A 57,671-nucleotide genomic window follows, 5' to 3' on the forward strand; every position below is an offset into this window, starting at 1 on the left:
AGGCGCGAGACTCCTGCGGGAAGAGCAGGCCAAGGGAGACCCCGCAGGCAATACGACTGTCTGAGGAGGCTCCCGGACTGCCCGCGGAAAGCGAGTGCCAGAAGCGTCCAGTACAGACAAAACAGGTATCTAAGGCGAACAATTGAGTTTTACTGCGCCATAAAAATAAAGGAGTGTGTATGATGCTGCAAGAGAAGTTGCATGAATTAAGGCAAAAGGCCGAAGAGAGCATTAGGCTAGTCGCCGATCTAAAACAGCTACAAGAAATTCAAGTTCACTTTCTCGGGAAGAAAGGACCTATGACTGAAATAATGAAAGGAATGGGCAAGCTCTCAAAAGAAGAACGCCCAGTCATCGGCCAATTGGCAAACGAGGTTCGCCAAGGAATTACCGGATTAATTGAGGAAAAAAAGAAGGAGCTAGAAGCAGCAATCCTCGAACAAAAGCTCAGCAAGGAAAAGATTGACGTCACTTTACCCGGCCGGAAAGCCCCCGTTGGCAGCCACCACCTGCTTGGTTCTGTAATTCGCGATGTTCAGGATTTGTTTATCGGCATGGGCTTCTCAATTGCCGAAGGTCCTGAAGTCGAAACAGATACCTACAATTTCGAAAAACTAAATCTACCGAAAAACCATCCGGCACGCGATATGCAAGATTCGTTCTATTTGTCGGAAGATATCCTGCTGCGCACCCATACGTCACCGATGCAGGCGCGGACGCTTGAAGCACACCATGGCAGGGGACCGGTTAAGATCATCTGTCCGGGCAAGGTTTACCGCCGCGATAATGACGATGCCACACACTCACATCAATTCATGCAGATTGAAGGTCTCTATGTGGATCGCAATGTCCGCTTGAGTGATTTGAAGGGCGTGCTGACAGTTTTTGCGAAACACGTATTCGGCGCAGATCGTGAAATTCGTCTCAGGCCGAGTTTCTTCCCATTTACCGAACCCTCGGTTGAAATGGATATCTCCTGCTTCCGCTGCGGCGGCCACGGTTGCAATGTCTGCAAAGGAACCGGCTGGATTGAAATCCTTGGTGCCGGTATGGTTCATCCCAATGTGTTGCGGATGTCTGGTTTCGATCCGGCTGTTTATAGCGGATTTGCCTTTGGCATGGGACCGGAACGCATCGCCATGCTGAAATACGGCATCGAGGATATTCGCCATTTCTATACGGATGATAGTCGCTTTCTCAGTCAGTTCAAACGATCTTAAGAAAAGCTGACGCGCTGTCCAAAACAGCTGATCACGGTTTGCTGTCCGCTGATCGAAAAAATAGTGGCTACCGCTGCCTAAGATTAATAAAAAGGAGATTGAAATCATGCTTGTATCGTATAAATGGTTGCAGGATTATGTCGATTTAAACGGCGTAACCCCTGAAGAACTGGCAGATCGAATTACCAATGCCGGAATCGAAGTGGAACACCTGGATTATCCGGGCAAAGGTCTCGAAAAAATCGTCATCGGTCAGGTGCGTACTTGCGACGTAGTACCTGAGGCACCGAAACTACATCTTTGTCAGGTAGCTGTTGGAACTGAGACCTTGCAGATTGTTTGCGGGGCACCGAATGTAGCTGCTGGTCAGAAAGTACCTGTTGCTTTGCCAGGCGCGACAATTGGCGGCGGGAAGAAAATCGAACGGACAATGCTTCACGGCAAGGAATCAAACGGAATGATCTGTGCCTTAAGTGAATTAGGTGTTGATAATAATTTTGTGCCGAAAGAGTATGCTGACGGTATTTACTATTTTGACTCGGATGTTCCGGTCGGCGCCGATGCGCTTCCGTACCTCAATCTTGACGACGCCATTCTAGACTTGGACATTCTCGTCAGCAGTGCACATTGCATGAATATGATTGGCATCGCCTATGAAGTCGGCGCGATTCTTGATCGACCGGTTCATCTACCTCAGCCGCAAGTCGCCGAAGTAACTGAAACGACCGCGTCTCGCGTGCGCGTGGCTGTGGATCCGGCTGCTGCCGATAAGGTTCCTTATTACGGCGCCCGAATGATTGAAGACATTAAAATCGCCCCCGCTCCGCGCTGGTTGCAGCTGCGTCTGATTGCTTCAGGCGTCCGGCCAATCAATAATGTCGTCGATATTGCCAATTATGTAATGCTCGAATATGGCCAGCCGCTACATACATTCGACTATGACGCGTTCGGTTCGGATCAGGTCTATGTCCGCTTAGCCAATGAAAATGAGCAGGCAGTGACTTTGGATGACCAGGCACGAACGCTTCGCGCGAGCGATCTGCTGATTACTAATGGAAAAACGCCGGCGGCTATTGCCGGCGTCATGGGTGGCGAAAGTTCGGAAGTGCGGTTAACCACAACGCGTGTCCTGCTTGAAGCGGCAATTTTCGATCCAATTACAGTGAGAAAAACATCGGCGCACCTTGGTCTCCGAACCGACGCCAGTAGCCGTTATGAAAAAAAGGTTGATCGGAATCGCGTGGTGCCGGCAGCGAATCGTGCCGCCGACCTGCTGAGTCGCTACGCCGATGGAAAGATCCTTGGCGGGATGGTTGAAGTCGGTTCACGTACGGAAGCTGAGACGGTGATTCAGATGCCATGGCAGAAAATCAATGCAGTGCTTGGCTCAGACTTGCCGTATGAAAAGATCGTCGGGATCCTCGAACGGCTTGATTTTTCTGTCGAAAGAGATCGCGATCAAATCGTGGTCACCGTCCCGAGCCGTCGTTTCGATGTCTCAATCCCAGAAGATCTTGTAGAAGAAGTCGGACGAATTTACGGGTACGCCCATATCTCGGCAACATTGCCCGAAGGAACGACAAAATATGCCGGCTTGACGAGTTACCAACGACTTCTGCGACGGACAGAAAATTTAATGGAAGGCATGGGCCTCTCTCAGGCTTATACCTATTCGCTGACAACTCTAGATAAAGCGGCGGCTTTTACGGTGCATGAAAGTCTCGCGCCGTCGCGCGTGGACTGGCCAATGAGCGAAGAACATGAAGGTTTGCGTGAAAGCATTGTGCCGCAATTGATTGATGTGATTCACTATCATAATAACCGGCAGATGCCAGACGCCGCGTTCTATGAAATGGGTAAAGTCTTCATTCCTCAGGATGGCACCGTCCGACCGGCGGAAGAGGAACATCTAGCGGGCGTAGTAACCGGTCATCTTACCGAACGCAGTTGGGAAGGCGAAGCAAGACCAGTAGATTTTTACACCGTGAAAGGGCTTGTCGAATCATTTTTTGAGATGCTCGGTGTCAGTGGTCGGATCAGCTATCGACCGAACGCGCGCAAGGGACTCCATCCCGGACAAACCGCAGATGTGTGGTTTGATGACCACGTCATCGGTTATATCGGCGCGCTGCATCCGCAGGTTCTCAAAGCGCATGATTTAAATGAAACCTTCGTATTCGAGCTGGAAGTGGAATCGCTGCTACGCGGCCAACAAGCTGAGATTGTCTATCATGCCTTGCCACGCTTCCCGTCGATGTCGCGGGATATCGCGCTCGTAGTAAAGAAAACGGTGCTGGCTTCCTCACTGGAAAAGGTTATTCGTGAAAATGGCGGTGAATTGCTGCAACAAGTTCATCTCTTCGATGTTTATCAGGGGAACCATGTTGCTAGCGATGAAAAATCGCTCGCATTCTCACTCGTCTACTTTGATCCGGAACGCACATTGACGGATGACGAAGTCAGTGTGGTGCACACCCGCATTTTGGACGCATGCAAGGAAAAATGCGGCGCTGTACTTCGCGGATAAGCACGAACTAAATCGATAAATAGGTATAGACAAGAAAGCAGCCGGATCATAGTGATCCAGCTGCTTTTTTCGTGAAAAATGTAAGTCTATGATTTTGAATCCGCTGCTCCCCCCCTGCCCGCGGCAAGCGAGCAGCCGAAGCGCAATGTTACAAAAGAAAGTATAAGGATTTTTGCACAATAATGCAGCGCAGGTGCGAGACGCCTGCGGGAAAAGCGAGCCAAGTGAGACCCCGTAGATTCCGGTTTGTTTGAGGAGGCTCACGGATCGCCCGCGGCAAGCGAGCGACCGGAGCGTAATTGAAGCAAAAAGGATTTGGCTACGAGGTTTATATCAAAAAGGTAAGAATTATAAGATTCTGAACAAAAAATCATCCTTTGGTGCTCTTCTCATGAAGCGGCAGATGTACCGATTGGTGGTTAAAACGGAAGCGCTGTAAAACCGGGACTACATCGATTTCCATCAATAGCAGAGAAATCGTAATCAGTAAGCCGCCTGCGACCAGATGCAATGACCAATGATCATAACCGAAAAAGATTGAGAACAAACTGCCAAACACACCTTCAAGCATCATAATCAACCCGGCAGAAGCAGCCGATGTAAATTTTTGCGCTGAAACCTGAATCGCCTGACCGATGAATGAACAGAAAATAGATACATAAAGCAGCGGTATTATTGCACTAGACCAGTCAATCGACAATAGTTGACTGGGTCCCTCAAAAAGAAAATAAATCAAGCCACCGGCAGCTTGAACGATTGCTAGCATAAAAGTAATACTCTGTGCATTGGCATGTTTGGCGCCATTGGAAAGGATAACAATTGATCCGGCATAAAAAAATGCACAAATCAATGAGAAAAAGTCGCCGCGATTCATGCTAAATTGAGCGCTGATCCCTGTGAGAAGCGCCATGCCGATGGTGCAGAGCGCAATGGCAACAAAGCTTTTAAATTGCACCCTTTGCCGGTATATGATCCAGGCGATGAAAGGAATAATGACGACATAAGCCGAAGAGATAAATGCATTTTTTGACGGTGTCGTGTAGGCAACACCGATTGTTTGCGTAATGAAACCGGCAGAATTCAAAAGTCCCGCAAATAAACCGATCTTGAATTCCTTGAGTGACATCCGGAGAATATTTTTAGAAAAGAAAGCGAACGCGAGCATGGTGAAAAGCGTTCCACGAAAAAAATTGATGAAACCGGGTGTTGCCTGAGCATTAATCGCAAATTTAAGGACAACAAAACCTGAGCCCCAAAGTATTGAAGTAAATAAAAGCAAGAGATTCGCTCGGGTTCTTGTCATCTCTTTCTCCCTTTCTCATAAATAAAGAATGTTTAAGATTTTATGCAAAAAAAAATGGAGTGCAGGCGTGATACGCTTGCGGGAAAAGTGAGCTAAGTGGCCATACAAAGTTTATCAAAAAGAAGATTGTACTGCTCGGCGACAGCCGATTCCATTATAGCATCAAATACAGTGCTGTCGTGAGCGGGATTTTTCAAAACAGGCGAGTTTTGATATGATTAAGTGGAAATTTTTATCGGACAAAGAATTAGACTCCCTGTTTTGACTGGGAGCCGCGAATGATGTAGAAACAGGCCATGCAAAGGGTGGCAAAGTATTTAAGGATGGGATGACGTATGCTACTTAATTTGATTATCTTATTAATCCTTGTTTCCGGACTGTTCACAGGTTATCGAAGAGGCTTGATTCGCCAGATCATCCGTCTCGCCGGATTCATTGTTTCCTATATGGTTGCCATCAGCTTTTTTAAACAACTGGCGCCGGTGCTGAAACCGCTGATTCCATTTCCGGGCTCAGCAGCGCAAAGTAATTTTTCTGCTCTTCTAGGCGCCATAAATGTACAGACTTTTTATTACCAGGCGATTGCTTTTATTCTGCTGTTTCTTGCGGCAAAAATCCTTTTGACACTTATCGGCTCAATGCTCGGCTTTGTTGCCGCGCTGCCGATTCTTCGGCCGATCAATCATTTGTCAGGGGCGGCGCTTGGTTTTGTCGAAGTCTATCTCATTATTTTTCTGTTGCTCTATGCCGGCTCACTGATGCCGGTAGTCGGGGTACAGTCGGCGATTCATGGATCATCGCTCGCCCAGTCAATCATTGGCCATACACCGGTATTCTCAAATATGCTGAAATCAATGTGGGTTGCGCTTATTACGATTAACTAAGTGGGTGTCTCAACTTAACGTCGTTTTTTCTGAGCGAAAACCATGTGCTCACGTCAAGCGACTACATCGCCAATCAAATGATTAGTTGTAACAGTTAATTTTACAGAGACTGAATCAAAATGTGTTTCGATAGTTTGGAAAAGAAGAGGTTTCGGATGGATAAAAAGGAAATCGCAGACCATTTAAACCGTATTGCATTGTATCTCGAAATCCGCGGAGAAAATTCGTTCAAAATCGCGGCATACCGGCGAGCGGGTCAAGTGCTTGAGGACGATCCGCGTCCGCTCACAGCGATTGATGATTTCAGCAAAATGAAAGGCATTGGCAAAGCAACCGCGCAAGTGATTGCCGACTATATGGCAACTGGCGAATCTGCTGTACTCCATGAATTGCAGCAGCAGTTGCCGGAAACGTTGCTCGATTTGCTGCGGGTTCCAGGACTCGGGGGCAAGAAAATCGGGAAATTGTATCAGCAGCTCGACGTTCGCGATTTGGCGAGCTTACGAGAAGCTTGCCAAACGGGAAAAGTGCGGACGTTGGCGGGCTTCGGGGAAAAAACTGAATGGAAGATACTACAAGCTATAGCAAATCTGGACGAACGGCCGAAAGAATTACCGATTGCATATATGTTTGGACTGGCAAAACAGATTGAAGCTGTGCTCGATCCAATCGCTGAGATTTGCCGCTTTTCGCCTGCTGGCAGTATCCGGCGCGGAAAAGAAAAAATGAAGGATCTGGACTTTGTCGTTGAAACTTCTGATCCTGAGAAAGCAGCACAGGCGATACTGGACCGATTGGCATATCAGGAAATTGTCGGTCGCGGTGACGCGAAGATGACGGTGCTGCTCAGCGATCCGTACCATGTTTCTGTTGATTTTCGGTTTGCAATGCCTGATGCGTATATCACGACATTGCATCACTTTACCGGATCCAAGGATCACAATGTATTGCTCCGCCATCTGGCGAAAGAACGCCATGAAAAAATCAGCGAATACGGTATTGAAACTAGTGATGGCAAGCGACTGACTTTTCAAGATGAAAAAACGTTCTACCAGCATCTGGGCTTAAACTATATTCCGGCGCCGGTACGTGAAGGCGGCGATGAAGTCGAACAGGCGCGACAGGGCACACTCAATCTTGTCGACATAAATAGGGTACAGGCTGATTTGCACATGCATTCAGACTGGAGCGACGGCTCAGCGTCAATTGAAGAAATGGTGGAGGGAGCAAAAGCACGCGGCTACCGATATGCCTGCTTGACCGATCATTCGCGTTCGCTTCGTGTCGCAAACGGACTCAGTATCGAACGATTGCGCCGCCAATTACATGAAGTGGCAGATCTAAACGCACGGCTGAGCGACTTTCACTTATTTACCGGCACTGAGATGGATATTCTTGCCGATGGTTCGCTGGATTATCCAGACGATGTGCTGGAACAGCTTGATTTTGTGATTGCGTCGATCCATTCATCGTTTGCTCAGCCGCAGTCACAGATTATGAAGCGGCTTGAGAATGCCTGTCGCAATCCGTATGTGCGCCTGATTGCTCATCCGACCGGCCGCTTGCTCGGCAAGCGAAACGGATACGCGGTCGATTTGCCACGCCTCTTCGCTTTGGCTCGAGAAACGGGAACGGGACTCGAAATCAATGCGAGTCGGAATCGACTGGATCTTTCAGCTGATTGGGCGCGGCAAGCACAGAAAGCCGGTGTGAAACTGGCGATTAATACGGACAGTCATTCACGCACTGGTCTCGCGGAGATGGTACTTGGCGTGCGGACCGCGCAGCGCGGCTGGATACGACCCGAAACGGTACTGAATACAATGGGCTTGGCGCAATTTACAACTTTTTTAAAAAAGAAAAAGCCAGTTTAATGGAAGATGCAGAGGCCTGCACAGCAGGCCTTGAAGGGGATGAATGCAAGTGAATAAACATGCGCTGAACGCGTTGGAATACGATAAAATTAAGCAACAGCTGATGAATTATACGGCTTCATCGCTTGGAAAAAGCCGAATTGAGACGCTTGCTCCGGCTGGCGACTTACAGACTGTTCGCCGCCTCCAGGAAGAGACAGATGAAGGGGCGACGGTACTGCGTTTGCGCGGATCGGTTCCGTTCGGCGGTATTTCAGATGTCCGCCAGAGTTTGAAACGTTCGAAAATCGGCGGTATGCTGCTAGCCAGAGAATTGATCGATCTTGCCGACACAATTCGCGGTATTCGACTGATGAAAAATTTTATTTTTGACCTAAAAGAGGACAAGGAACTGGAATTGCCGATTCTCTCAGAACTTGTCGCACCGATGGAAGCACCAGGTGGGCTTGAGCGTAAGATTCGCAGCGCGATCGATGATCAGGGCGGTGTCATGGATTCTGCTAGCACGGCTTTGCGTCATATCCGTGGCCAGATTCGCACGTTTGACAGCCGTGTGAAGCAGAAGCTGGAGAATATTGTCCATTCAAGTGGAAAAATGCTTTCCGAAGCGCTGATTACGATCCGCAACGATCGTCAGGTAATTCCGGTTAAACAGGAATATCGTGGCTCATTCGGCGGTATTGTCCATGATCAATCGGCATCTGGCGCAACACTTTTTATCGAACCGCAGTCCATTGTCGATCTGAACAATCAACTGAGCGAGGCAAGGGCGAAAGAGCGGCATGAAATTGAACGCATCTTGCGCGAATTATCCGCGGAAACGTCCGAATACGCAGATGGTTTACTTGATGCGGTGGAACGGCTTGCAGATCTCGATTTTATTTTCGCAAAAGCTTCTTATGCGCATCAAATGAAAGCGACGCGTCCAAAGTTGAATGATACAGGGTTGATTCGGCTGAAAAAGGCGCGCCATCCGCTAATCGATCCGAAAAAAGTGGTACCGATCGATGTCGTTTTTGACGCGCAAACCCATGCGCTGATCATTACCGGACCGAATACCGGTGGCAAGACAGTCTCGCTCAAAACAACGGGTTTGCTTGCATTGATGGCGCAGAGCGGGCTACAGATTCCAGTTGAAGAAGGCTCAGAGATCAGCGTTTTCAATAAAGTATTTGCTGATATCGGTGATGAACAGTCGATCGAACAAAGCCTGAGTACGTTCTCCTCGCATATGACCAATATCGTCTCAATTTTGAAAGACGTCGATTTTCAAAGCCTCGTGCTTTTTGATGAACTAGGGGCAGGAACGGATCCGCAAGAAGGCGCTGCGCTATCGATTGCGATTCTTGACGCGGTCTACGGCCGCGGGGCGACAATTATCTGTACCACGCATTATAGTGAGTTGAAAGCTTACGCTTATGAGCGGACCGGTGTGATGAACGCGAGCGTCGAATTCGATGTAGAGACGCTCAGCCCGACCTATCGCCTGCTGCTCGGCATCCCAGGACGCAGCAATGCCTTTGAAATTTCACGGAAACTGGGTCTTCCATCTGAGATCATTGACGGCGCTCGATTGCAAATCAGTCGTGAGACGAATCAAATAGACAAAATGATTGCTTCACTGGAACAGAATCGTAAGCAGGCAGAGCAGGAAGTCGAACAAGCTAGGCTACTGAAACACGAAGCTGAGGAAAAGGAAGCCGTGCTCACGAAAAAGTTGACTGATCTCGAGCGGAATCAAGATAGGATTCTGGAGGAAGCACGCGTGAAGGCGGAGCAGGCGGTTAAAGCAGCACGGCAAGAAGCGGACACAATCATCGCGGAGCTACGCGGCTATCGGCATCACGGTTCAGTGAAGGAGCATCAGCTGATTGACGCCAAGACGAAGCTGTCACATGCACTTGACGCGCTTGACTCAAGCGGCAAGGTGAAACCGTCTGTGACGGCGAAACCTGCGGAAACAGGGTTTAAAGCCGGTGATCCGGTCAAAATCATCAGTTTTGGACAAAACGGTTATATTGTTGAAAAAATCAATGACCGGGAATATCTCGTTCAGGCTGGCATTTTGAAAATGAATGTCCGCGACGCAGACTTGAAGCGAATCAAAGAAGAAAAAAAGATCAAGCCAGTGGTCAATATCCGCACCGCAACGCAGACGGTTCGTCCGGAACTCGATTTGCGCGGCGAACGCTATGAAGACGCCATGCTTAAGGTGGAAAAATATCTCGATGAGGCGATGCTCGCGGGTTATCAAAGAGTCTCGATTATTCATGGGAAGGGAACCGGTGCACTGCGCCATGGTGTAACAAAGCTGTTTGAACGGCATCCGCGCGTCAAATCATTCCGGCTTGGCGCGGAAGGGGAAGGCGGCAGCGGGGTTACCGTTGTTGAGTTCAAGTGATCTAAATTTTTGTTGTTTGCTTGAAGCGGAATAATAGCATCTGAAATCGGGAGATGCTATACTTTGAGACATAAAAGGTATGAATTATTAAGGAGGCTGTTTTTAATATGGCAATCAGTCAAGTCAATGACGCAAATTTCGCAGAAGAAACATCAAAAGGAATCGTTGTTGCCGACTTTTGGGCAACATGGTGCGGCCCTTGCAAGATGATGGCTCCGGTTCTTGAAGATGTTGATTCTGAATTAGCGGATAAAGTAAAAATCGTTAAATTGGATGTTGACGAAAATCAAGCAACTGCTAGCAAATACGGTGTGATGAGCATACCGACACTGTTCATTTTCAAAGACGGTGAAATTGCAGACAAGGTTGTCGGCTTTACACCGAAAGAAGCCTTAGTTGCCCGCATTAATCAGCAGCTTGCTTAAACGGCAGTCAATTCAAAAAGTCGCGTTCGGGACGTAAAAACATCCTGAATGCGGCTTTTTTTGTCCAATCGCCAGAAACGCGCCATCCGAAGCACAAGTGGTGTAAAAGAGGATTTGGCTTTCGAAGTTTTTTTTAAGAAGAAAAAATATGACTTTTGCGTAAAAATACAGCGAACAGCCGGAGCACATTTGCTGCAATCTGTTTTTCTCATGTCATCAATTGTAAAACATCTGAATTCATAACGGAATTGTATTGACCGAATCGGTCGATAGATATATGATCAATCTGTAAACCGAATTGGTCGAAGGGAGTTGAGGCCGTGGACGATTTTGATAATTTTATCAGTTTGCCTGAAGAAAAAAAGCAGGCAATTATCGATGGCGCGCTGCGGGCATTCGGCGCCACGGGTTACAAAAAAACATCAACAGCAGAAATTGCCGCTGAGTCAGGTATTTCTAAAGCGATGGTTTTTCATTATTTTGGAACCAAAAAGAAACTTTATCTCTATTTACTGCAAATGTGCGGCAATATGATTATTGATGCACTGAATAACAAAATGGATAGGAACGTCACTGATTTCTTTGATCGGATCAAGCAAGCTGGCGATATCAAAATGGAATTGATCAAGCAACAGCCGGCGATACTTTCTTTTTTGCTTCGTGTCTATTTTGAAACGGCAGCGGAGGTACGCGATGCGATTAAGCAATTTTTAACGGATAAGCAGTTTATCGATTTTCGCGATCGGCTGGCATTTGCAGGCATGGATGGATCAAAGTTCAAAGACGATGTCGATCCAAAATTGATTCTAAAAATGTTGGTTTGGATGTCGCAGGGCGCATTAACGGATTTGACACGTGCGACTGATTTTGATTTGGAAACTTATTACAAAGATTTCACCGACTGTCTCAATTTATTAAAAAAAGCTTTTTATAAATAAAGATTTAGGGGAGGCTCTGAGATCATGAACGTTATCGAAATCCATCATCTGACAAAGAATTACGGAAAGTCGCGAGGGATTACGGACGTCAGTCTGAGCGTTGCTGAAGGGGAGATTTTCGGATTTATCGGGCCCAATGGTTCGGGGAAATCGACAACAATCCGGACGCTACTGGGATTAATTCACCCCGCCAGCGGAACAGCAGCTATTTTCGGAAAAAGTTGCTTCGAGCATCCAGAAATCCGTCAGCAGCTGGGTTATCTGCCTTCAGAAGTTTTTTATTACGAGAATATGCGTGTGCTTGATCTGCTGAACTACTCGGCAAGCTTCTATAAAAAAGATTGCAGCAAGCGGATTCGAGAACTGGCAGCGGTCATGAACCTAGACTTGACTAAGAAAATCAGTGATTTGTCCTATGGCAATAAGAAAAAAGTTGGCATTGTCCAGGGATTGCTGCATGAACCGAAGCTGATTATTCTTGACGAACCGACTGGTGGACTTGATCCGCTGATGCAGCAGAAATTCTTCGAGCTGATTCGCGAGGAAAAACGCAAAGGAGCCACTGTTTTCTTTTCCTCGCATATTCTCAGCGAGGTCCAGAAACTTTGCGATCGCGTGGCATTTATTAAGGAAGGGCGCATCCTTCGCCAGGAAAAAATGAGCGATTTGCAGGAAAACACCTATAAAAGGATTAGCATCGAATTAAACCAGGAAACGCGTCCAGAAATCTTTCAGCTGGAGGGCATCAGCGATCTGCAAATCAAAAATAAGATGGTCAAATTTATTTTCAAAGGAAATATCAATCAGGTGACAGCAATGATCGCTGAACTGGATTTGCGTAATCTGACAATCGGTGAGCCTGACCTTGAGGAAATCTTTCTTCACTACTATGAAAAGGAGGGTTGACCCGCCATGAATATCTATCTGCATGAGCTCCGGTCACTTCGCAAATCAGTGCTGATCTGGACGCTTGTTCTGATTGGCCTGGCGGCGCTCTACCTATCAATTTATCCGAGCATTGTCCACGATGCAGACGGCTACAGAAAGCTGCTTGCGACCTATCCACCGGCCGTACGTGCTGCTCTTGGAATTAATTTAAATACGATCCTCTCGATCAACGGTTACTATGGCATGATTTTTTCATTTGTGACCCTGTGCGGCACGATCCAGGCGATGAATCTTGGCCTTTCGGTTTTGTCGCGGGAGTCGCGTGAACGAACCGCGGATTTTTTACTGGTTAAACCGGTCGCCAGGCGATCGATCGTCAGCGCCAAATGGCTGGCGGGTCTGACAGCATTGCTTGTGACTGACCTCGTGTATTACGGCGTGCTGCTATTGCTTGTCGATTGGGTGAAGAAAAGTAACTATGACGGAGAAATATTTTTGCTGATCAACCTGACGCTATTATTTCTGCAAATGATTTTTTTCGCACTTGGTTTGCTGATCTCTGTCTTTTTCAATAAGCTGAAATCGGTGTTGCCGCTCTCGCTTGGAACCGTTATTGGCTGGTATATGATTGGCGCGTTGCTCGCAAGCGGGAAAGAATCGGATACGGTTCGGTATTTTTCACCCTTTAATTTTTTCCCGCCGAGTGAGATTATTCAGCATGCTGGCTATCAGGGTCATTATCTGACGCTTACTCTTTGCTTTGTGGTGCTCGCGCTTGCGATTAGTTACCTTGTTTATTCGAAAAAAGATATTCATTCGGTCAGCTGAAATCGAACGCTACAGGAGGTGATCCCTAATGAATTTAGTTTTCATGGAATTGAAGGCCTATCGCAAATCGTTGATCATCTGGAGTATTTGTATGGTACTTGGTGTTTACAGCGGCATGGTCAAATATCCAACCTATTCATCCGATCATGCAGCGAACGACGTATTGCAGCAGTTGCCACGGACGATGCGCGCGCTATTCGGAATGGGTTCATTGAATGTCTCGGTGATGAGCGGTTTTTTCGCTTTTCTTTTCTCTTATATCGTATTGGCGGCAGCGATTCATGCCGGCTTATTGGGAAGCGGAATTATCGCCAAAGAAGAGCGCGACAAAACGACAGAATTTCTGCTCGTCAAACCGGTATCGCGTACGATGGTGATCACTGCGAAACTGATGGCAGCGATGCTTCAGCTTGTTGTCTTAAATGCGCTGACGCTGGCGGCTTCTTTTCTCTTTGTCGCTGCGTATAACAAAGGAAAAGATATTTCGGTAGAAATCGTGCTCTTATTCGCAACGATGCTAATCATTCAGCTGATCTTCCTGTCGCTTGGTGCGTTTCTGGCCGCTCGTATGCAGCGATCGAAAACATCCGGCGCAGTCACGGCGTCGCTTCTGTTCGGTGCTTATATACTTGGGAAAATAACGGATCTGACGCATCATCTGAATGTGTTGAATCTGCTCTCGCCGTTTAAATATTTTAGCACGGGAGCGCTAGTCGATAAACAGGAATTGAGCTTTACCGCTGTGCTGCTGTCGCTGCTGCTTGCCGTACTACTAGCAGCAGGTGCTTATTATTTCTATAAAAAAAGAGACATGAATAACTGAATGGCCATTTAGTGATAGTTGAAGATAGAGCCGATCTCGTTGATAATAGAAGATATCGTCTTTTTTAAAAGATAGCTATGTTTAAACTTAATGTTGTTTTTCTGACCAAAGGGCAATGTGTGAGACGCCTGCGGGAACAGCGTGCCGGCGAGACCCCGCAGACTTTTGCCTGTCTGAGGAGGCTCGCGGTGCGCCCGCGGCAAGCGAACACAGGGCACTAAACGATTAAATACAACAAAAGATTTTAACAAAGCCTAAAAGATAAGAGAGTATAAAATGCAACGAAGGCGCTCTGGCGCCTTGCGGGAAAAGCGAGTGGCCGGGGCGCAATTTTTAAGAAAAAGGCATTTGAGTTTTAGTGTAAAAGGAAGATCAGTATGCCCAATCAGAAAATTAAAGAGAAATTAGCGCTGTTGCCGAAACAACCGGGCTGTTATCAGATGAAAAACAGTCAGGGTGAGATTATTTATGTTGGCAAGGCGAAAAACCTGTTCAATCGCGTCCATTCTTATTTCAGCGGATCGCACGACGCCAAAACGCAGCGGCTCGTTGCCGATATCGCTGATTTTGAATATATCGTTGTTTCATCGGAAATTGAATCACTATTGCTCGAAATCAATCTGATTAAGAAATTCGATCCGCGCTACAATATCATGTTGAAGGATGACAAGAGTTATCCGTATATTAAACTGACGAGTGAGAAATACCCTCGGCTGCTGATCACGCGCAAGGTTAACAAAAAAAGCGGCAAATATTTTGGCCCGTATCCGAACGTGACGGCAGCCAATGAAACAAAGCGGCTGCTCGATCACTTGTATCCATTACGTAAATGCCGGACATTGCCGAATCGTGTTTGCCTCTATTATCACATCGGCCAATGTCTCGCGCCGTGCGCTTTTGACATTCCTTCGGATACTTACACCAAAATGGCTGATGACATCACGAAATTTCTCAACGGCGGCTATCAGGACGTCAAAAAAGAGCTGACAGAGAAAATGGTCATGGAGGCGCAGCAGCTTCATTTTGAAAAGGCGAAAGAATACCGTGATCAAATTCGCAGTATTGAAACAGTGATGGAGAAGCAAAAAATCATTTTCACTGATTTGGAAGACAGCGATGTTTTTGGCTTTGCGTATGACAAGGGATGGATGTGCGTGCAAGTCTTTTTCATGCGTCAAGGCAAACTGATTGAACGCGACGCGTCAATGTTTCCTTTTTATCAGGAACCGGAGGAAGATTTCCTGACTTTTATCGGTCAATTCTATGCGCAGCAGAATCATATTCAGCCTAAGCAAGTGCTTATTCCAGATAAAGTGGATCGTGATTTGGTTGAACAGATGCTCGAATCCAACGTGCTTCAGCCACAGCGTGGCCGAAAAAAGGATCTCGTGCAAATGGCGAATAAAAATGCGACGATCGCGATTCAGGAAAAATTCGCACTGATCGAACGCGATGAGAAACGCACGGTCGGTGCGGTCGAGCAATTAGGTCAAGCACTTGATATGCCAGCGCCGCATCGGATCGAAACGTTCGACAACTCGAATATACAAGGCGCAGATCCGGTTTCGGCGATGGTTGTTTTCGAAGACGGTCGAGCCAAAAAAAGTGATTACCGAAAATATCGGGTAAAGACTGTCGAAGGTCCGGATGATTATGCGACGATGAAAGAAGTCGTGCGCCGTCGCTATGGCAGATTACTGAAAGAAAACAACGTGCTGCCGGATTTGATTTTGATTGACGGTGGCAAGGGGCAGTTGGCTGCGGCAATCGATGTTCTAGAGAATGAATTCGGATTGTATATCCCAGTCTGTGGTCTGGCAAAAGATGAGAAACATAGGACGGCACAGCTTGTTGCCGGTAACCCGCCAATGGTCGTGCCACTCGCTCGGAACAGCCAGGCGTTTTATCTTTTGCAGCGGATACAGGATGAAGTACACCGCTTTGCGATAACGTTTCACCGGCAAGTGCATGCCAAGGAGATGCTGCATTCCGAACTCGACGATATCCCGGGTATTGGCAAACAGCGCAAACAAGCGCTTATACGCCATTTCGGTTCAATCAAAAAAATCCGTGCGGCAGATATCGAGGCCTTGCGGCAGGCCGGTTTACCGATTAAGGTGGCGGAAAGTTTGAGAAATTACTGGGACACGCCGCAGTAAACAGTATTGTCATACGTTATCGCATCTGCTATACTGTAACAAATATCCGCTTCTTATCGAACAGTGCGGATGTTGCGGAAGTCAATTGAATTTTCACGAATCTGAAGTGATAGAGGCGCAGGGTTCATAAGTATGCGGCGCGAGGAGGATGATCTCCGAAGACCGTTGCAAAAAGGGGAAACTGCCGAAGCGGATGGACGTCATCGTTCATTTTGAGCTGGATCTGCATTGAATAAATGCAGGTTTGTCACACTGCTACAGTGTGGAGGACTATCTCAGCGTGTTGAAAAAGCAAGTTCAGCAGCGGGGATACCTGCTGCTTTTTTTTTCACTAAGAGGACTGAGTCATTTACAGAGAAATCCGTCCGGAAGACGGAAAAAAGAACGGGGCGCAATCTAAAGGAGCGAGTAAAAAGTGGCTTTAACAGTGATGAAGTTTGGTGGAACATCCGTAGCAACTGTGGAAAGGCTGCAGAAGGTGGCGGATCGGATTATTAGACAGAAAGAGCAAGGCGATCAAGTGCTTGTCGTTGTTTCTGCAATGGGAAAAACGACCGATCAGCTCGTCGCTATGGCTGGGGAAATTTCTGAGCAGCCATCCAAACGAGAAATGGACGTTTTACTGGCGACAGGAGAGCAAGTAACGATTGCACTCCTGTCGATGGTGCTGATTGAGCGTGGCTGTCCAGCGATCTCCTATACAGGCTGGCAGGCGGGCGTGAAAACAGAAGCAGTACACGGCAGTGCGCGCATTCTGACGATTGACACAACGGCCATTCGGTCGCAGCTGAAAGTGGGTAGGATTGTGATAGTCGCTGGTTTTCAAGGGGTGACCGAAGCAGGCACAATCACCACACTCGGTCGCGGCGGTTCGGATACATCTGCCGTCGCGCTTGCCGCAGCGCTCGGTGCGAAGCACTGCGAGATTTATACTGATGTAGCGGGTGTTTTTACCTCTGATCCCCGTTATGTAAAAAAGGCACGGAAATTAAAAGAAATTAGCTATGACGAGATGCTTGAGATGGCTTACCTTGGCGCTGGTGTGCTTCATCCACGTGCGGTCGAATATGCGAAAAACAGTCATCTCGAACTGGTTGTGCGTTCCTCATTTTCTGATGAAGAGGGCACGGTGATTAAGGAGGAAGCAACAATGGAAACATCAAAATCTGTCAGAGGACTAGCGTTTGAAAAGAATGTAACAAAAGTAACGCTGCTCGGGCTACCCAATAATGTGCCAGCAGTCTCTAGCGTCTTTGATGCGATTGCGGCCCAGCATATCAATATTGACGTGATCGTTCAAAATGTGCTAAACAAGGCAAAAACCAGCCTGTCGTTCACACTTGATTCTGATTTTCTAAATGAGTTACTGGACGTTCTGAACACGAAGAAAAATGAGCTGGGTTTTGAAGAGATTGTGCATGAATCGGGGCTCTCCAAAGTGTCGATTGTCGGCTCTGGAATGGCGTCAAACCCAGGTGTTGCCGCGCAGATGTTCCATGCGCTGGCGGAAAAAGGGATTAAAGTAAAAATGATTAGTACGTCGGAAATCAAAGTATCGACGATCATTGATGAAACCAATCTACTTGAAGCGCTTGACACGCTCCATGAAACCTTTGAACTCGCTCAGGAAGAATCCGTTCACCTACATTAAGAAAAATTAAGTTTTTTTCGGGATGAGAGATTAGACAAGCTATAGCTTAGCCAATTTTTTCTAAAAGATAACGGGTTTGTTTAATCACTCGCTCGATCTCTCGGACAGTCAAATCTAAAAAAAGAAGCGAACAGCGAATATGCTGAGCGCTTCTTTTTACAATGTATCGACAGTTTCCACCGCGTCACGGTTGTCCCATTTAACGTTGAAAACGACTTTTTTATTATGTCCAGTATGGATATCGGAATAGGTTTCCGCCATGTAGCCACGAATCGTCTGAATTTGCTCTGCTAGAAATCCAGCTTCCAATGTGAACAAGACGCTTCCCGGATGGTCTTTGATTCGCGATGCGACAAGCGGTGAGTTGAGTTCAAAAACCATCTTATTTTTGCCTTGATCCGTCAGTTTTAACTCACCCCATCCCGCCTTCTGGAAAAACACAACCAGATCTTCTTCTTTCTCCATCGGATAGAGACGGGCTATTTTACGGCCAGACCAGTAGAGAATTGATGCCTGTTCCTTGCCGAGCAGCTCCGGCAGCAATACCGTTCTTATCAGTTCATAACCGAAAGCGGGCACCTCGGCTTCGCCGAAATGTTCCGATTTCAGGATGGTTTCATTTTTTGTCATATGGGCTATCCCTCCGCCCCTTATTATACTATAAGCCAAAGGAAAAGATTAGCATCAACCAGCCGATCTCTGTAGCAAAATATCCGATGGCTAAGCCCGTCCATACGGCAAAATAAGCAGAGTTTTTGAACATCAAATCTTTTCCACAAGAATATGTGATTTAGCTCACATGTGCAAATGGATAATTCCTTCACAATAAAGAAGAAAAATATTTTCAATAAAAACAATTTCAAGGTTAGTTGGGAGAAAATGCCTCTCGAGCATCTGCATGCTTTCGCCATTCTGAAAAAAGCACGTCATTAGCTAATCAAGGCTTCAAACGATAGATAGAGAAAAAGCACAGGCAATCAGTCAAACAGCTGGCAAAATGCTTGAAGGGCAACTCGATCAGGATTGCCCTCTGGTTATTATTTGTAAGGGAGAATTAATTACAATGAAAAAATATGACGTCGTTGTTGTGGGTGCCGGTGGTGCCGGTATGCAAGCGGCTTTGAACGCGGCAAAAGGCAGCAAGCTCAGTGTTGTTGTCTTATCGAAAATATTTCCGACACGTTCACATACTGGAGCGGCACAAGGTGGAATCAACGCCGCTTTGGGTTACCGGGATCGTACGGATTCAATCGAAAAACATTTCAAAGATACGGTCAAAGGCAGCGACTTTCTTGCGGACCAGGATGCGGTTCATTTTTTCTGTGAAAACATGCCGAAGATTATCTCGGAACTGGACTATATCGGCGTTCCGTTCTCACGCGATGTGAATGGACATGTTGCGCAGCGTCCATTTGGCGGTGCATCCAGCCCGCGTACTTGCTATTCGGCGGATAAGACGGGCCATGCCATTCTCCATGCGCTCTATGAACAATGCTTGAAAAACGATGTGATTTTTCTTGATGACTGGTTCCTTCTTTCACTGTCAGTTGATAACGGCATTTTTGAAGGACTCGTCGCGATGAATATGCGCGAGGGTAAAATTGAGGCAATCCAGGCACGCGCGGTTGTGATTGCGACTGGCGGATTTGGACGCGTTTTCTGGAGCCGGACAACAAATGCAATCAATATGACAGGTGACGGCACCGCGGCTTGTTTTAATGCGGGAATTCCGCTCAAGGATCCTGAATTTGTTCAATTTCATCCAACGGGTCTTGCCTCAACTGGTGTTTTGCTTTCCGAGGCCTGCCGCGGCGAAGGGGGTTATCTCCTCAATAAAGAGGGCGAACGCTTTATGGAACGCTATGCGCCTGGAAAGATGGAACTTGCCCCAAGAGACTTGGTCGCCCGCTCGATCGAAACGGAAATTAAGGAAGGGCGTGGCTTCGGCGAAGGGATGAAATCTTATGTTCTGATGGATCTTCGTCATCTCGGCGCGGAAAAAATAATGGAGCGTCTGCCTCATGTTCGTGAACTAGCGCTGAATTTCGAAGGCGTTGATCTGGTTAATGAGCTCGTTCCGATTCGACCGAGCTGCCACTATATGATGGGCGGCATCCACGTCACTGATTTTCAGACCTTGGCGACGCCAGTCGACGGTATTCATGCGGTTGGGGAATGTTGCAGTGTCTCGATTCACGGTGCCAATCGGCTTGGCGGCAATTCAGTCGCTGATGTGGTTCTCTTTGGTAAATTTGCCGGAATCGGTGCTCGACAAACAGCTGAACGCCGGGACTTCGCGCCAACCGGCAAGCTCGAGGAAGAACTGAAACGATGGCGGGAAGAGTTTGGGCGTATGCGTGCGAAGAAATCTGGCATCAAATTTTTTGAAATTAGAGATAGAATGGCCGAAACGATGTGGTACAATGTAGGAATTTTCCGCACCGAAACAGAAATGGCTCAGGCTTTGAAAACGATCGATGCAGCGATTGAGGCATATAAAGATGTTTATATCGGTGATTCATCTGAAAAATATAATATGGCTTTTATTAATTATGTTGAAGTTGGCAATTTGTTGAAATTGGCTAAGGCAGTGGCTCTCGGCGCCTTAAATCGGAAAGAGAGCCGCGGTTCGCACGCCCGAGCGGATTATCCGAAGCGCGATGATCAACATTTCCTTGCGCATACACTCGTTTACTATGACGGGGGCAACTATCGGTTGGAGTACGCACCGGTGAAAATCACAACTTATCAACCGGAGGAACGAAAGTATTGATGAATTCATTAACAATTAAAATCAAGCGCTATGATGGAGAAAAAACATGGTATCAAAGCTACATTCTTCCCTATGAAAAAGGCCGAACAATCCTTTGGTCACTGACAACGATTCGTGAAACATTGGATAGTACTTTAGTTTACACTTCGGCTTGCCAACATGGGATCTGTGGAAGCTGTGCGATCAAAGTAAACGGCAAGTCATTCCTCGCCTGCCAGACGCCTTTGGATAAAGTGATTGAGACGTTTCAGACAACCGAACTCATTTATGAGCCGCTTGCCAATTTCACGGTGATCCGTGATTTGGCTGTCGCCTGGGAACCGAAAATGGCAAAAATGAAGAAAATCAAGCCGTGGCTGATCCCGACTGAAGAAGGATCGGAGGAAAAAGGATTTCTTCAAAGTAATGAAGATTTTCACAAAATCGCTTCATCGACGGATTGTATTCTTTGCGGGATCTGCGCTTCCGAATGTAACCAGCTGCATGTCAATGAAAGTAATTTTCTCGAACCCTTTATTTGGAACCGTGCTTACCGCTATGCAGTTGATTCGCGAGATAAATCGCCCGAAGCACATGTCGGCCCTGCCTATGAAAATGAATTGTGGAAATGTTTGCATTGCATGGCCTGTGTCACCAATTGTCCGAAACATATTGATCTTACCGAAGAAATTTCGTCACTCCGCAAGATGTCGATACGTATGGGCGAAACAAAAAATCAAGGCGCAAGACACGCGTTTGCCTTTTTCAATGATGTGAAGAATAATGGCCATCTGAATGAAATGATGCTACCGATAAAAACAGACGGCGTCATCAAAACAGCAGCGACTAAACTGCCGTTTGCCCTACGCATGATCAAAACCGGGAAGATCAATCCTTTGGAACGCCCAAAAAAGGTCGATGGCATTGAAGGCGTACAGAAGATCTATGACTATGCCGAGGAGGTTGAAAACAAATGACAACATTCAGATACGGTTTCTTCCCGGGCTGTACGCTTGAATCCGCAGAAAAAGAATTAAAAATGTCGACGCTGAAGGTTGCCGAGGCGCTCGAAATTGAATTAATTGAATTAAAAGGCTGGACATGTTGTGGTGCCAGTCACATTCAAGATATTGATGAATTGGTCGGGACGTCGATCAATGCCCGTAATATCGCTTTAGGTGAGGCCCTGCATGTCGACAAGATTATTACGGTCTGCAACACCTGCACGCTCATGCTCCGCCAATCAAAGAAGAAGCTCGATGAACGGAAAGAACTGAGAGATAAAGTCAACGAAGGATTGAGTCGGGCTAATCTTAAATATAAAGGGACAACAGAGGTGACCCATCTGCTTTGGGCGCTGATTGAAGATTACGGCTTGGAGAATCTGAAAAAGAAAGTTGTTCGACCATTGACCGGGCTTAAAGTAGCCAATTTCTATGGCTGCCATATTCTCATGCCGCCGAAGATTATGGGCTTTGAAAATCCGGCGAATCCGCAATCGATGGAAATGATTGTCGATGTGCTCGGCGCGGAAAATGTACCGTTCTCCCAGCGTCTGGCCTGTTGTGGTTTTCACGCGGTTTTCCCGGCCGAAAAAGAAGTCAATCGCCTGACACAGATGAACTGCTTGTCGCCGAAAGAGGCAGGTGCAGACTGTCTCGTTACACCATGTCCGCTCTGTCAGATGCAATTGGACGCTTATCAACCCGGTGCACAGAAAGGCTTTGATAAGGACATTCAGATCCCGGTGCTTCACCTGCCGCAGCTGATTGGCCTTGCCTTGGGGATTTCCCCGAAAGAGTTGGGCATTAAGCGGCATATTGTCGACGCATTGCCGATGCTTCGGGCGCGTGCGCTTGTTTAAAGAGATAAGAAAGCATTAGAGGGCGTATAAAGATTTTTGCACAAAAATGCAGCGAGCAACCGAAGCGCAATTGTTGAAAAAGGACTTGGCTATGCCAAGTTTTTCTGATAGAAGTGCTATGAGCCATCACAGACAATCTTAATAGAATTATAGCCGGATAGTTCCTATAATAAGGGACTGTCGGCTTTTTATAGATATTTTTTTTGCGAAAAAAGAGTAGGACCGGAAACAACAGAGTAGCACAGTGCCGCACCCGCGGCAAGCGAGCAGCCGTAGCGCAATTGTCGTAAAAAAGACCCGATTACGCCAAGTTTTTCTCAAAAGATAAGAATGTAGATTTAGCACAAAAAATGGAGCAAAGGCGCGAGACGCCTGCGGGAACAGCGAGCCAAGTGAGACCCCGCAGATTCTCGCTTGATTGAGGAGGCTCACGGATCGCCCGCGGCAAGCGAGCAGCCGTAGCGCAATTGTCGTAAAAAAGACCTGGTTACGCCAAGTTTTTCCCATGGGAGACTTGACCGATCAGCGCCTCAAAACTCAAAAAATTCTAGTGGACATCATTAAATTTGGAAATTGGTGAGTAAAAACATTGCACACATTGTTTTGGAAACTTATAATTTATTTGTTATTAGTTGAAGAATTAACATCTATCAAAATATTTAGAGAAGTATTAAGGCGGTCCGTGTGCTTCTGCCAACAAGATATTTACGAAACTTTTAATTCGTATATTTATTTTTTTAAAATAAATATAAAGCGTTTACAAATATTTGAAGGGGGAGAAGCAACATGGCTGCTCGAGACTATGTCTCTCATCGCTTGCATTCTCTTATAGGAGTTATTCCGGTCGGCCTGTTCCTGGTTGTTCATTTAACCGTCAACTTTCAGGCGACAAAGGGAGCGGGTGCGTTTAATCAGGCTGCAGCATTTATGGAACATCTTCCATACCTGCTTTTTTTGGAAGTTTTTCTGATTTATCTGCCGCTCTTGTTTCACGCGGTGTTTGGGGTCTACTTGGCCTTTACGTCGACGTATACCGTTAATCAATACGGCTTTCTGAGAAACTGGTACTACGCGATTCAGCGATTCACTGGGTTATTCCTCGTCATCTTTCTGGCCTGGCATATTTGGGAAACGCGCATCGCGATGGCGCTCGGTACACCGTTGAACTATGATTTGATGGCAACTATCTTAAGCAATCATGCTCTTTTTATCTTCTATGTTATTGGCGTATTATCGGCCGTCTTCCATTTCTCCAATGGTGTCTGGGCATTCTGTGTGCACTGGGGCATTCTCGTCTCGCCTAAGTCACAGAAAATCGGTACTTATGCCGTTTTGATTCTTTTCCTGCTTTTGGGCTTCGTTGGCATCCGCGCGCTGTTTGCGTTCGTCTGAACGAGTCTATTAATCTACGAAGGAGTGAGCCCAAATGAGTAAAGGTAAAATTATAATTGTCGGCGGCGGGCTTGGTGGATTGATGTCTGCTGTCAAAGCGACCGAAGCCGCCGTTGAAGTTGAATTATTCTCAGTCGTTCCAGTGAAACGCTCCCATTCTGTTTGCGCGCAAGGCGGAATCAACGGCGCAGTGAATACCAAAGGAGAGGGCGATTCGCCATGGGAACATTTTGATGATACGGTTTACGGCGGCGACTTTCTCGCCAATCAACCGCCGGTCAAGGCGATGTGCGAAGCAGCTCCAGGAATTATCCATTTGCTTGATCGGATGGGCGTCATGTTCAATCGAACGCCAGAAGGTTTGCTCGATTTCAGACGATTTGGTGGAACCAAATACCACCGCACGGCCTATGCCGGCGCGACAACCGGTCAGCAGCTGCTCTATGCATTGGACGAGCAGGTTCGGCGAATGGAAGTTAAGGGCCTAGTGCACAAACATGAATATGTCGAGTTTTTGTCAGCTGTCGTTGATGACGATCAGGTTTGTCATGGTATCGTTGTTCAAGATATGAAAACGATGGAAATTTCTGTGTATCGCGCTGACGCAGTGATCATGGCAACCGGCGGACTCGGCATGGTTTTCGGAAAATCAACAAACTCAATGATTAATACTGGGACGGCAGCTTCCGCATTGTACCAACAGGGCGCTTACTTCGCAAATGGTGAATTTATTCAGATTCACCCGACTGCGATTCCCGGTGATGACAAACTCCGGCTCATGAGCGAATCGGCGCGTGGTGAAGGCGGTCGTATGTGGACGTATAAGGACGGCAAGCCATGGTATTTTCTTGAAGAAATGTATCCGGCTTACGGCAACCTCGTGCCCCGCGATGTCGCAACGCGCGCGATCTTCGACGTTTGCATTAACCAGCATCTCGGTATTAACGGTGAAAATATGGTTTACCTTGATCTCTCACATAAAGATCCGCATGAACTAGATGTTAAACTCGGCGGAATCATTGATATCTATGAAAAATTTGTCGGCGATGATCCACATAAGGTGCCGATGAAAGTATTCCCGGCCGTTCACTATTCAATGGGCGGTCTCTGGGTCGATTACAATCAAATGACGAATATCAAAGGGCTGTTTGCTTGCGGCGAATGCGAGTATCAATACCATGGGGCAAACCGGCTTGGTGCTAATTCGTTGCTGTCTGCATTGTATGGTGGTATGGTCGCTGGCCCAAACGCAGTGCACTATGTATCTGGATTGACGATTGACAGCGAAGCGCTCCCGGATAAAATCTTCGATAACGCATTGAAAAGCGAGAAAAAGAAGTTTCAAGGCCTGATGTCGATGGACGGGACAGAAAATGCTTATATGCTGCATCAGGAACTGGGCGAATGGATGACAAAATACGTAACCGTTGTCCGTGAGAACAAGACTTTATTGCAAACAGATGAACATCTGCAAGAATTAATGGAGAGATATAAGCATATCAACATTGAAGATACGTCAAAATGGAGCAATTCCGGTGCCTCGTTTACGCGTCAATTATGGAATATGATGCAGCTTGCTCGGGTGATTACACTTGGCGCGTATCACCGTAACGAAAGCCGCGGTGCGCATTACAAACCGGAATTTCCGGAACGTGATGATGAGAATTTCCTGAAGACAACCAAGGCGAAATTCAACGCAGCAAATCTGGGACCTGATTTTGAGTATGAACCTGTGGATTTCTCACTGATTAAGCCGCGCAAACGCGACTACACACACGATAAATAAGGGGGGCAGCAAAAATGAGTGAAGCGACAAGCAAAACCATTCGGCTGATCATTACGCGTCAGGAGGGCCCCAAATCAGCGCCTTATGAGGAATCGTTTGATGTGCCCTATCGACCGAATATGAATGTCATCTCCGCATTAATGGCAATTCGGCGCCATCCGGTCACGAGCAAGGGTGAACAGACATCGGCGCCTCAGTGGGAAATGAACTGTCTCGAAGAAGTCTGCGGGGCCTGCTCGATGGTGATAAACGGCCGGCCGCGCCAAGCATGCACTGCGCTGATTGATAAGCTCGATCAGCCAATTCATTTGAAACCGATGCGCACCTTTCCAGTTGTTCGTGATCTCGTTGTTGATCGGAGCCGGATGTTTGACGCTTTAAAAAAGGTCAAGGCTTGGATTCCAATTGATGGGACCTACGATCTTGGACCAGGACCACGTATGGCTGAAAACAAGCGCCAGTGGGCTTATGAATTATCGAAATGCATGACCTGCGGCTGCTGTCTGGAAGCTTGCCCGAACGTCAACAGTAAATCAGATTTCATGGGACCCGCGCCACTATCACAGGTGCGTCTGTTTAATGCGCACCCAACTGGAGCAATGAACAAGGCCGAACGTCTACATGCGATCATGGGTTCCGGCGGCCTCGCCAGCTGCGGTAATTCGCAGAACTGCGTTGAAGTCTGCCCGAAAGGCATTCCGCTGACAACATCGATTGCCGCTCTGAACCGTGAGACGGTTGTCCAGGGATTCAGGGACTTCTTCGGCAGTGATTATATCTAATAAAAGCTTGAAAAGGGCGCGAAAAGCAGTTCACGCATCGTACCATTTTTTCATAAACTATAGCGACTAAAAGCCTTCCCCGCCCGCTCGTCTGCTGAGCAAGGAGGGGGAATTGTTGAAGGAAGACTACCATCGTCCAAAACCATTGCTGACGAAGAGGGAACGGGAAGTTTTCGAATTGCTACTGCAAGACAAGACAACCCGAGACATAGCAAAAGAACTCTTCATTAGTGAAAAGACTGTTCGCAACCATATCTCAAATACCATGCAAAAGCTTGGTGTGAAAGGACGCTCCCAGGCGGTTGTCGAACTGCTCAGGCTCGGAGAACTGAAATTATAGCACCAGCCGGTCCCCTAAAAAGGGCCGGCTGTTGTTTTAGATCAGAAATTATAAAACGAGACATATTGGGAGAGAAACGCCAATTGTCAATCTACGCTCAGGCACAGTCAGTTTGTCAGAATATAGTCAGGTAGATACTCGGGACGAATCACCGATCCATCCGAAACATTAAAGGCGTAGGACAGGGCGTTGAATAACTCCTGAATATTGCCAGGCCAATCGTATGTGCGGATGATCTCCTGGATAGGAGCAGCGAGCTCTTTCACATTGTGTCAAATAATCTTACACGAAACGCGATCAAATCTGATAGAAATGGTAAATTGATACTAGATTTAACGAATCGTCCAAGCTATGGTCTAAATAGATGAACAAGCGCTTCCTTTAATAATGCGCAGAGTTTGATCTGGCAGACTTGCATGGGAGAGGGGATGAACGATGGACAATTTACGGATGGAAAAGAACAAAAGGTTTCGGGAACAAGTGGATGCAGGGGATTTGATGAACTTTCAAGAAAGCGTGATTCAAAGGGTGCTTACTTTTCAAAAGTCCCATGCGAATTATCAGGAGACACCTCTTGTTTTACTCAAAGAATTGGCTAAGCAGTTGAAACTTTCCAAACTTCTGGTCAAGGATGAATCGTATCGCTTTGGATTGAACGCCTTTAAAGTAATGGGTGGTATTTACGCAGTTGCCTGTTGCCTGGCGGAACAACTCGGTCGTTCCCTCGACGCGCTGACATTTAAGGATCTAAAAGCGGAAGTGGAAGAAAAAAAACTGACCGGCATGACTTTTATTTCGGCAACCGACGGCAATCATGGCCGCGGCGTGGCCTGGGTCACCCGACAGTTTGGAATGAACTGTATCATTCGCATGCCAAAAGGTTCATCACTCGAACGTCTTAAAGCGATTCGAGCGGAAGGAGCAGACGCGGAAATCACGAACGTGAATTATGATGATACCGTTCGTATTTGCTCGCGGATGGCGATTGAAAATAACTATGTGATGATTCAGGATACGGCGTGGCCAAGTTACGAGAAGATTCCGCTCTGGATCATGCAAGGTTACGCGGGAATTGCTAAGGAGATTGCCGGTGTGCTTGATGCGCCACCAACCCATATTTTTCTTCAGGCGGGCGTCGGATCGTACGCAGGTGGGATCGCTGCGTATTTTTTGCGCCGCTATATCGATAACCCGCCCAAAATAATCATTGTCGAACCGAATCAAGCGGATTGTTATTTTCGCTCTTTTGCCCGTGAAGACGGCGCCATGGAAACGGTCAGTGGCGATATGGCGACATTTATGGCTGGGCTGGCTTGTGGCGAACCGAATACGTACGCTTTTCATTTGTTAAGTCGCTATGCGTCTGGAGCTGTTTCTTGTTCCGATGCGGTGACTGCGCTCGGCATGAGAATCCTCGGTAATCCATTAAAAGGTGATAGCCGGATCATCTCTGGCGAATCCGGTGCAGTTACAACAGGCGCGCTTTATCTGCTTTGTAGCAACGACGATTATCGGAAACAGTTTGGGTTGGGCGAGGAATCTGTCGTGCTTCTTATCAGTACAGAAGGCGATACAGACCAGGCATCTTACCGGGAAATCGTTTGGGAAGGTCAGCATCCATTGAAAAGGAGGGATTGACATGTTAAGTGATCAGGAAAAAACACGTGTTGTTTCCTTATGCATGAAGTTGGTGAACAAGCAGAGCTATTCTGGAAAAGAACAACAAGCGGCAGAAGTGATTCATACCCTTGCTGATCCACAGGTTTTCGATCGCATCAATGTTGATGTGTTCGGCAATGTTTTGCTTGAGATAGATGGCAATAGGGCAGGGCAAACCGTACTGTTGGATGGACACATCGACACCGTGCCGGTGAATCCGGCAAATTGGGCAACCGATCCGTTTGCAGCCGTTCAAAAGGATGGAAAAATTTTTGGACGCGGGACATCAGACATGAAAGGATCTGTTAGTGCGATGATTGTTGCTGCTGAAAAATATGCCCGAGAGACCCGTAAAAAATTTCCCGGGAAAATAGTTATTGCTTGCAGCGTGCATGAAGAAACCTTTGAAGGTGTGTCCTGTCGCAAAATCAGCGCACGGATTGATCCTGATGTCGTTGTGATTGGCGAGGCGACAAACCTGAATTTAAATCGCGGTCAACGGGGCCGTGCGGAAATTGTCGTCGAAACCTATGGCAAATCGGTACACTCAGCCAATCCTGAGAAGGGTGTCAACGCGGTTGTTCAGATGATGAAATTGCTGACGGCTATTGAGCAGCTGCCCGTAACAGAAGACGCTTTTATGGGCAAAGGCATTTTGGTTTTGACCGATATTGTCTCAGCGCCTTATCCCGGCAAATCGGTTCTACCAAGTTCTTGCCGTGCGACATTTGATCGACGGACGCTGGTCGGCGAAACGAAGACCTCTGTCTTAGAGCCGATCCAACGGCTGATTGAACAACTAAAAAGAGAAGACATGAATTTTGCTGCTACCGTTTCCTACGCCAAGGGCACTGATGTTTGTTATACAGGAGAAATCATTGAAGCAGAGCGCTTTTTCCCCGCCTGGGCTTTTGATCCAGGTGACAATTTTGTCACTGGACCGCTTCGAGCATTGCAGTCGATTGGTATTCCTGCCAAAATGTCTCATTATTCATTCTGCACGAATGGCAGTCATTTTGCCGGAGAAGCTGGTATTCCAACGATCGGTTTTGGACCATCACGTGAAAATCTGGCGCATACTGACAACGAGTTTATCGAAATCGATCACTTACACAAGGCAGTGGAAGGCTTTGCGGTGATTATTGGGTCACTGCTCATGAATGATTGATTGTACCGCAGACCATTATCATTTTATTAGAGTCTAAAGATAATTGCATAATTGTGCAGATTAAGCATTAATGTAGCGATTTTGAGCGTCTGGTTAGACGCTTATTTTTGACCATGCTAAACTGGAAGTGACGAAATGAAGGGAGAGATTACTGTGGTGAAAGCAATACCTGAGAGAACTTTGAATGATGGATTGACACTGCCAGCCATTGGTTTTGGTACTTATCTGCTGAACGGCGCATCGGGAATCAACACAATTGTGAGTGCGATCGACAATGGTTATCGTTTGCTTGATTCAGCTTTTAATTACGAAAATGAAGGCGCACTTGGCGAAGCGATTCGTCGCAGCTCCGTACCACGTGAGGAGCTGCGCATTACATCGAAATTGCCGGGCAGGCATCATCAATATGACGAAGCGTTGTACACGATTCAGGAATCGCTATTCCGTGCCGGACTCGATTATTACGATCTGTATTTAATTCATTGGCCGAATCCGAGCAAAGATTTGTATGTTGAAGCATGGAAGGCATTGGTTGATGCGCAAAAATGGGGCCTGATCCGCTCAATTGGCGTCTGCAACTTCTTGCCGGAACATTTGGAACGGATTATGGACGCAACCGGCGTGACGCCAAGTGTCAACCAAGTGGAATTGCATCCCTATTTTTCACAGGAAAAACAGCGGGCATTTGACAGTGAGCACGGCATCCTGACAGAGTCTTGGAGCCCACTTGGCCGAGCCAGCAAACTACTCAAGGATGCGTCCATTCAAAAAATTGCCGACGCTCATGGCAAATCGATTCCGCAGATTATTCTGCGTTGGCATGTTCAACTTGGTGCGTTGCCACTGCCAAAATCTTCCACGCCAAAACGTCAGCTGGAGAATCTGTCTGTTTTTGACTTCGAACTCAGCAGTGAAGAAATGCAACAGATAGGCCAGTTGAGCCGTCCGGATGGCCGTACTTATGATCAGGATCCAGCACGTTACGAGGAATTCTAATTATTTAACACGTAGAAATACGATGAACGCATCGTATAAAATTTTATGGGGTAAAGACAGCTGCTTAGTAATTGAAGGCAGCTGTCTTTTTTTAAGAGATAAGAATGTATAAGATTTTGCACAAAAAATGAAGCGAAGGTGCGAGACGCCTGCGGGAAAAGCGAGCCAAGTGAGACCCCGCAGATTCTAACTTGTTTGAGGAGGCTCACGGATCGCCCGCGGCAAGCGAGCAGCCGGAGCGCAATTTTTGGAAAAAACGACTTGGTTAAGCCAATAAATTCTTAGCGCAAGCGGTGATTTTTTTGAGACACTGGACAACATGATTCGGCTAGTCGTTTATTCATTCGGACACGAGCATCTTTTCGTCAGCTGATATTAAGTGATTCTTAAGTTTCAGTTTGTACAATCGCTACAGTTGATTGAGAGGTGTATGTGAATGAAAAGTGAGAAACAGCGGTTGATCACTAGTCTGATTCTGCTCGTTGTTCTGTTGGCCGCAGCGGCGATTGTGTCAGTGGCTGCTTATCAGAGGACAGCAACAAAGCAAAATGTCAATGGTGGGCGGACGGGTTTGATAACCGGTAGCGGTTTGCCCGGAACGAATGCCGCTAGCAACAAAGGGAGCCAGCCTCCGAGTACGCAGAAACACAGTATGAAGAACGGGGCTCCGAAAGGGTATGGAAAGAACGGCCAAACGTCATCTTTTTACGGAAAACGCTCGGGAACAGCGATGCAGCAAGGAAGCCGCGCCAATGGCAATGGATTCGCACAATTTGGCAGACGTGGTACCTCTTCTGCACAGACAACGGCGCAACAAATCGTAGTTGGCGTCTATGGCCTGCTTTTTTTGGTCGTTTGCGCTTCTTGGTTGTTTCTAAAGCGACACAGAAAAATACTTGATGATGCCGATTCGACGCTTACAGGATGGTTTGTTTTTGCTGTATTGGCTACCGGCTTTCTGGCGCGCCTGGCGATTGCGCCGTGGATTTCTGGCCATATGGACCTCAGCCTTTTTCAAAACTGGGCGCAAATGGCTGCATCTCATTTGTTCCATGTCTATCAAAAGAGTTCGATTGACTATCCACCACTCTATCTCTATGTGCTTTTTGTGATTGGTAAACTTGCTACGCTGCCCGGTTTAACCAACGGCTACACCTGGCTTCTCAAGCTGCCGGCGATCCTCTGCGATTGCCTGACCGCATGGCTACTCTATCGGACAGCGAAGCGGCTCCATCATGAAAAAGCTGGATGGGCGTTACTGGTGATTTACTTGTTCAATCCGGCGGTCGCTATTGATTCGACCGTTTGGGGTCAGGTCGATTCTGTCTTTACACTGCTGATTGTTCTGGCCGTGACCCTACTCACTGAACGAAAATTTCTCGGCGCATCCATTGTTTTTGCTCTATCTGTCGTGATGAAGCCGCAAGGACTGATATTTCTTCCGGTGCTTGCTTATGTTTTGATGAAAGATGGAAAAATAATCCATTGGTTGAAAAGTATGGTTGCTTTTCTGGCGACGATTGTCCTTGTCACTTTGCCGTTTTCCTTTCAAGCGTCAGGAGGTGCCTTCTGGCTGATTCGTTTGATGCGTACGACAGTCAGCGAATATCCTTTTGCTTCCGTCAATGCGTTCAACTTTTTCAGTTTAATTGGCGGCAATTATCAGGCACAGTCCGCTGTCCCGTTTCTACTCAGCTATCAAGTATGGGGATTTGTCGCAATTATCCTTGTCTCGATTCTTTCCCTATGGATCATCTGGAAGCGAGGCGGCAGCAAGGCTGCGGCTACTGGCGCTTTGATACAAATCAGTGGCGTGTTCACATTTGCTTCCGGAATGCATGAACGCTACTTGTTTCCGGCGATTGCTTTGGCGCTACTCGCCTTCTTGTATTTAAAAAACAAGGCCTATCTTTATCTGGCCATTGGTTTCAGTATCACGAATTTCTTGAATATTTTTATTGTCTATTACGGTTCCATGAACAACGAAATGACGATTGGCTATCATTGGCCGCTGATTTTGACCTCATTCTGCAATGTCATACTATTTTTCTGGTTGCTTTGGCTGACGCTACGTGGGAAGGAAGTGCCAGCTCTTGCGTCCGTCGATCAGAAACCTATCGATAGAACCTTCTAAAAATTTTTTCGTGATATTTAGAAACCTTAAGAAATTTTTAAGGAAGGGAATGGATAATGATTTTATCGGAAAAGCCATCCCCCTTATGGATGCGCTTTTGAAAGTTAAGGAGGATGTCGTATGAAAGCTTTAAAAGATAAGTCTTTGGATTATTATCTGATTATCGTGATGTGTGTTTCAGCATTTATGGAATTGTTCCTGCTGAACAAAGCAGAGAGTAATGACTATTATACTGTCGCGGTGAAGAGTATGACGCGAAATTTCCACAATTTCTTCTTCGCGTCGTTCGACCCAGCGGGGTTCATTACAGTGGATAAGCCTCCGGTTGCGCTTTGGCTACAGGCGCTGAGCGCCAAATTATTCGGTATCAGTAACTGGAGCGTCAATCTTCCGGAAGCACTTGCGGCGATTGCCTCAACCCTTCTAGTCTATCTCATGATAAAAAAGAGAGCGGGAAAGCTGGCAGCATTTCTTGGCGGACTCGCCATGGCTACAACGCCGATTTTTGTTGCAGTCACGCGAACCAATAACGTCGACAGTATTCTGATCCTGACCTTAATTCTTGCCGCTTGGTATCTATTTAAAGCAGAGACGAGTGGTAAGCTGCGCTGGCTAATCGTTTCGGTTCTGTTTGTCGGCATCGGCTTTAACACAAAAATGCTTGAAGCCTATATGATTCTACCAGCGGTCTATCTATTCTATTGGCTGGCGATGAAGATCAGCTGGAAAAAGAAAATCGTCCACCTTGCCATCGCTTCAGTCGTGCTTGCCGCGGTTTCACTTTCTTGGTCCGTTGTAGTCGATAGTATCCCGGAAAGCGATCGTCCATATGTTGGCAGCAGCCAGACAAATTCAGAACTTGAGCTGGCCTTTGGTTACAATGGCATTTCACGTTTGACCGGACAGCAGCATCAAGGTGGTGGGCAGGCTAGATTCAAACAAAACAGCAGCAAAATGATGCAAAAATCTTCGAGTAGCCTGACGAAAAGTGGCAGCAGCGTGACTCAGAAGATCGCCAATCGCTCCGGGTTTAGCGGCAATCGCGGCACGACTGGTGGCATGTTTAATACAGGAACGGCCGGACCGCTACGTCTCTTCCAGAAAGAGCTTTCCGGCCAAGCCAGTTGGCTTCTGCCTTTCGCACTCTTTGGCGTGATTGCGCTTGTCGCTGATTGGCTACGGCGCAGAAAACTAACAGAACAGCACACATTCGCAATCTTTTGGTTTACATGGCTGGTCGCAGCAATGGGCTTTTTCAGTGTCGCTGGTTTCTTCCACCAATATTATTTAAGTCTGATGGCACCGCCGATTGCTGCACTTGTCGGACTAGGTGGCTCACTGCTGATACGCGAATTTATGAAAGAAAGCAGCCGCACGTGGCAGAGCTTTCTGCTACCAATTGGTCTCTCTGCGACACTGCTCTTTGAAGCGTTGATCTTCTATGAAAACAGTATGGGCACAACTTGGCTGGTTCTTCTGATTCTTGCTGCGCTTCTTGTGCTTGGTTTCGGACTGCTGTGGCAAGCGAGTGAGCAGCGCAAGGTGAAAGGTGCCATTGCCGGTGTCGGAATTGCTATCATGTTCCTGCCGCCACTGTACTGGGCGGTGCCTTCGGTACTGAATCAGACTGATAGTTCAATTCCTGTTGCTGGACCAAGCAGCACATTGACAGGAATGGGCGGCGCGCAGCGACAAATGGACGGTACACGTACGGCAACGGGTCAATCGTCCGAAGGTGGTTTTAACGCAAATGGCGGTGGAACACCGGGTGGTAATAATACCCAAGGTGGAGCACCTGGCTCTGGCGGTGCTCCAGGCAGTGGATCAACACCAAGTAAAACTGGCAAGACCGCTCAGGAAGGCAGCCAGAATCAAGTACCGAACAGCAAATCAGGGACGTTTGGCGAGAAATCCAGCGAATTCGCGACATGGCGGATGAGCGGCAGTCGCCAAGGTGGCATGGGTGAAGAAGTGAATACCAAGCTACTCACTTATCTGAGAAAACATTATCATGGGGAAAAATTCATTTTAGCTGTGCAGCGCGCACAATCGGCGTATTCGATTATGTTGAAAACCAATTACGCGGTGATGGCGATGGGCGGCTTCGGCGGCAGCGACCCAGCGATGACCGTCAGCAAATTGGAAAAAATGGTGAAAGCCGGCGAAATCAAATATTTTCTGATTTCCGGAGGCGGCATGGACGGATCGTCTAACTCGAGTGTAACGAACTGGATAAAAAAACATTGTACGAAGGTACCGTCAAGTGAATGGTCATCATCTGCAAGTGCATCAAAGACAGGTGCAAACGGTCAAGGTGGTATGAACGGACAATCCACACTGTATGTTTATAACAAATAAGGAGGAATAAGCATGATCAATTACTCGGTCGTTGTCCCAGTCTTCAATGAAGACAAGTTGATTGTCGCATCGTATCAGCGGTTGAAGGCAGTGATGGAAAGAACCTGCGCAAATTTCGAACTGATCTTTGTTAACGACGGCAGTACGGATAGGACAGCTGAACTGCTGGAAATGATAGCTTCAGGTGATCCGAGTGTGCGAATTGTCGACTTCTCGCGGAATTTCGGCCATCAGATTGCGATCTCGGCCGGTATCGATTATGCATCGGGGCAAGCGGTGATCGTCATCGACGCCGATCTACAGGATCCACCGGAATTGATCTTAAAAATGATTGAAAAGTGGCAACAAGGTTTCGAAGTGGTTTATGGGAGACGTATCGCGCGAAAAGGCGAAACTCTGTTCAAAAAATGGACGGCCGCGGCTTTCTATCGGACATTGCGTGCGTCGACTGACATCGATATTCCGCTTGACACCGGTGACTTCCGGTTGATCGATGCCCGCGTTTGCCGTGAACTGAAACGAATTCCCGAGAAAAATCGTTTTGTACGTGGACTGGTCAGTTGGGTTGGCTTCAATCAAACAGCGATTGACTATGTGCGCGATGAACGGCTTGCCGGTGAGACAAAATATCCACTCAAAAAAATGCTGAAACTGTCGATAGACGGACTGACCTCGTTTTCCTATAAACCATTGAAATTGGCCACCTATGGCGGGATGCTGCTGTCCGGTGCCGGATTCATTTATATGCTGATCGCCTTGTTTTTAAAGCTATTTACGACAAGCACGGTTCCTGGATGGACGTCGCTCATCGTCATTCAGCTTCTGTTCGGGGGCTTCATGCTTTTTGTACTTGGCATGATCGGCGAGTACATCGGCAGGATTTATGATGAAACAAAAGATCGCCCACTTTACATTGTGCGTGAGACGCGCGGCTTCAATGCTGTTGACCATCTACGTTCCGTAACGAGCGTCAAACACGGATAAAGCTGAAGAAGCAGAGGATATCTGAAGTGTTACTTGCTTTCAACCTGCAGATATCCTTTTTGCGTTTCATGGCTTTCTTTCATTAAGACGATCGCTTGCCCGCGTGCAATCCACACTTTTCATCTGCTGGTCTAAACCCTGATGGGCTCGTATATATATTAGTACAACCTATAGGAATCAGGGAGGCCGTCAAAAATGTCTCATTCTAAAATCAATAAACTAGCCGTACTGTTGCTCATTCTGTTTCTGACCTTGCTGAGTGCCTGCGGTGTTGCCGATCGCAAGCCCTCCAGTATTGATTATGTGAAAAACAAAGCGGCTTTAAATAAAACGGCTGATCGCACGAAGTATGTTAAAAGGGAACTATTCTTATCAGATGCAAGGGGTTTGCTCGTACCCCAGTCCATTGGTCTTCCGGAAACCAAAGAACCGTTGAAACAAGTTCTAAATTATTTGGTCGATGACGGTCCGGTATCCAATATTTTGCCAAATGGTTTTCAGGCCGTTCTGCCACCGGGTACAGAAGTACGTAGTGTCCATGTGGATGCGAGTGGCAATTTGACCGCTGATTTTTCCAAAGAACTGCTCGATGCGTCTTCGGATAGCCGCGACCAGATTGTGCAATCGATTGTCTGGACTGCAACGCAATTTGAAAACGTGAAAAGTGTCACGCTCCGTGTTGCCGGAGAGAAGCTGACCCAATGGCCAAAAACTGGGGAAGAAATTGGTACGGGTCTGACACGGACTTCAGGGATTAATCAGAATTTTGATCAGGTCACGGATGTCGCCGGCAGTCAACCGGTAAATGTTTATTATTTGTATGTTGAAAAGGGGAAATCTTTTAACGTTCCTGTGACTGTACGGGTCAGCAGCCAGGGCAATGAATGGGCAGCGATGGTTCAAGCGCTGATTCATGAACCGGAGGGCTCTGATTTTATCTCGGCACTCAATCCAGACACGCAACTGATTAGCCGTCCTTATATTAAAAATGGCATCGTCTATCTGCATTTTAATCAGGCGATCTATGAAGATAAAGCTTCAAAGACGATCAGCGATCAGGCTTTGCGCAGCCTCGTCCTGACTTTAACGGGAACGAACGGAATCAATAAGGTATCGATTAAAGTTGGTCAATCAAGTAAAATGACGCTTGAATCTGGGACGACGATTTCAGGCCCCGTCAGCCGGACAATGGTCACCGCGACCGGTTTGTAATGAATCGAAAGAAATATGGTATAGTAAAAGGAGCGAGGCAACCGCTCCTTGTTTTTGTATAAGATTTTTCACAAGCAGTGAGCGAAGGTGCCCAAGCCTATGGGAAGAGCGAGCAGTCTTTTGAAAAAATTGATTCTGTTCAAACAACAGCTAATGAACAAAGACTAAAAAAGCAATTAGCTTAAAGGAAGCGTGAAACATGCGGGTAGATGGCAGGAGTAATGACGCACTTAGAAAAATAGAAATCGTTCCAAATTATATTATCCATCCGGAAGGGTCGGTCTTAATTTCAATCGGACAAACGAAAGTGATTTGCAATGCGACAATCGAAGATAAAGTACCGCCATTTATGCGTGGTCAGAAAAAAGGCTGGATTACGGCAGAATATTCGATGTTGCCTCGCGCCACGCCAGAACGGACGATTCGCGAAGCGGCTAGGGGCAAGTTAACCGGACGGACGATGGAAATCCAGAGATTAATCGGTCGTGCGCTGCGTTCAGTTGTTGATTTGACGAAAATGGGTGAGCGAACGATATGGATAGACTGCGATGTTATTCAGGCAGATGGCGGCACACGGACAGCTTCGATTACCGGGGCGTTTGTGGCGATGATTCTTGCGTTCCAAAAAGCAGTGGAACGCAAACAGATTGCCAAGATCCCAGTGACTGCCTATCTCGCAGCAACCTCAGTTGGCGTTCATCCGCAGCATGGACCGATTCTTGATCTTTGCTATGCTGAGGATTCGACAACGAATGTCGATATGAATATCGTCATGACAAGTAGAGGCGAGTACATTGAAATTCAGGGCACTGGGGAAGAAGCGCCATTCAGCGATGATCAGTTGGCCCAATTGATTGCGCTCGCGAAAAAAGGCATCGGTCAACTCATTGAAGCAGAGCGGCAAGTAATCGGCGATCTGCTGACGGGAGAAAAGGAAGGAAGCAAACGATGACACAACTCGTTATCGCCTCAAATAATCCAGGCAAAATAAAAGAAATTAAGACATTGCTGGCTCCGTTTCAAGTGGATGTTGTTTCGTTAAAAGACTTGGGACTTGCTATTGATGTACCGGAAACGGGCACAACTTTTCAAGAGAACGCACAACTGAAAGCAGAGGCGATCGCGGCGCGTACTGGACAATGGACACTCGCCGACGACTCGGGCTTGTGCGTGGACGCGCTTGGCGGCGAACCGGGGGTTTATTCCGCCCGTTATTCGGGACCTGAAAAAGACGATACGCGCAATATCGATAAATTACTCGGCAAAATGGCAGAGCTACCCGATGCTAAGCGCAACGCGTTTTTTACATGTGTCCTTGCCCTCAGCCATCCGGGAAAACCAACACATTTTGCGGAGGGTCGTTGTGACGGTCGAATAACGCGTGAGCGTCACGGCGAATCCGGCTTTGGCTACGATCCAGTTTTTCTGATTGTGGATCGGGGGGAAACATTTGCGGAAATGGGCAGTGAAGCGAAGAACGCAATCAGCCATCGCGCACGGGCACTTCGCCAATTGGCAGCGCATTGGAAAGTATGGACGGGTGAGGATGAATGAAACATCTGATTGTCAGTGACACACACGGATGGAAGAAAGAAGTGGCTAATCTCCGCGATCGGTATGCAGACGCAGTAGATGGTTGCATTCACTGCGGTGACTCCGAACTTCCGGCGAACAGCCCGGAAATGGCCGGATTTGTGGCTGTGGAAGGAAATTGTGATCGCCCAGCCGCCTACCCGGACGAACGCTTCGTATCCATTGGCGCGTTGCACATTCTCGTGGCGCACGGCCATCTTGCTGGTGTGCGCTATTCGCCGGATAACCTGATATTTCGCGCGAAAGAGCTTGGCGCGCAGATCGTCTGCCACGGTCATACGCATTTTGCTGGAGCCTTGAAAAAAGATGGCGTAATTGTCATTAACCCAGGCAGTCTGCGCTTGCCGCGGAATTATTTTGAAGGTACATACGCTGTTTTAGAAACCACGAACGGCGCAGTTTCAATCCGTTATTTTAATCAAAAGGGCGAAGCAGTTGATCGCTTCGCTGCCGACTTTCCGATCGGTTGACCCTATTAAAAAAGAGAGAATTTGGAAGCTTAAGTATCATAGAAATAATTGAAAAGCGAATCCGGCCACCCATTTGGGCAGCCGGATTCTTTTCCGTTCATTTACCGCCGAGTCAGGCGGCACAAGGAGTGATGAGGAGGGCACTCTTTTTGGCGGTTTATCAAGCAGCCCTGATTGTCTACTTGATACTGTATCTTATGTTGCTCTCTATTTCGGAGAGAGGGTATATGAACGAGCAAAAACGCCTTTTTTTAACCCTTCACTTTTTTTGTACGTTAAGAATGTATATAGAATTTTGGCGGGAAATGCGGCGTAGGCACTCTGACATCTGCGGGAACAGCGTGCCAGACAAAGCTCACAGATTTTTGCCTGTTCGAAGAAACCCGCGGCGCCCGCGGCAAGCGAGCAGCCGAAGCACATTTGTTACAAAAAAGGATGGATCGCCAAGTTTTTCTAAGAAGATAAGAATGTATAAGATTTTGCGCGAAAAATGCAGCGGAGGCGCGAGACGCCTGCGGGAATAGCAAGCCAAGTGAGACCCCGCAGATTCCAGTTTGTTTGAGGAGGCTCACGGATTGCCCGCGGCAAGCGAGCAGCCGGAGTGTAATTGTTACAAGAAAGTATAAGGATTTTTGCACAAAAATGCAGCGAAGGTGCGAGACGCCTGCGGGAAAAGCGAGCCAAGTGAGACCCCGCAGATTCCAGCTTGTTTGAGGAGGCTCACGGATCGCCCGCGGCAAGCGAGCGACCGGAGCGCATTACTGCATAAATTGACTTGTCAAAGTCTTTTGATGAAAAATGCGGCGGAGGCGCGAGACGCCTGCGGGAAGCGCAGGACAAGGGAGACCCCGCAGATTCTAGCCTGTCCGAGGAGGCTTCCGTCCTGCCCGCGGCAAGCGAGTAGCCGAAGCGCATTACTGCCTAAATTGACTTGTCAAAGTCTTTTGATGAAAAATGCAGCGAAGGTGCGAGACGCCTGCGGGAAAAGCGAGCCAAGGGAGACCCCGCAGATTCCAGCTTGTTTGAGGAGGCTCACGGATCGCCCGCGGCAAGCGAGCGACCGGAGCGTAATTGTTACAAGAAAGTATAAGGATTTTTGCACAAAAATGCAGCGGAGGCGCGAGACACCTGCGGGAATAGCAAGCCAAGTGAGACCCCGCAGATTCCAGTTTGTTTGAGGAGGCTCACGGATTGCCCGCGGCAAGCGAGCAGCCGGAGCGTAATTGTTACAAAAAAGGACTTGGCAAAGCCAAGTTAATCTAATGCTAAAAGAATCCAATGACTAAATACTAGGGAAAATGGGCACACTGGCGGCTGTCAGAACGAGCAAAAAGCAGGCAGAATGGCTTGTTCCCTAGGAGGCTGCTTCAATGGAAGGTAATTTTTTTAAAGGAGTTGCATGGGCGCTGGCGTTCTGCTTGCCCTTCTGGTTTCTAGTAATCGGTTTGATTGTTCATCTATTTTAATCCCAAAAGACCTTGTGGAAGAGATTTCAGACGGGCTTCGCAGATTTCAACCTGATGTTTGAGGTGCAAGAAAAGACATCATCATCATCCTGCTGTCCTTTTTAAGAACAGTAAAGAATACACAATTACCTAATACATTTTTCCGTGTGGCATATACTACCTGACGAGGTGATTATCATGCGGACGATGTGGAAGGGTTCAATACAATTCGGTCTTGTGTATATCCCGATCAAGCTGTATACCGCAACGGAGAATAAAGATATCAAACTACACATGCTTCACAAAGACTGCATGGCACCCATCAATTACGTTCGGACGTGTTCGAAATGCGGCAAGCCGGTCGGAAACGATGAAATCATCAAAGCGTATGAATACGCACCAGACCGCTATGTACCAATCAGCGAAGAAGAATTGACGAATCTTCAGGACGAGGGAATAAAAAGCATCGAAATCATCAATTTCGTTAATCTGAGCGAAATTGATCCGATTTATTTTGAAAAGTCGTATTTTATTGGTCCGGACAGTGGTCAAGGTCTTCGCGCCTACTCGCTTCTACGCCAATCGATCAGTGATTCGAATAAAATTGGGCTCGCCAATATCATCATTCGTTCAAAGCAGCATCTTGCCGCTATCCGCAGCTTTGGAAACGGTATGCTGCTTGAAACCCTCTACTATCCTGACGAGGTGCGGAGTATCAACGAAGTACCAGGACTCGCTGACGTTCTTGCCCAAAATGAGAAAAAAGAGTTGTCTATCGCGACCCAGTTAATTGAACAATTGACCGCACGCTTTCAACCGGATAATTACAAAGATGATTACCGTCAGAAGCTAGAAGCATTGATTCAAAGCAAAGCCGCCGGTATCAAACCGGAGCAGAAAAAAGGCACCGCTGCTGCGCCCAACGTGGTTGATTTGCTGGCCGCGCTTGAAGCGAGTGTCAAGGAAGCCAAACCAAAGCGGAAAACCGCGCCGCGTAAGAAGAAAACCTCATGATATTGGATCCACTTATCCCCTTTGAACCCGTTGCGGCTGTTGCTATTCCAGACGACAAGGAGTGGGTGCATCAAGTGAAATGGGACGGGGTGCGGTTGCTCGCCTATTATGATGGGGAAACGACTGCTCTTTATAATCGGCGCAAACGCCTTCGCACGGCACAATACCCAGAATTGGCTGATGCCACCGCGTATTGCGGCGCTCGATCGGCAATTTTCGACGGCGAAGTGATTGCACTTGATGAAACGGGAAAACCATCGTTTCATCAAGTGATGCGTCGCGATTCTTTGCGCCGGTTGGAACGTTTGCCGTCGCTTCGCAATGCTTTGCCCGTAGTCTATATGGTTTTTGATTTGCTCTATGCAAACGGACGTTGGATCACGGGCAAGTCATTACAGGATCGTTCGGAACAGCTTGATAAGTTGCTTTATGAGACGGAAAATGTACGCCGGGTTCCATGGCAGACGGATGGAGAAGGCTTATTTAACGCTGTCTGTAGTCAAAATTTGGAAGGCATCGTCTCAAAGAATCTTCATTCTGTGTATCAAGTTGGCGGTAAAGCGCCTGTCTGGCGAAAAATTAAGCATTACAAGGATGTGATCGCCGTCGTTGGCGGCATCACCTACCGAGAACAAACGGTGAACGCGCTGCTGCTTGGCTTATATAATGAGCAACGTCAATTGATTTATATCGGCCACGCTGGATCCGGTCGTTTGACCGCGAAAGATTGGCAGGAATTGACCAAGACGATCAGCGTGCTGAAACAGTCCGTCTGTCCATTTTCGAATACACCGCCGCGTGCATCTGAAACGCAGTGGCTTCTGCCACGACTGACGGTAAAAATACAGTATCTTAATCGGACGATGGACGGCTTGCTTCGCCAACCAGTTATTCAGGCATTTGTCATTGAAGACCCAAGCCGCTGCCGATTGAAGGAGTTCACCGATGAAGCAACAAATTGAAGCAGAAGCGCTGCTGACGCATCCAGATAAAATTATTTTTCCAAAATCAGGAATTCGTAAAATTGAATATCTTCTTTATTTGCGCGCGGTTGCTCCGTTTATGTTTCCTTTTCTTGCCAACCGTGCTTTAACGGTTATCCGCTACCCACACGGCATCGGCGGTCTTCATTTCTTTCAGAAAAATTGTCCTGATTATGCGCCGTCCTTTGTGCGGACAGTTGTCGAAGAAGACATCCGCGCGATCATTTGCGATCGCCTTGACACATTGCTCTGGCTTGGCAACCAATTGGCCATTGAATTTCACATACCGTTCCGGGTGGTTGGCCAGAGGTGTCCTATCGAAATTGTAATTGATCTAGATCCACCGGATCGGGCACATTTTTCACTTGCTGTTGAAGCCGCGCTTTTGCTGCAAGGTGTCTTGGAACGGCTGCAGATTGCCAGTTTTCCGAAGCTCTCCGGCAGCCGAGGTTTGCAGATCCATATTCCATTGTCTCGGCAGCAACTAACTTTTGAAGACACACGTCGTTTTACGACTTTTCTTGCGGAATGGTTGATCGAGCAGCATCCGGATCGTTTCACAACTGAGCGTCTGAAGAAAAACCGCGGCAGTCGCCTTTATGTGGATTATATCCAGCATGCGGAGGGAAAAACGATAATTTGTCCTTATTCGCTTCGGGCAAAGCCGGATGCTACGGTTGCTACGCCTCTTGCCTGGAACGAAGTGACAGAAGCGCTGCGCATCGAATCGTTCACAATGGCCACAGTCCAGCAGCGATTGGCCCAGGGTATGAACCCATGGAAAAATTATTTTCAAACCGAGAATCGAGCGCTGCCACCAATTATTGCTTCTTTGAGGCTTGTTAAGTGAGCAGAACTTTTTAAAAATGGAGTCAATCTGTTTATAATGAATTTTGCTGGAACCATTGCAGTTACAAGATTTGATGGAGGGATTATTTATGGTTGAAATAAGAAATAAAGACACAATTAAAGAAGATATTCTGAAGGCGTTTCGATTCCGTCATGCCTGCAAGTTATTTGATGTGCAAAAGAAGATTAGCGATGAGGATTTTCAATTTATTCTTGAAACCGGGCATCTTTCGCCAAGCTCATTTGGACTCGAGCCGTGGAAATTCGTTGTACTGCAAAATCAGCAGCTGCGTGACAAATTGGCGGAAGTTTCATGGGGAGCTGTAGATAAACTGAAAACGGCAAGCCATTTTGTTCTTGTCCTTTCGCGAAAATCTAACAACCTTGAGGCAAATTCTTCGCATGTTCAGCACATGCTGAAAGATATTCAAAAGCTGCCTGAGCATGTGCAACAGATGATGACCGGCGCAATTGATAATTTTGAAAAAGCTGACTTTCAATTGACGCAAAATGATCGTGTTTTCTTTGAATGGGGCTGTCGCCAGGACTATCTCGCAGTTGCTAATATGATGACTGCGGCTGCGGAAATTGGCATTGACTCTTGTCCGATCGAGGGCTTTAATCGAGAAAAAGTTGATCAATTGTTGCGCAGCGAAGGTATTATTGGCGCGGAGGATTGGGGTATAGCCTGTATGGTTGCATTCGGCTATCGTGCTAAAGAACCACGTCCCAAAACAAGGCAGCCATTGGAAGACGTTGTAAGCTGGATTCACTAATAATAACGAGCCGATGAGGCTCTTTTTTTTAGAGAAAGAATAAGATTTTGCACAAAAAATCGAGCGAAGTGCGCGGCGCCTGCGGCAAGCGAGCAACCAAAGCGCAATTGTTAAAAAAGGACTTAGCAGGCCAAGATTTTCTCAGTATGTTCCAGATGTATCAGTTTAAAAGAAACGGAGCGGCAAAAACAGGCTGTCCCGTTTGAATCAATCAGTATCCGGCCAAGGTGTCGCCTCATATAGTAAAGGTAAAGACATGTCAAACGCATTGGCAAAATGCGGCGCTGCACCTTAAGAGCATGATTCATAGTGAGGCGATGAACCATGAAAATCGGACAATGGGTTCATACTAAATACATGGGGAAACATGAATGCATCGGCTTTGTTACCGCTGTTTACCCGGACTTCAAACGCTGTAAATTACGGGTCACTCGCTGCGATCATTATCCAAACATGAAGTGGTTGGAGATTGCTTTTGACGACGCGATTGACGAGCAATGGGAACTCTCTTCGGAAGAGTTTGATCACCTGATTGACTTGGCGCTCGCCACATATGACGAAGATTGGTTCCATAATTTGGTGGCACGGAAAAGACGCTTGTTTACCAATTATTAATCGGACAGAAATGATGAAGCGATTGTCGCCGGCACAATCGCTTTTTTGCCAGAGGAATGATGTATCAGAAAAACTATGGCTTCACCATTGTCTAGAGGACTTATCGATGTCAATTTTAATTCAGGCAGTTTAGCAGAATAATGGGACGCTTAATTGGCTTTTTTCAGATCGCCTGACAGAAAGCGCATGACCTCTTCAAATGAGACATGAAGATGCTCACGCGGACATAAGTAGCGATACCATCCTTCTTCATAAGAACAATTGTGATCGTCACAAGCTTCGATCAGCAAATCTACGGTCTCGGTCAGCGTAGACGAATGAAAGGGTAAGATATTTTTCATGGTCAATCATCTCCTATTTATTACGTTTATATTACCATTTAATTAAAAACACATAACAAATTATGTCAAATTTTACTCTTTTCATTTGATGATCGGCTGGAGCTTTTTAAAAGAAAGGTGGATCGCTCTCTCAAACTGATAAACATTCAGGCAGAACTCCAGCGCCCAGATACGCAAATCGATACAATCGAAACGCATTTGTTGCTTGGATCTAACGTCTTTACAATTAAATCCACAGGACGTACACTAGTCATAATCTATAATCTACTAACAAATAATCCAGCATCTTAAATCGCTTAATTCTCTGAAGCGGGGGAACCAATTTTTTGGGGTGAAGCCATTCATGGCAGGGCTATTTTCAGGTCCTAATCCGTCAGCTAACTTCGTCAGCGTTTGAGAAAAAGATGGGGCACTCTGGCAAAGATAGAGTTGCAGACCTCTTGAGATTGATCGGGGGTCCGTTCTTGTTTGCGCACACGCTCAGAGGATAGGCGTTAAGCGCTGGGTACGAGAAAAGGTGAGTCTTGTGGAGTCAACAATGATTCATGTTCTGGCCGTTATCATTATCGCCGCCGGTGCCTGGCTTTGTCTCTCTCATTTTGGTTTAATAAAACGGATTCTGATTGGCAAACCGATGGCCACAAAGGCTTTGGGTTCCAATAAAAATCTTCTTTTCTGGCTGATCGCCTTGCCGGTGCTGTCCGCCGACTTGTATTCCTCGGTCGCTTATGGTCCTGAGGCTGGAATGGCTGAACTGGCGCCGCTCGGCGCATCGGCGAGATGGCTGCTTTTACCGATTACCGTTGCCTCTGTGGCGCTGCTCGCCACTCTGATCATATCTTATATCATGGGCGTGCTTGCCTATCCGGATGGCGGCGGTGCTTATGCGATTGCGAAGGACAATTTTAAGAATCCAATTTTGTCTGTGACAGCGTCTAGTGCGCTGCTCATTGATTATATTTTAACAGTCGCCGTTTCCGTTTCTGCTGCTGTGGCGGCAATTGCATCGGCTTTTCCAACGATCAATCCCTATCGGACAACAATTGCGCTTGTCTGCGTACTTGTTCTGCTTTTGCTCAACCTGCGCGGGGCATCCGAGGCAGCAAAAATTTTGGCTTGGCCAACATTTTTGTTTATGGCTTGCATGCTTGCTGTCATTGTGTCGGGCTTTTTCAATGAACTCAAGTTTGGATTTATTCAGGCAGCGACGCCAAGCTTCGCAACTGTCCCTAAAGATTTAAGTACGCTTTTGGTTCTCAAGGCATTCAGCTCGTCTTGTTCAGCGTTGACCGGTATTGAAACAATCTCCAACTCAGTGCCACTGTTTCGCAAGCCGAAGCAGAAGAATGCGATAAAAACGTATCTCGCGCTTGGACTACTGGAAAGTGTGACGCTGCTCGGTATCGCTTGGCTATTTTATGTGCATGGGATCACTGTTCGCTCCGGGAGCACGATGCTGTCGCAGCTGACACAGATCTTGTTTGGCAACGGACCGGTTTATCAGGTGATAACCTGGGCAACCTTCGTTGTATTGATTTTGGCGGCGAATTCAACGTTTAACGGCTTTTCCCAATTGGCAGCAATTGTTGCATCGGACGGTTTCCTGCCGAGAAAATTGGCGCAGCGCGGCGATCGTCTGTCGTATTCGAACGGGTTGATTTCGCTGGCAACGCTCGCTAGTTTGTTGATTGTTTTTTTTCATGCAGAGACCAATGCCTTGATACCGCTTTATGCGATCGGTGTGTTTGTTTCGTTTACCATTGCCCAGACCGGACTTGTCCGCCGTTGGCATCGAATCAGAGGCGGGCATTGGAAAACGTATCTGGTCATCAATTCGATCGGCGGCGTGGTATCAGCTACTGTTGCCATTATTTTTGCTTTCACAAAATTTACAAGCGGTGCCTGGCTTGTCCTTATCATTCTGCCATTGTTTGCTTTGTTCTCGCTAAAAGTCCATCGTCATTATCAGATGGTCGCCGCTCAGTTACGGATTGACCTGCACAAAGAACGGCCCGTCGCACATAAAGTGGTTTCAATTGTACTTCTATCCGGTATTCATCGCGTCGTCAATAACACACTTTCTTTTGCGAAGAGCATTGATACCAATGTGATGGCTGTTTACGTCGGTTTTGACGATACATCGATTGAAAAAATGCAGAAACAGTGGGAAGAGTGGGGGAATCCCTGCAAATTGATCGTGCTCAAGAGCCAGTATCGATCGCTAACCAATCCGATTGCCGCTTTTATTCAGCAAATCGAACAACAGGAAGGGCCAGATTGCTATATTCATATTCTGATGCCGCAATTCATTACAAAGGAAAGATGGCAGAACTTCCTGCACAATCAAAGCGCATTGATTCTGCGTACATGGCTTTTTTTTCACAAAAATGTTGTGATCACGACCGTTCCGTTTCATCTATCTGAATGATCGTTTCGCAAAGTGGGGGCGTTTAATTGAAAGCGTATAAGGCTTTATTTTTTGACGTTGACGATACATTGCTTGATTTTCACGCCGCCGAAGAGGGTGCGCTGCATCTGCTCTTTGATGAGCAGGGGATACCGCTCACAGCGGATATTCACGCGCAGTATCAGTCCTATAATCGTACCATCTGGCAAAAGATTGAAACTGGCGCCGCCGATCGTCAGACGCTGCTGAGTAACCGCTTTGCTGGCTTTTTTAATGCATTCGGCTTGAGCGTGGACGGACCTGCGCTCGAAGGACGTTATCAGCAGCTGCTCAGTGAAAGTCATCAGCTGATTGATGGCGCTTGGAACGTGCTGACTGCCTTGAAAAAAAGTTATCCGCTCTATATCGTCACCAACGGCGTTTCAAAGACGCAATATCGGCGTCTGCGCGACTCGCGGCTGGACACGTTGTTTGAAGCTATTTTTGTCTCCGAAGATGCTGGGGCTCAGAAACCAAGTGCGGAATTTTTTAATTATGTCTTTGATCAACTTGACCCTATTCAACCGGAGCGCGGGTTAATCATTGGTGATTCCCTCAGTTCTGATATCCGCGGTGGCATCAATTCGGGGATGGACACGTGCTGGTTCAATCCAAACCACCAAGCGCAAAATGCGGTTATCACACCGAGCTATGAGATTGATCAGCTCCGTGATCTGCTTCCTATCCTTAGCAAGCAGCCAATTCCACAAAGTAAATAATAACGAAACCGTGTGGGAAAGTTGTCTTTTTTCTCTAATGATGCATCGATGAAAGACAAAAAATAAAAGGAGACAAACGATTCAAACGTCTGTCTCCTTTTATTACACTTGGCTACGCTCAATAATTCTAATGCTTGAATGAGCTTAAGCAGCTGTCTCTACCTTGGACGCATGGAGCAGGCCAAGCTTTTCCAAACGGCGGCGCACGACAATACCGACCCAGCTGGCAAGCGCGGCTTTAATTAAGCCGACAAGTATGAAAGGGTAAGCACCGAGAGCAAGCGCTTTTGTCCAGGATAGATCAGCTATCAGCTTCAACTGAATAGTACCGATAACAAGAGTCACAATCATCCCGATGATGTTTGCCACAAGCGCCATCGGCAGATTGAATTTTGTCCGTTCTAGAATCCATCCGGTGACAAAGGCAGTCACGATAAAGCCGATAATATAACCACCGGAGGGTCCGATGATGACGCCGAAACCGCCGCTCATGCCGGAGAAGACGGGAAGCCCGACTGCGCCGAGCAGCGCGTAGACAAGCATTGATAATGTGCCATAGCGGCTGCCTAAAATCGTTGCCGTCAAAGCGACAGCAAAAGTCTGACCGGTTATTGGAACCACAGGCAGCGGAATTGTCACTTGAGCGAGAATTGCTGTAATCGCTGCAAAAAGCGCACAGAGAACGAGATTTTTGATTTTTGAATGATTCATGAAAGATGGCCTCCATATATGTTAACTTAAACAAAATATAGGTTAACATATAAAACGTGAATACGCCATCTTTTTATACGCGAATGGACGAGATTTACGCAAAAAATCGAATGAAACGCTCTGGCCCTTGTGAGAGCAGCGTGCCAGACGATCCGTGCGGCGCCCGCGGCAAGCGAGCAGCCGAAGCGTAATATTATAATAAAGACTCAGCAAAGCCAATTTTATCTCAAATAGTTTGTCTAGAAACTTGCGAAAAGGAAAGTAACGTTTTATTATATAAAACGTAAAGATTACGATTTACATAGAGAGCACCTGGAGGAGAACTATGAAAAATGACAACAAGGTGATTCGCCTATCCCTTTTGATTCTCAGCCTTTGCCTGATACTTAGCACGCTTGCGGCCTGCAGCTCGGTTACAGGGAAAAGGACAAACGGAAAAATTCAGGTCGTGGCTGCTGAAGATTTCTATGGAGAAGCGGCTCAAGCAGTCGGCGGGAAATATGTTCAGGTCACCTCCATCATCAATCGCCCAAGCATGGATCCACATGACTATGAACCGACAAGTGCGACAGCACGAGCCGTCAGTGCTGCACAGGTCATTGTTTTCAATGGCATCGGTTATGATGGATGGATGGAGAATCTCGTGACCAGTAATAGCGGCAAGAAACGGGTCATACGCGTCGGTGAGGACTTGATGCACCGAAAAGATGGTGATAACGAGCATCTTTGGTATCAACCGGAAACGATGCCCATTCTTGCTCGAAAACTAGCTGCTGAATTCGCGGCTATTGCTCCGAAACACGCAGCCTATTTCCAACAAAAAGCTGCCGCTTACATCGATGAGATAAAACCGGTTCGCGAAAAAGTGGCTGCTTTGAAGAATAAATCACGCGATCAGAAAGTCGATGTTTCCGAGCCTGTTTTCGATTATATGCTTCAGGCAATGGGTTACACTGTAGCCAATAATCATTTTGAACGCGCCGTCGAACACGAAACCGATCCTTCCCCGAAGGATATATTGCTCATGCAGCGAGATATCAAAAAACATCGGATTGCTTTTTTTGTCAGCAATAGCCAAGAAATCAGTCCGACAGTCAAAACGATGATGACTTTAGCTGAAAAGTATCACGTCCCAGTTGTGAAAGTTACCGAAACACTTCCATCAGGTAAAGATTATAAAACATGGATGTTGGGCCAATTAAAGCAGATCCAGTTGACTCAGAAATTGCATTCTGCCAAATGAAAAATCAATCGATTGAAAAGCGCTTAAGCTTGATTATCTAGTCAAGCGTTGATCTGAGGGCAAAAAAAAATCCCCTCATGGGGAATCAGTCACGCATGCTGAATTGCTCAACATCCGCGCGGGACAACGCAAAAGACTTACCGCGCTGAGCATATAAGCGAATGTGTCCACTGATAATTAGCTGCAAAACTTCTTGTTTCTCGCCACCGATGAGAGACGCGGCTTCTTCCATACTGATTAAATCCAATACATCTGCACTCCTTACCCAATGCTAATGATGTCCTGAAAGGGAACTGCCCAACTGAACCCAAACGCATCATTAATCACTATCTCTCCTATTATCGGATCGATCTTGTCAATTGTACACTTTTTTTGTCGAATCGATCCACTATGATAATAAGAAAGCGTAACAAAACAGTGTTTGACGACGGCCTCATTCAGCTGACGACCGATTGCGTCAAGCGTCTGCTCGTCAAGAAGTGGCCGCTCGATCTGAGAGGCGCGCGCTTGTTGGGCGCGCAAGGCATCCACATGCTCTGGTAGCATCATCCGGCTAGATTCCCAACGGATATTGGATCCTGGCGTCAGTTTGTTCATCACAGGCCACCTTCTGTTTTAGAAAGATGTTTCAGTTTGTCGATAGCCTGTTCAATTTCTTCCTTGCTGTGCCCCGTCCGCTGCTCGAGATCGTCAAGAGCTGTGATGCGCTGCATCAGCCGATCATTTAGAATGATTTGCTTCAGTTTTCTTTCAAAGTCGGAAAGCACGTCATCATCTCCTTTACCTTCTATTATACACGAACATTTGTTCCTTATCCAGAAGGAAGAACGAACGCATGTTCTTGATTGGGAGAAAACCCTGTTGCTTACGCGCGGAGACAGCAATGAGCCACTCATGCAAAAATAATAAAAAGGATGTCTTAATCTAAGACATCCTTGATTTTCATACGCTTTATTTCTCTTTTAGAAAGGAGCGGGTAGCGGCAAGTAAGATAAAAACGGGAAGTACCTTACTAATGATGCGGAAACTGGAAGCAAATGGGCCATACGTTGAGACGGGCTTTCCTTGACGGCTATCTCTGAGCGCATGTTCTGCCTCTTTTTCCGGACTGCTTTTTGGCAGCTTGTCCATAAACCAGCCTTTGTTTGACGGACCGGCTATACCAAGAAATTCCGTGGCAACAGGTCCTGGACAAACTGCCGTCACAGCGATTTTTCGTGGACGTAATTCCTCATTGAGCGCGCGGCTGTAAGAGAGGACATACGCTTTAGTCGCTGCGTAGATACCGAAGAGTGGCTGAGGTGCGAAGGCCGCCGAGGAGGCCACCAAAACAATTCGTCCGCCGACAGGGATATAAGGCAGCGATAGGCTGGTGATTGCAGTCAGTGCTTCGCAGTTCAAGCGAATCATACCCGTTTCTTCATCCAGAGGCAGCGAACCGATTTTGCCGTATTTCCCATAGCCGGCTGCGTTGACCAATAATTGGATATACGGCTTGTCCGCCTCTAACGTATTTTTTAACATCTCGATACTCTCCGGGTCAGTTAGGTCGATCGGAAAGACTTTTGTGTGGACAATCAGTTGCTGTGCCAATTCATTGAGCCGATCCGCTCTTCTTGAAATGATCCAGACCTCATCAATATCGGCGTAGATCCTATCGATTTCTTTAACGATTTCCCGGCCGATGCCTGAGGAAGCACCTGTCACCAGTGCGATACGCTTCATGAACATCCCTCCTGAGTGCGGCGTTATTTTTTTTCTCAAAAAATAAGAATGTATCAGATTTTGCGCATGAATGAGCAGAATCCCAATCAAATGAAGTGATAGGACAGATTCTCATTAAATTGTACCGCGACTTGCTAGGCATCACAAATTTAATCATCGATAAGAATATCGTTTTCCGAGAATAAATCTTTGCTTCCCTTCTGGTTTCGGCGATAGACTAAAGGTATTCTTAAGAGAGAGGGGCATTCGTGTGACGTATCTTTACCATATAAAACGCCCGGAAACTGTCACTGAGGAGACACCGATCCTGGTCACCTTGCATGGCATGGGATCGAATTATCACGATTTGTCAGCCATTGCCGGAAAACAATCGGCAGATTATATTCAAATTGATGTTCAAGGCAATCGTCCTTGGCAATCCGGTTATACCTATTATGTTCCGAATTTCTCATCGGTTCCCGAAGAGCACGTGATCCTTGAGACATTAGACGCGTTAATGCAATTTCTCAAAGAAACTTATCAAAAAGAGAAACTTTCCGAAAACCAGCCACTTTATTTCCTCGGGTTCAGTCAAGGCGCCATTCTCAGTTTGTGTCTTGGTATCCTTTATCCGCAACGTGTCAGCGGCGCTGTGATTTTAAGCGGGCGTTTGCCGCAATTTGTGACGGAAAAGCTGGATCAAACTTCGGCAAAGCCTTCATTTTTTATCGGACAGGGGCAATTCGATCCGCTTTTTCCTCTGCCAATTGGGCGTGCACTGCATCAATTTCTGACGGAGAATGGTTATGCAACGTTCTATCACGAGTATGCAACCAGCCACGGCGTCAATGGGGAAGAACTAGTAGCTGTGCAGCAGTGGCTAACATCTGCGTTTAATGGAAAACTTCAGTCTTGAAAAAAATGACGGATTAAAACCTGCACGTCTCCTAGAGACGCGCAGGTTTTTTCACATTTTCGCCCTTGGGCGGTCCGCAGTCAAATGCTATAATCAGGTTGCTGATTTCAAGTATTTTGGCGGAGAACCCGCTCAGGGAGTGCGTTGGTTGCATGGATGAACAAATAATCAAGGAGATCACTCAAAATTATTACCGAATTTTGGATTTAGACAGCTCGGATGACAAAGAAAAAGTTTGGATGGCACGCCGTTTCTCAGGTAATATTAGCGGACTGACGACACTTTGTTATCATATGATTGATCTGATCTGGCGTCATCCAGGGACCAATGGGAAAACGATTTGTGAACATTCAGACGTCTTACAGGGTACCGTATCTAAAGTGATCAGCCGTCTCATAAGAGTAGGACTTGTGACGGTTCAGACGGGAGAAAAAGACAGAAGAGACCGCTATTACAGTTTAACGGCTTTAGGAGAGGAACTGGCTCAGATTCATGCGGCGATGCATCAATTGAAAGATAAAAAAATAGAAGCGATTCTGACCCAATTCAATGCAGCTGAACGCGATACAATTGCTGCATTTGTGAAAAAGATGCTCGAATTGGAGCAAAGTGCTTTATGAAAACGGTAACTGCCAAATGTGACGAAACAATGAAAACGTTTTAAAATGATGCCAAAAAACGGTAAATAATCAGGATCGGATATTGTAGGGCTATTGAAAAAGGATTAATATGATTGTGCAAGATATATTCCGCGGAATGTAATGTGTCTCGCACAGAGAAAGTTAAGAAGCTTTTAAGTTTTTTCATGCAACCTCTTTCGTAAATCAGTCGTTCCTGCACATATTTTGGAAAACGTTATCAAAACAGTGATTTAAAAACGGAAAATGTACCCGTTACACACTTTTGGGGGAGGAATTATCATGGTTCATTGGCTTCGTAATAATAAATATGCATCGATTGTCTTACTGCTTATTCGCTTATATTTAGGCTATCAATGGCTTCTTGATGGATTTGCTAAATTATGGGGCAACGAAAGCCCATTCAATGCGCAAGGCTTCATGATTGGAGTGACAAAAAATCCAGTACTCGGCCCTGAAAAACAGGTCTTATATCCTGTATACAATGCGTTTATTAAGAGTATCGCTTTGCCGCACGCTGGGCTTTTCAGTTTCATGGTTGCATGGGGCGAATTTTTGATTGGCATTGGCTTGCTTCTCGGTGTTCTGACGACAGCAGCTGCCTTCTTTGCCCTGTTCTTGAATTTCATGTATTTATTCGCCGGAACCGTTTCATCCAATCCTCTTTACGTTCTACTCGGTTCAATTCTGCTGTACAGCGGGTTCAACGCTGGTAAAATTGGCGGAGACTATTGGGTGATTCCATATATCCGCAGTTATTATGGAAAGTGGTTCCATAAAGCTGGTGGCAATGTGGTAGCCGGCGGTGTCGTGCACAACTGACGCCGGGGTATCAAAAAGTTAATTGTTCTTCTTTGTGAACAACACCCGTACTGCGATCCGTGGCAGCGTGGGTGTTGTTTGTTTTTATCTAATTTTTGCACGAAAAATAAAGCGTATTCGATACAAAAAAGACTTGGCCAAGGCAATTTTTTCCCAATAAGCACTTGTTTATGACAGGCGCGTTAGATGAAAAATGATCATTGTCCTTGTATAATGGCTCTATCGGTAACTTAGGGAGCGATTTAAATATGTAAGGTCATTGTTCAACCACTTGCTGTTCAAATATTGCGGTGATGTGCATTTTTCCAGGTACATCTATTTCAAGCTGCAAGAAATAGCAGAAAGGAATCGAACAATGACAAAAAAACAGTCGTTTACTTGCCTGTGGGTGGGTCAGTCTCTGGCCAATTGCGGGGATGTTTTTTATATTGTCGGGATGATGACCATCATTTACGCGGCGACCCAGTCGGCATTTTATATGGCCGCTGTCCCCTTTCTAACGATGATGATGCGCTTTATCAGTGGCATTTTTGCGCCGCTTATTCTCGATAAATTTGGTCTGAAATGTTCACTAACTCGTTCTCAGACGGCTAAATCACTTTTATTATTGCTGCTGGCTATCGCTTTTTCTTTTCATCTTTTTGGCCCTGATTTTCTGCTGATTTTCCTGTTGGCTGCCGGAATCAGTTTTCTCGATGGTTGGGCCTTGCCGGCACGAAACGCCATGGTCCCACTGCTGATTACTAAGGAAAAATTAGTTCAGACAAACAGTTTTTTGTCGCTGCTGGATCAGTCAATTAATTTAAGCGGCTGGGCGCTCGGTGGCACTCTAGTTACTTTGTTTGGCGGCACAAAGATCGTTTGGGGTACCTTTTTCCTGTTTTTGCTTTCCACAGTTTTCATGCTGCTGATTGAAGCAGACACGGTAAGCAGCCAGAAAATGAGGGACAGAGCGGGAAGACTGGAAGTCATGAAAGAAGGCTGGCGAGCCATTGGGCAGACGCCATTGTTGCGGTTGATTAGTTGGACGGACGCGATCGGAACCATCGCGTCCGTTGTATGGATGGCCGCGATTGTTTTCGTTTTTGTCCACCATGTGCTCCATGTTTCAGACGCATGGTGGGGATTCATTAATTTCAGTTATTTCGTTGGTCTGATTCTCGGCGGGCTGGTCAGTGTCCGCTGTGCCACACTTATCCAGCACCATTTGAGACAAGCAGCGCTAATCGGCCTTTTGGCAATCGGAATAGCGACACTGCTTTTTGGCTGGAACAAGCTGCCCGCAATTGCTCTGGTTCTGTCCTTTGCCGTCGGTTTTTTTGAACAACTGCAAACGATTGCCTTCAGTACACTCATTCAGACTTGCACTAAACCGCAATTATTGGCCAAAGTGTACGCAGCGCAAGGCGCGCTGTATGCTGTCGCTTATGGATTGGCTACACTGGTCTTTGGTTATTTGACGGATAAAATCGGGGTGATCTCAGTCTTTACACTTTCAGGTCTATTGATTCTGGCAACTTTTGTGTACGCACTCCGTACAAAAAAAGAATGGCCGATGCAAGCGGATTGCTGAAGATTAAAAATAGAGCGATGAAAAAACAGCGAGGACAATTTGTCCTCGCTGTTTTTGTGCAAAGATGAATTTTGATGAGGCGCAATTGTTGAAAAAGGACTTGGCGACGCCAGTTTATCTTAAAAGATAAGAATGTATAAGATTTTGCACAAAAAAATGGAGCGAAGGTGCGAGACGCCCGCGGCAAGCGAGCGACTGGAGCGCAATTTTTGCAAAGAAAGACTTGGCGACACCAAGTTTTATCTTAATCTGATAGATTCGAATTTGTTTGGGCATCCTTCACCGTAAGATCAATTAAACATGAATTTATACGTATTAATTTTCACATTTAAGACGAGGCCGACCGCGAACATGCTGATAAATAATGAGCTACCACCGTAGCTGATGAATGGAAGGCCTAAACCGGTAATAGGCAAGATACCGATCGTCATGCCAATGTTTTGAAAGATTTGGTAAGCAAACATGCCAATGACACCCGCGCAGACTAAAGCGCCATAGGGTGAGTGTGACTCTAAACTTATCTTCAATATTCTATAGAGAAGGACGAAATAGGTCAGTATCAGAAAAGAAGCACCTAACATCCCCCATTTGCCACCCACTATTGAAAAGACAAAGTCCGAATACGCGTAGGGAACTGAAAAATTGGCCATGCTTGCTCCGCTCAACTCGCCTGAACCAATTGCATTTAATGAAGTCTGCAATTGATAGCCATCCGAATTCGTGAAGCGATTAGGGTCGAGCCATCCGTAAAAGCGCTGTGCCTGATAAGATGGAAGGTGACTCAAAATATCATTGAAAAATACATTTGGATTCAAGAAATAGAGAAGAATAAGTCCAGATATTAGGATAATAACAGGTAAAACAAGAATCATAATTGTCTTTACTCTTATTTTTGACACAAACAAAATAGTTATAAAAATAGAGCTATCTACAAGTAGACTGCCTAGATCGGGATACTGTTTGGCAAAAAAGACTAAAGGGACGAGATAAAGAAGTAATTTGCCGATAAAAATAAACTCATCTTTGGTCGTGATAAATTCTTGATCGTCTTCTTGAAGTCTTGCTAATTTGCTGCTCACAGCAAGTATTAAGCCTATTTTCATAAATTCTGCAGGCTGTATCGAAATGGGTCCCAAACGATACCAACCCTTAGCGCCGTTGATAACAGGAGCGATACTGTCCGGCATAATCAGAATGCCTAGCATGAAGACAATGCATATTAAATAAATGTAAGTCGACACGCGTTCAATAACATCTAAGTCAATGAATACAGCGACGAGAAAAAATGGAATGGATAAGACGTAGAGTATGATCTGCTCTTTTAGAAAATTGCTGGCTATCAGGTGGGCACTTTGTGCAGAGGACAGCACGAAACAACTAATACAAAAAAGAAGGAATAGGATAAAAACTAAAGAGTAATCTATTCTTTCCCAAATATTTTCTCTGTTTTCCAATTTTTTGTTCT

The 57,671-nt window shown here is 46.7% G+C and carries 51 protein-coding genes and 2 riboswitches; of the genes, 41 read left to right on the plus strand and 10 right to left on the minus strand.

All coding sequences use genetic code 11. From position 1 onward, the window contains the following. Positions 1 to 182: 182 nt before the first annotated feature. Positions 183 to 1,220: a phenylalanine--tRNA ligase subunit alpha gene (gene pheS / locus JOC27_RS07095; RefSeq protein ID WP_415641027.1), complete on the plus strand. Its 1,038-nt coding sequence runs from the start codon at positions 183 to 185 to the stop codon at positions 1,218 to 1,220. 106 nt (positions 1,221 to 1,326) lie between these two features. Further along, positions 1,327 to 3,747 (plus strand): phenylalanine--tRNA ligase subunit beta, encoded by a 2,421-nt coding sequence (gene pheT, locus JOC27_RS07100; protein WP_205006448.1) that lies wholly within the window; start codon positions 1,327 to 1,329, stop codon positions 3,745 to 3,747. Positions 3,748 to 4,117: 370 nt separating this feature from the next. Here the strand turns inward: pheT and JOC27_RS07105 are convergent, their stop codons facing one another. Beyond that, complete coding sequence (locus tag JOC27_RS07105) at positions 4,118 to 5,050, minus strand: DMT family transporter (RefSeq protein ID WP_205006450.1); 933 nt, start codon at positions 5,048 to 5,050, stop codon at positions 4,118 to 4,120. A gap of 335 nt (positions 5,051 to 5,385) precedes the next feature. Between JOC27_RS07105 and JOC27_RS07110 the strand changes: the two genes are divergently transcribed. The 10 genes from JOC27_RS07110 (at position 5,386) to JOC27_RS07155 (ending at position 17,921) form a co-directional block, all read left to right on the plus strand. Then, positions 5,386 to 5,934: a CvpA family protein gene (locus JOC27_RS07110; RefSeq protein WP_205006452.1), complete on the plus strand. Its 549-nt coding sequence runs from the start codon at positions 5,386 to 5,388 to the stop codon at positions 5,932 to 5,934. 155 nt (positions 5,935 to 6,089) lie between these two features. Then, positions 6,090 to 7,808, plus strand: a complete 1,719-nt coding sequence (gene polX, locus JOC27_RS07115; RefSeq protein WP_205006453.1) for a DNA polymerase/3'-5' exonuclease PolX — start codon at positions 6,090 to 6,092, stop codon at positions 7,806 to 7,808. Between the two features lie 49 nt (positions 7,809 to 7,857). After that, positions 7,858 to 10,209, plus strand: a complete 2,352-nt coding sequence (locus JOC27_RS07120; RefSeq protein ID WP_205006455.1) for an endonuclease MutS2 — start codon at positions 7,858 to 7,860, stop codon at positions 10,207 to 10,209. 107 nt (positions 10,210 to 10,316) lie between these two features. After that, positions 10,317 to 10,634 carry a thioredoxin gene (trxA, locus tag JOC27_RS07125; protein ID WP_205006458.1) on the plus strand — a complete coding sequence of 106 codons (318 nt, stop codon included), beginning with the start codon at positions 10,317 to 10,319 and terminating at the stop codon, positions 10,632 to 10,634. A 320-nt stretch (positions 10,635 to 10,954) separates the two neighbouring features. Next, positions 10,955 to 11,572, plus strand: a complete 618-nt coding sequence (locus JOC27_RS07130; RefSeq protein WP_205006459.1) for a TetR family transcriptional regulator — start codon at positions 10,955 to 10,957, stop codon at positions 11,570 to 11,572. Positions 11,573 to 11,596: 24 nt separating this feature from the next. Further along, positions 11,597 to 12,478, plus strand: a complete 882-nt coding sequence (locus JOC27_RS07135; RefSeq protein ID WP_205006461.1) for an ABC transporter ATP-binding protein — start codon at positions 11,597 to 11,599, stop codon at positions 12,476 to 12,478. Between the two features lie 6 nt (positions 12,479 to 12,484). Continuing rightward, on the plus strand, positions 12,485 to 13,288 hold the full coding sequence (locus JOC27_RS07140; RefSeq protein ID WP_205006463.1) for an ABC transporter permease subunit: 804 nt from the start codon (positions 12,485 to 12,487) through the stop codon (positions 13,286 to 13,288). A gap of 28 nt (positions 13,289 to 13,316) precedes the next feature. Then, positions 13,317 to 14,111, plus strand: a complete 795-nt coding sequence (locus JOC27_RS07145) for an ABC transporter permease (RefSeq protein WP_205006466.1) — start codon at positions 13,317 to 13,319, stop codon at positions 14,109 to 14,111. Positions 14,112 to 14,488: 377 nt separating this feature from the next. Next, positions 14,489 to 16,270, plus strand: a complete 1,782-nt coding sequence (gene uvrC / locus JOC27_RS07150) for an excinuclease ABC subunit UvrC (RefSeq protein ID WP_205006467.1) — start codon at positions 14,489 to 14,491, stop codon at positions 16,268 to 16,270. 102 nt (positions 16,271 to 16,372) lie between these two features. Further along, positions 16,373 to 16,551: riboswitch (Lysine riboswitch) on the plus strand. Between the two features lie 134 nt (positions 16,552 to 16,685). After that, positions 16,686 to 17,921: an aspartate kinase gene (locus JOC27_RS07155; protein ID WP_205006469.1), complete on the plus strand. Its 1,236-nt coding sequence runs from the start codon at positions 16,686 to 16,688 to the stop codon at positions 17,919 to 17,921. Between the two features lie 156 nt (positions 17,922 to 18,077). Here JOC27_RS07155 and JOC27_RS07160 read toward each other — a convergent pair whose 3' ends face one another. Continuing rightward, positions 18,078 to 18,551: a YslB family protein gene (locus tag JOC27_RS07160; protein WP_205006471.1), complete on the minus strand. Its 474-nt coding sequence runs from the start codon at positions 18,549 to 18,551 to the stop codon at positions 18,078 to 18,080. 433 nt (positions 18,552 to 18,984) lie between these two features. Between JOC27_RS07160 and JOC27_RS07165 the strand changes: the two genes are divergently transcribed. The 7 genes from JOC27_RS07165 (at position 18,985) to JOC27_RS07195 (ending at position 26,837) form a co-directional block, all read left to right on the plus strand. Further along, positions 18,985 to 20,694, plus strand: a complete 1,710-nt coding sequence (locus tag JOC27_RS07165; protein ID WP_205006473.1) for an FAD-dependent oxidoreductase — start codon at positions 18,985 to 18,987, stop codon at positions 20,692 to 20,694. Further along, complete coding sequence (locus tag JOC27_RS07170; RefSeq protein WP_205006475.1) at positions 20,694 to 21,650, plus strand: succinate dehydrogenase/fumarate reductase iron-sulfur subunit; 957 nt, start codon at positions 20,694 to 20,696, stop codon at positions 21,648 to 21,650. Before JOC27_RS07165 ends, JOC27_RS07170 begins: the two co-directional genes overlap by 1 nt. Continuing rightward, positions 21,647 to 22,537: a CoB--CoM heterodisulfide reductase iron-sulfur subunit B family protein gene (locus JOC27_RS07175; protein WP_205006477.1), complete on the plus strand. Its 891-nt coding sequence runs from the start codon at positions 21,647 to 21,649 to the stop codon at positions 22,535 to 22,537. The genes JOC27_RS07170 and JOC27_RS07175 overlap by 4 nt, the downstream gene beginning before the upstream one ends. Before the next feature lie 786 nt (positions 22,538 to 23,323). After that, the gene (locus tag JOC27_RS07180) at positions 23,324 to 23,929 is read left to right on the plus strand and encodes a succinate dehydrogenase cytochrome b558 subunit (protein WP_205006479.1); all 606 of its coding nucleotides are present in this window, start codon (positions 23,324 to 23,326) and stop codon (positions 23,927 to 23,929) included. A gap of 34 nt (positions 23,930 to 23,963) precedes the next feature. Further along, entirely contained in the window at positions 23,964 to 25,715 is a 1,752-nt protein-coding gene (sdhA, locus tag JOC27_RS07185; protein ID WP_205006481.1) for a succinate dehydrogenase flavoprotein subunit, read from the plus strand. Positions 25,716 to 25,729: 14 nt separating this feature from the next. Continuing rightward, a complete protein-coding gene (gene sdhB / locus JOC27_RS07190; protein ID WP_205006483.1) occupies positions 25,730 to 26,497 on the plus strand; it encodes a succinate dehydrogenase iron-sulfur subunit in 768 nt (255 codons plus the stop codon). Between the two features lie 115 nt (positions 26,498 to 26,612). Beyond that, positions 26,613 to 26,837, plus strand: coding sequence for a helix-turn-helix domain-containing protein (locus tag JOC27_RS07195; RefSeq protein WP_205006484.1), 225 nt, complete (start codon positions 26,613 to 26,615; stop codon positions 26,835 to 26,837). Positions 26,838 to 26,944: 107 nt separating this feature from the next. Here JOC27_RS07195 and JOC27_RS13680 read toward each other — a convergent pair whose 3' ends face one another. After that, positions 26,945 to 27,103, minus strand: a complete 159-nt coding sequence (locus tag JOC27_RS13680) for an AAA-type ATPase lid domain-containing protein (RefSeq protein WP_462933469.1) — start codon at positions 27,101 to 27,103, stop codon at positions 26,945 to 26,947. A gap of 169 nt (positions 27,104 to 27,272) precedes the next feature. Here JOC27_RS13680 and JOC27_RS07200 point away from each other — a divergent pair, with 169 nt between their 5' ends. The 15 genes from JOC27_RS07200 to JOC27_RS07270 all read left to right on the plus strand — a co-directional run bounded on the left by JOC27_RS07200 (position 27,273) and on the right by JOC27_RS07270 (position 45,093). Further along, positions 27,273 to 28,475 (plus strand): diaminopropionate ammonia-lyase, encoded by a 1,203-nt coding sequence (locus tag JOC27_RS07200; RefSeq protein WP_205006486.1) that lies wholly within the window; start codon positions 27,273 to 27,275, stop codon positions 28,473 to 28,475. A gap of 1 nt (position 28,476) precedes the next feature. Next, positions 28,477 to 29,664: a YgeY family selenium metabolism-linked hydrolase gene (locus JOC27_RS07205; RefSeq protein WP_205006487.1), complete on the plus strand. Its 1,188-nt coding sequence runs from the start codon at positions 28,477 to 28,479 to the stop codon at positions 29,662 to 29,664. A 135-nt stretch (positions 29,665 to 29,799) separates the two neighbouring features. After that, the gene (locus JOC27_RS07210) at positions 29,800 to 30,660 is read left to right on the plus strand and encodes an aldo/keto reductase (RefSeq protein WP_205006489.1); all 861 of its coding nucleotides are present in this window, start codon (positions 29,800 to 29,802) and stop codon (positions 30,658 to 30,660) included. Positions 30,661 to 31,096: 436 nt separating this feature from the next. Then, positions 31,097 to 32,794 (plus strand): glycosyltransferase family 39 protein, encoded by a 1,698-nt coding sequence (locus JOC27_RS07215; RefSeq protein ID WP_205006491.1) that lies wholly within the window; start codon positions 31,097 to 31,099, stop codon positions 32,792 to 32,794. Positions 32,795 to 32,914: 120 nt separating this feature from the next. Beyond that, on the plus strand, positions 32,915 to 35,152 hold the full coding sequence (locus JOC27_RS07220; protein ID WP_205006493.1) for an ArnT family glycosyltransferase: 2,238 nt from the start codon (positions 32,915 to 32,917) through the stop codon (positions 35,150 to 35,152). A gap of 12 nt (positions 35,153 to 35,164) precedes the next feature. Beyond that, a complete protein-coding gene (locus tag JOC27_RS07225; RefSeq protein WP_205006495.1) occupies positions 35,165 to 36,136 on the plus strand; it encodes a glycosyltransferase family 2 protein in 972 nt (323 codons plus the stop codon). A gap of 195 nt (positions 36,137 to 36,331) precedes the next feature. Next, on the plus strand, positions 36,332 to 37,348 hold the full coding sequence (locus JOC27_RS07230; protein WP_205006497.1) for a GerMN domain-containing protein: 1,017 nt from the start codon (positions 36,332 to 36,334) through the stop codon (positions 37,346 to 37,348). A gap of 199 nt (positions 37,349 to 37,547) precedes the next feature. Next, a complete protein-coding gene (gene rph, locus JOC27_RS07235; RefSeq protein WP_205006499.1) occupies positions 37,548 to 38,300 on the plus strand; it encodes a ribonuclease PH in 753 nt (250 codons plus the stop codon). After that, entirely contained in the window at positions 38,297 to 38,902 is a 606-nt protein-coding gene (locus tag JOC27_RS07240; RefSeq protein WP_205006501.1) for an XTP/dITP diphosphatase, read from the plus strand. The genes rph and JOC27_RS07240 overlap by 4 nt, the downstream gene beginning before the upstream one ends. Then, positions 38,899 to 39,411, plus strand: coding sequence for a metallophosphoesterase family protein (locus JOC27_RS07245; protein WP_205006503.1), 513 nt, complete (start codon positions 38,899 to 38,901; stop codon positions 39,409 to 39,411). The genes JOC27_RS07240 and JOC27_RS07245 overlap by 4 nt, the downstream gene beginning before the upstream one ends. 1,643 nt (positions 39,412 to 41,054) lie before the next feature. Further along, the gene (gene ku, locus JOC27_RS07250) at positions 41,055 to 41,870 is read left to right on the plus strand and encodes a non-homologous end joining protein Ku (RefSeq protein WP_205006505.1); all 816 of its coding nucleotides are present in this window, start codon (positions 41,055 to 41,057) and stop codon (positions 41,868 to 41,870) included. After that, positions 41,867 to 42,832 (plus strand): ATP-dependent DNA ligase, encoded by a 966-nt coding sequence (locus JOC27_RS07255; RefSeq protein ID WP_239530000.1) that lies wholly within the window; start codon positions 41,867 to 41,869, stop codon positions 42,830 to 42,832. Before ku ends, JOC27_RS07255 begins: the two co-directional genes overlap by 4 nt. Then, entirely contained in the window at positions 42,816 to 43,703 is an 888-nt protein-coding gene (gene ligD / locus JOC27_RS07260; RefSeq protein ID WP_205006507.1) for a non-homologous end-joining DNA ligase, read from the plus strand. The genes JOC27_RS07255 and ligD overlap by 17 nt, the downstream gene beginning before the upstream one ends. 88 nt (positions 43,704 to 43,791) lie before the next feature. Beyond that, positions 43,792 to 44,478 (plus strand): NAD(P)H-dependent oxidoreductase, encoded by a 687-nt coding sequence (locus JOC27_RS07265; RefSeq protein WP_205006509.1) that lies wholly within the window; start codon positions 43,792 to 43,794, stop codon positions 44,476 to 44,478. 324 nt (positions 44,479 to 44,802) lie between these two features. Continuing rightward, positions 44,803 to 45,093: a hypothetical protein gene (locus tag JOC27_RS07270; protein WP_205006511.1), complete on the plus strand. Its 291-nt coding sequence runs from the start codon at positions 44,803 to 44,805 to the stop codon at positions 45,091 to 45,093. A 149-nt stretch (positions 45,094 to 45,242) separates the two neighbouring features. Here the strand turns inward: JOC27_RS07270 and JOC27_RS07275 are convergent, their stop codons facing one another. After that, positions 45,243 to 45,434 carry a hypothetical protein gene (locus tag JOC27_RS07275; protein WP_205006513.1) on the minus strand — a complete coding sequence of 64 codons (192 nt, stop codon included), beginning with the start codon at positions 45,432 to 45,434 and terminating at the stop codon, positions 45,243 to 45,245. Between the two features lie 283 nt (positions 45,435 to 45,717). Beyond that, positions 45,718 to 45,841, plus strand: a riboswitch (cyclic di-AMP (ydaO/yuaA leader). A gap of 119 nt (positions 45,842 to 45,960) precedes the next feature. On the opposite strand from JOC27_RS07275, the gene JOC27_RS07280 reads away from it, so the two are divergent. After that, the gene (locus JOC27_RS07280) at positions 45,961 to 47,862 is read left to right on the plus strand and encodes an APC family permease (protein ID WP_338062785.1); all 1,902 of its coding nucleotides are present in this window, start codon (positions 45,961 to 45,963) and stop codon (positions 47,860 to 47,862) included. 26 nt (positions 47,863 to 47,888) lie between these two features. Beyond that, the gene (locus JOC27_RS07285; RefSeq protein WP_205006515.1) at positions 47,889 to 48,599 is read left to right on the plus strand and encodes a YjjG family noncanonical pyrimidine nucleotidase; all 711 of its coding nucleotides are present in this window, start codon (positions 47,889 to 47,891) and stop codon (positions 48,597 to 48,599) included. Positions 48,600 to 48,743: 144 nt separating this feature from the next. On the opposite strand, the gene JOC27_RS07290 is transcribed toward JOC27_RS07285, so the two are convergent. After that, a complete protein-coding gene (locus JOC27_RS07290) occupies positions 48,744 to 49,310 on the minus strand; it encodes a biotin transporter BioY (RefSeq protein ID WP_205006517.1) in 567 nt (188 codons plus the stop codon). 325 nt (positions 49,311 to 49,635) lie between these two features. Here JOC27_RS07290 and JOC27_RS07295 point away from each other — a divergent pair, with 325 nt between their 5' ends. Further along, positions 49,636 to 50,553 carry a metal ABC transporter solute-binding protein, Zn/Mn family gene (locus JOC27_RS07295; protein WP_205006519.1) on the plus strand — a complete coding sequence of 306 codons (918 nt, stop codon included), beginning with the start codon at positions 49,636 to 49,638 and terminating at the stop codon, positions 50,551 to 50,553. An 85-nt stretch (positions 50,554 to 50,638) separates the two neighbouring features. Here the strand turns inward: JOC27_RS07295 and JOC27_RS07300 are convergent, their stop codons facing one another. The 4 genes from JOC27_RS07300 to JOC27_RS07315 all read right to left on the minus strand — a co-directional run bounded on the left by JOC27_RS07300 (position 50,639) and on the right by JOC27_RS07315 (position 52,278). Next, positions 50,639 to 50,800, minus strand: a complete 162-nt coding sequence (locus tag JOC27_RS07300) for an excisionase family DNA-binding protein (protein WP_205006521.1) — start codon at positions 50,798 to 50,800, stop codon at positions 50,639 to 50,641. Positions 50,801 to 50,814: 14 nt separating this feature from the next. Continuing rightward, a complete protein-coding gene (locus tag JOC27_RS07305; protein WP_205006523.1) occupies positions 50,815 to 51,150 on the minus strand; it encodes a YolD-like family protein in 336 nt (111 codons plus the stop codon). Next, complete coding sequence (locus tag JOC27_RS07310; protein WP_205006525.1) at positions 51,150 to 51,320, minus strand: hypothetical protein; 171 nt, start codon at positions 51,318 to 51,320, stop codon at positions 51,150 to 51,152. The genes JOC27_RS07305 and JOC27_RS07310 overlap by 1 nt, the downstream gene beginning before the upstream one ends. A 184-nt stretch (positions 51,321 to 51,504) precedes the next feature. Further along, a complete protein-coding gene (locus JOC27_RS07315) occupies positions 51,505 to 52,278 on the minus strand; it encodes an SDR family NAD(P)-dependent oxidoreductase (RefSeq protein ID WP_205006527.1) in 774 nt (257 codons plus the stop codon). Between the two features lie 250 nt (positions 52,279 to 52,528). Between JOC27_RS07315 and JOC27_RS07320 the strand changes: the two genes are divergently transcribed. From JOC27_RS07320 to JOC27_RS07335, 4 genes are all read left to right on the plus strand, one after another. Then, the gene (locus tag JOC27_RS07320) at positions 52,529 to 53,173 is read left to right on the plus strand and encodes an alpha/beta fold hydrolase (RefSeq protein ID WP_205006529.1); all 645 of its coding nucleotides are present in this window, start codon (positions 52,529 to 52,531) and stop codon (positions 53,171 to 53,173) included. A 152-nt stretch (positions 53,174 to 53,325) separates the two neighbouring features. Then, positions 53,326 to 53,793 (plus strand): MarR family winged helix-turn-helix transcriptional regulator, encoded by a 468-nt coding sequence (locus JOC27_RS07325; RefSeq protein WP_205006531.1) that lies wholly within the window; start codon positions 53,326 to 53,328, stop codon positions 53,791 to 53,793. A gap of 300 nt (positions 53,794 to 54,093) precedes the next feature. Beyond that, positions 54,094 to 54,633, plus strand: coding sequence for a DoxX family protein (locus JOC27_RS07330; protein ID WP_205006533.1), 540 nt, complete (start codon positions 54,094 to 54,096; stop codon positions 54,631 to 54,633). Between the two features lie 355 nt (positions 54,634 to 54,988). Beyond that, positions 54,989 to 56,206: an MFS transporter gene (locus JOC27_RS07335; protein WP_205006535.1), complete on the plus strand. Its 1,218-nt coding sequence runs from the start codon at positions 54,989 to 54,991 to the stop codon at positions 56,204 to 56,206. 290 nt (positions 56,207 to 56,496) lie between these two features. On the opposite strand, the gene JOC27_RS07340 is transcribed toward JOC27_RS07335, so the two are convergent. Continuing rightward, on the minus strand, positions 56,497 to 57,660 hold the full coding sequence (locus JOC27_RS07340) for an FtsW/RodA/SpoVE family cell cycle protein (RefSeq protein WP_205006537.1): 1,164 nt from the start codon (positions 57,658 to 57,660) through the stop codon (positions 56,497 to 56,499). Between the last annotated feature and the right edge of the window lie 11 nt (positions 57,661 to 57,671).

It is taken from the genome of Sporolactobacillus spathodeae, from assembly GCF_016908935.1.
Taxonomy (GTDB): domain Bacteria; phylum Bacillota; class Bacilli; order Bacillales; family Sporolactobacillaceae; genus Sporolactobacillus; species Sporolactobacillus spathodeae.

Excerpts from the sequence above, each read along its gene's own strand:
- pheS (WP_415641027.1), top strand. The coding sequence starts at position 183 with ATGCTGCAAGAGAAGTTGCATGAATTAAGGCAAAAGGCCGAAGAGAGC.
- pheT (WP_205006448.1), top strand. The coding sequence starts at position 1,327 with ATGCTTGTATCGTATAAATGGTTGCAGGATTATGTCGATTTAAACGGC.
- JOC27_RS07105 (WP_205006450.1), bottom strand. The coding sequence starts at position 5,050 with ATGACAAGAACCCGAGCGAATCTCTTGCTTTTATTTACTTCAATACTT.
- JOC27_RS07110 (WP_205006452.1), top strand. The coding sequence starts at position 5,386 with ATGCTACTTAATTTGATTATCTTATTAATCCTTGTTTCCGGACTGTTC.
- polX (WP_205006453.1), top strand. The coding sequence starts at position 6,090 with ATGGATAAAAAGGAAATCGCAGACCATTTAAACCGTATTGCATTGTAT.
- trxA (WP_205006458.1), top strand. The coding sequence starts at position 10,317 with ATGGCAATCAGTCAAGTCAATGACGCAAATTTCGCAGAAGAAACATCA.
- JOC27_RS07135 (WP_205006461.1), top strand. The coding sequence starts at position 11,597 with ATGAACGTTATCGAAATCCATCATCTGACAAAGAATTACGGAAAGTCG.
- JOC27_RS07140 (WP_205006463.1), top strand. The coding sequence starts at position 12,485 with ATGAATATCTATCTGCATGAGCTCCGGTCACTTCGCAAATCAGTGCTG.
- JOC27_RS07145 (WP_205006466.1), top strand. The coding sequence starts at position 13,317 with ATGAATTTAGTTTTCATGGAATTGAAGGCCTATCGCAAATCGTTGATC.
- uvrC (WP_205006467.1), top strand. The coding sequence starts at position 14,489 with ATGCCCAATCAGAAAATTAAAGAGAAATTAGCGCTGTTGCCGAAACAA.
- JOC27_RS07160 (WP_205006471.1), bottom strand. The coding sequence starts at position 18,551 with ATGACAAAAAATGAAACCATCCTGAAATCGGAACATTTCGGCGAAGCC.
- JOC27_RS07165 (WP_205006473.1), top strand. The coding sequence starts at position 18,985 with ATGAAAAAATATGACGTCGTTGTTGTGGGTGCCGGTGGTGCCGGTATG.
- JOC27_RS07170 (WP_205006475.1), top strand. The coding sequence starts at position 20,694 with ATGAATTCATTAACAATTAAAATCAAGCGCTATGATGGAGAAAAAACA.
- JOC27_RS07175 (WP_205006477.1), top strand. The coding sequence starts at position 21,647 with ATGACAACATTCAGATACGGTTTCTTCCCGGGCTGTACGCTTGAATCC.
- JOC27_RS07180 (WP_205006479.1), top strand. The coding sequence starts at position 23,324 with ATGGCTGCTCGAGACTATGTCTCTCATCGCTTGCATTCTCTTATAGGA.
- sdhA (WP_205006481.1), top strand. The coding sequence starts at position 23,964 with ATGAGTAAAGGTAAAATTATAATTGTCGGCGGCGGGCTTGGTGGATTG.
- sdhB (WP_205006483.1), top strand. The coding sequence starts at position 25,730 with ATGAGTGAAGCGACAAGCAAAACCATTCGGCTGATCATTACGCGTCAG.
- JOC27_RS07200 (WP_205006486.1), top strand. The coding sequence starts at position 27,273 with ATGGACAATTTACGGATGGAAAAGAACAAAAGGTTTCGGGAACAAGTG.
- JOC27_RS07205 (WP_205006487.1), top strand. The coding sequence starts at position 28,477 with ATGTTAAGTGATCAGGAAAAAACACGTGTTGTTTCCTTATGCATGAAG.
- JOC27_RS07210 (WP_205006489.1), top strand. The coding sequence starts at position 29,800 with ATGAAGGGAGAGATTACTGTGGTGAAAGCAATACCTGAGAGAACTTTG.
- JOC27_RS07215 (WP_205006491.1), top strand. The coding sequence starts at position 31,097 with ATGAAAAGTGAGAAACAGCGGTTGATCACTAGTCTGATTCTGCTCGTT.
- JOC27_RS07220 (WP_205006493.1), top strand. The coding sequence starts at position 32,915 with ATGAAAGCTTTAAAAGATAAGTCTTTGGATTATTATCTGATTATCGTG.
- JOC27_RS07225 (WP_205006495.1), top strand. The coding sequence starts at position 35,165 with ATGATCAATTACTCGGTCGTTGTCCCAGTCTTCAATGAAGACAAGTTG.
- JOC27_RS07230 (WP_205006497.1), top strand. The coding sequence starts at position 36,332 with ATGTCTCATTCTAAAATCAATAAACTAGCCGTACTGTTGCTCATTCTG.
- rph (WP_205006499.1), top strand. The coding sequence starts at position 37,548 with ATGCGGGTAGATGGCAGGAGTAATGACGCACTTAGAAAAATAGAAATC.
- JOC27_RS07240 (WP_205006501.1), top strand. The coding sequence starts at position 38,297 with ATGACACAACTCGTTATCGCCTCAAATAATCCAGGCAAAATAAAAGAA.
- JOC27_RS07245 (WP_205006503.1), top strand. The coding sequence starts at position 38,899 with ATGAAACATCTGATTGTCAGTGACACACACGGATGGAAGAAAGAAGTG.
- ku (WP_205006505.1), top strand. The coding sequence starts at position 41,055 with ATGCGGACGATGTGGAAGGGTTCAATACAATTCGGTCTTGTGTATATC.
- JOC27_RS07255 (WP_239530000.1), top strand. The coding sequence starts at position 41,867 with ATGATATTGGATCCACTTATCCCCTTTGAACCCGTTGCGGCTGTTGCT.
- ligD (WP_205006507.1), top strand. The coding sequence starts at position 42,816 with ATGAAGCAACAAATTGAAGCAGAAGCGCTGCTGACGCATCCAGATAAA.
- JOC27_RS07265 (WP_205006509.1), top strand. The coding sequence starts at position 43,792 with ATGGTTGAAATAAGAAATAAAGACACAATTAAAGAAGATATTCTGAAG.
- JOC27_RS07270 (WP_205006511.1), top strand. The coding sequence starts at position 44,803 with ATGAAAATCGGACAATGGGTTCATACTAAATACATGGGGAAACATGAA.
- JOC27_RS07275 (WP_205006513.1), bottom strand. The coding sequence starts at position 45,434 with ATGAAAAATATCTTACCCTTTCATTCGTCTACGCTGACCGAGACCGTA.
- JOC27_RS07290 (WP_205006517.1), bottom strand. The coding sequence starts at position 49,310 with ATGAATCATTCAAAAATCAAAAATCTCGTTCTCTGTGCGCTTTTTGCA.
- JOC27_RS07295 (WP_205006519.1), top strand. The coding sequence starts at position 49,636 with ATGAAAAATGACAACAAGGTGATTCGCCTATCCCTTTTGATTCTCAGC.
- JOC27_RS07305 (WP_205006523.1), bottom strand. The coding sequence starts at position 51,150 with ATGAACAAACTGACGCCAGGATCCAATATCCGTTGGGAATCTAGCCGG.
- JOC27_RS07315 (WP_205006527.1), bottom strand. The coding sequence starts at position 52,278 with ATGAAGCGTATCGCACTGGTGACAGGTGCTTCCTCAGGCATCGGCCGG.
- JOC27_RS07325 (WP_205006531.1), top strand. The coding sequence starts at position 53,326 with ATGGATGAACAAATAATCAAGGAGATCACTCAAAATTATTACCGAATT.
- JOC27_RS07330 (WP_205006533.1), top strand. The coding sequence starts at position 54,094 with ATGGTTCATTGGCTTCGTAATAATAAATATGCATCGATTGTCTTACTG.
- JOC27_RS07335 (WP_205006535.1), top strand. The coding sequence starts at position 54,989 with ATGACAAAAAAACAGTCGTTTACTTGCCTGTGGGTGGGTCAGTCTCTG.